Origin of the sequence: Trichodesmium erythraeum IMS101 (assembly GCF_000014265.1) — a bacterium.
Lineage (GTDB): Bacteria > Cyanobacteriota > Cyanobacteriia > Cyanobacteriales > Microcoleaceae > Trichodesmium > Trichodesmium erythraeum.
On sequence record NC_008312.1, the window covers coordinates 6157132 to 6214802 of the forward strand.

The following is a 57671-nucleotide window of genomic DNA, read 5'->3' on the forward strand; positions in this document are numbered from 1 at the left end:
CAGCTAGAGCGATTAGCATTTTCTATGGCGAAGATTTGGGGGCTGGCGGTAGTTTTGTGCCTAATGGCAATGCCGTTCAGGCCCAGAATGATTTTCTGAGTCAACTGTCTGGTATCAGTACCGAAGATTTTGAAAATTTCATAGCAAAAGATACCGGTCCCCTTGACCTCATCTTTACAGGTAGTGCCGGTACAATTAAAGGTACTTTGACTTCGACAGGTAGTGGTCTTGTGAGAAACCGTAGTTATTCCGGGTCTTTTCCCACCTCTGGTAATCAGTTTTGGGCGACTACTAGTCAATTCTCAATCAATTTTGATAAGCCTATAGTCGCTTTTGGCTTCTTCTTTAGCGATTTTGAGCAAAATCCTCTTACCCTGGAACTAGGTCTAGTCGAAGGTGGCACTCAAGACATTTCGACTTCTGCAACAGTCCCAGCATCTAATGGAGCTCTTGCTTATTTTGGGCTCATCAATATGGATAATCCTTTTACTAGCGCAACCTTTGTTGGGGCAACAAAACGTGAGCTATATGGCTTTGATGATTTAACAGTTAGTGATTTAAAACCAGCTAAGACTGTACCTGAGCCTTCAACTGTTCTAGGCATATTTATGGCATTAGGCTTAGGTGCATTATTCCAGAAGAAAGAAGCCTAGTATTGATAATTGAGTCTCTCCAACTAATTTGTAATATAATCTCACAAAGGAATTTAGCAATCTAATTAAATGCATTTTTAAGCTCACCTTCAACAAGTTTTAAAAATGCCCCAGCAGGAGAGGGAGTAAGATTAAGACATCTCAATTGTTCGGTTGATTTCTTGACATTCTCCCCGGCTGTTAGGCGCGGGGGAACAATTGAGCCGTAGCTTTGAGGTGAGTATAAATTTCATAGGCTGCTGTGCCTACTACTCTTGCTGGGAATGAGTTACGCTTATTTCTACCTCCATTTTTTGTCTCCTTGTGTCTAAGGAGATACTAATATATCTGTTGCTCCATTGAAGGGTTATCGGTCATATTTTGTCCCATAGTTGAGACATTTCCATTTTCGCGCCGGAAAAGTTTAATTTTTTCACCTTTGACATCACAACATGAGAGGGACTTTGCAAAAGGTCTTAATTTCTAAATCAAGACCTACTAAATTACTATTTTTAAGTAAAGTTTTTGGCTATATTTCTACTACAAAACTTAAAAAAATATCTATTGGAATCTTTAATTACTATTACTGAAGAAGGTTGGTTTAGCAGTGGTCAAGACCAGGCTAACTCAAACTATCCAGTCTTAGCCAAATAAACTTTTTTTTCATATACTTTACAACCCTCTAGTGGTTAAACCTAGAAGCTTGCGCGTAACTTCATAGCGTTAACTGGAGTCGGTTAGGCTAGCTTCCAGGTTTGTTTAGTCTCTCGGAAACCCGAGCGTGACTTACAAAAAATTTTTGTGAGTCCTTATTGTGCCCTGCTGGAAAAAAGCTGCTGCGAAACCTGAAAGCTTCCCAAGTTAAAATCTCAATTTTATGAGTTTCAATAAACCCAAATTTTCCGATAAATTGCTGATGCTCAAAGATTTTCGCTTTTCTTGTCACCCCTTTAAGTTTCAGAGTTACAGCAGATTCCATCCAGAGCATTCAAGATGCCCAAAATAGAAACATTTAATTGTTAATATCTGTACTTTATATACTTGGAATCTGCTGTATATGTATCTAAATACTTGCTATAGTTTTGATTTACTTGTTCAAGATTTTGGCGTCAGTCTTCTGAGCAAGAAATTTACTATTGCCTATTAATTTAATTACCTGAAACTATTGCCTTTTCAAAGTTTTTAGTCGATCAAAAGGTAAATCGTGTCTTCTGACTTCTGAGTTCAGTGAAATGATATAAAAAATCCTGCTTAAACAGTTACACCTTCAGTACGAGCTGCTGAAGCTACTGCACCTGCAACCGCAGTAGCTACCCTAGTGTCAAATACTGAAGGAATAATATGTTCTTGGTCAAGGTCTGAAGTTTTGACTAATGAAGCGATCGCTCTAGCAGCTTCTAAATACATTGTAGAGGTGAGAGTAGTAGCCCGACAATCTAGAGCGCCCCTAAATATGCCTGGAAATGCCAAAACATTATTAATTTGATTCGGATAATCACTCCGACCTGTGGCCATCACTGCTACTTCTTCTGCAACTAATTCTGGCTGTATTTCCGGAATAGGATTAGCCATTGCAAAGACTATAGGGTCTTTGGCCATAGAACGGACCATTTCTGGAGTAAGAACTCCCGGGACACTAACACCTAAAAATACATCAGCTCCCATTAAAGCATCTGCGAGGGTTCCTGAAGACTCAACGGCAAATGCTTGTTTTTCTGAGTTAAGACCAGTACGACTTTTGGAGACTATACCTTTAGAGTCACATAAGCAAATTTGATTAGCTCCTGCTTTTTGTAATAGACGAGTGATAGCTATTCCAGCAGCACCAGCACCATTAATAACGATCCGAATATCTTCTATAGATTTTTTGACCAATTTTAAAGCATTGATTAACGCAGCTAAACTAACTATTGCTGTGCCATGCTGGTCATCGTGAAATACTGGAATATCTAATATCTCTCTTAGCTTGACTTCTATTTCAAAACAACGAGGAGCAGCAATATCTTCTAAGTTAACTCCACCAAAAACAGGAGCAATATTTTTAACTGTCTCGACAATAGCATCAGTATCTTGAGTAGCCAGACAAATAGGGAAAGCGTCGATTCCAGCAAATTCTTTAAATAACATAGCCTTACCTTCCATTACTGGTAAAGCTCCTCCGGGGCCAAGATTTCCTAGTCCTAAAACTGCACTGCCATCTGTCACAATAGCAACTGTATTTTTTTTGATGGTGAAATTATAGATTTGTTGAGGGTCTTCTGCAATTGCTTTAGAAATTCTTCCTACTCCTGGAGTATAAGCCATTGATAGATCGGCTTGGGATTTGAGAGGTATTTTGCCTTGAACTGTGATTTTACCACCTTTATGTATATCGAAGGTTCGGTCATACACATTGACGAGTTTTATTTCTGGCAGGGTTTTGACAGCTTGAACAATTTTTTCAATATGCTCTGTACTGTAGGCATCGACTGTAATTTCTCTAATTATGATTTGGCGACTTTGTTTTATTAGGTCAACGTTACCTATATTGCCTCCTTCTGATGCGATGGCTTGGGTAACCTTGGCCAACATTCCAGTACGGTTAGGAGTTTCGAGGCTAATTGTTAAACTAAATGAGGGATTTGGTGTTAGTTTTACCATGTTAAATTTGGTTTTAGGTTTTAAGTCCTAAATTTTATTTAGTGACATAGTAGTCCATCTTAAGTTGTGAGTGAACATTTCTTGGGTTTAGCTAGGAATTTCTTCAATCTGTAGTTTTTTATCTCTAAAAATTTACATTTTTTAGGTGGCGACAATTTGTAAAATCTGGTAACTCTCCAAAAGTTCTGCTTGAGTTGGAGCAAGAATAGTTGACCAAGTTCCTATTACAAGGTTTAAAAACAGTTTAAGGTGGCTGTTCAAAACTTAGAAATGGGAGAGGGTATCTTGGCTACTTAACAAGTTTCATTTGAAAATTTGCGTCTTATTGTCTCTAGTCTAGAGATCAATTTAGATAAATGTAATGATATTTTTTATATCAGGTCAGAAATTGAAATCAATTATACTAATTCTCAAAAGCTTTACTATACTTAGATTTTTTATTTCTAAATACTATTTATTGAGGTGATTTTATTGTTAAATAACCTCAGTCATTTTTCTAGTATTTTTTACTCTCTTATAAGTATAGAAATACTTTTAAGAAATAGTATGATACATTTATACAGGCTAAATTATTGGCTTTTTTATTTTCTGAGCTCAAATAATTAGAATTAGCTGAATAAAATGCAAGCATTTACTTAAATATTAATAAGGGCTTTGTTTGTATAAAAAATGTATAAGAAGTTGGTTTGATTGTGGTTAACATGAGAAATTATGAGTTATTAAAGGGAGAATATTGAAATAAAATCTTTCCAACTACATCCTTTATAATACCCATTTATCCTTACCTCCCTGCATCCTACCCGAACCCATAAAACGTATTAAGTAAGTCCTAATTAGGGTGGGTAAATAATTTTACTTATGCACTTACCTTTAATCTTAACTAGTTGAGAAAAGTGTAAGCTTGGAAAAAGTTATAACATTTACCGAGGTTTTGGTCCTCTTAGGTACTAATTTGATTGGTGATTTAGATAGCGATCGCTTTATTAATTGTGCTTTGTTTATAAGAAGAATCAGTAAATTAGATAGGTGTGCCCTGATATAATTTACAGCATATTTCTCATCAGGATTTGCAATATGCTTTTAGTAACAACTGAAGTCTGATCTTCCGATTTATTCTTTCACAATTAATTAATTATAAAAGTTTGCATACACGCCCTCAATCGAAAAATTAGTCTTGATTTTTATTTGATAAATCTATAGGAAAAATTTTACAAATCATATAGTGGGGCAGAAATTTTTGGTCTTTATCAACACACTCTTTAGATGATTCTGATTCCTTTTTTTCCAGCAGTGGATTCACGCAGATCGCAAGTTTGCCTACTGCTGGCATTAATAAAATTACTCTATTTTTGAGGCTCTCAAGATCTTGACCTAATTTATCTGCTTCCAATGTAGAAGAAGTAATAATGAAAAAAGTTTGGACCCCTAGTGAATCTGGGGCAAAGCCAAAAGTACAATTATCTAATAAAGATTGAGTCGAAAAGTTTAAAGTTTCATAAAAGCAATTAATTAGTGCTTGGTAAAAAGATTCACTTAGGGAATGATCGTCAAAGGTCTGTCTAGATAACATGATAAATTTCCTCAAGTCGCATTTTTTTTTCTTGATAGTGAAACAAAAAGCCGTTGGATACCTTCATCTGGGGACAGTCATTATTCCTCAAAACTTGATGCATTAATTATTGTGCTGTCATAATTACAGTGTACAAACATCAGAGAACTGAAAAAGGAAAGCAAATATACAAGTTTTCTCCTAAAATAGCAAAACCTTACCCGAACATTTCCACAGTTTTTACAATAGTTGTCTCCTCGACCCAGATGAAGTTCATGCCCCGCAGAAGAAAGTCGTGTGTGAGAGATTAGCCACATTAGTGGCAGAGCTAGGGCGACAGTTGTCTATATAGTCAGAGACCCTAATCAAAAAGCAAAAATTATGTACAACAAGGTCTTTAGTTGTAAAAGTTAGTAATATTTTTTTGTCTGACCAATCTTAGTTTCCAAGCTTTTTATCTGCTCAATAAGTATATGAATTTATCCAATTAGACACTAAAAGTAAAACAGATAAACACACAAAAAGTTATTGCCAACTAGGAAAGCTAGTAGTGGGAGGTTAGATTCTGTGAGATTGGATCAAATGTAGCTCACAATAGTGACTTAATTCTCTGAGTTCAAGTGAAGAAGCACAACAATGAGTTCACCGAAGAATTGCTCAACACCACAATAAGAAGGAAAAACTAACTGTCTCAATTCTCAGGTCAATAGTAGAGAGCAGTGATGAACGGGTGCTAGCTTCGTAGGTCAACCTAAAAATTGGCAAAGATTAAACTAGGGAGTGAAACCTCAGGGAACAGAGATGATCACATCGGCGACTGAAAAAATTTGCCAAAGTTTCGGAGTAGACAAAAATTATCTCATGGTCAGTGGTCAATTATTTAAACTGAGTTTGGGTTTATATTAGGCTCGGAACAACAGCAGCCCAGAAGACAGGCTTGACTAAATTATAGGTAGATTTAGAAGTAATTGGCGATTTATCTCACAGTCTGTTGATACACTACACTTTTTCTATATATTGAGATATTTAATTATATCTTAACGTTCCTTAAAGTTATGTATATATTGTTATCTAAGCTTAGTTATCTAAATCACAAAACTACCACTATAATTATTACTAGTCTCAGGAACCCAGATCAGACATAAAACTATTTTTAATTTTTCTATTTTTAACTTTTTGTAATTCACTGTAGAGTACAAAATTTTCCTAAAAAACTATTGCCTTTAAAGGCTGAAAGTATTATAGGAATTGGCTTATAGCATTTATAGTTATTTGGAGAAAGTTTCTAACCTTGAGATGGCTATAAGCATTAGCTAGCAATAGTTATTTCTAGAACTTCCCACTGTCTAGTAATTCAGATAGCTTAAAAACAACTGTAGTAATTATCAGTGGTGTTAGTCATGTACAAAATTCTGGATTGTAGGAAACAGTAATGACTGGGTACCATAAATTATAAACTCAAGTTTAATTTAATCCTCAGAGATATTATAGATATAAAAAAATATTATGGTAATTAACTTTTAGTTCTTACAAAATTAAGATCCAGTAAAAAGCAAAAAATATCAACAATTTATACCCTGTGTCTTTTATTTCATGTCCTGATATTTTTGCTGCAATCTACAATACAATATATGTGACAAAAATCCCGTTAATGATCAAGAATTATAAATTTAGTTCCTCAAGATTGATAATGAGTGTATTCAAGCATTAATGTTTCTTGATGATTGTAAAAGGCTTTTTTTGTAAAAGCTTGAAAATATTAAATATATATTAAATATCAAAGATGGAACCTATTGTTGAACAACTTAAAAGTAGATTTGACAAAGCTTTAATTACTGCCTTTGGTCAAGATTTAGTAGGCACAGATCCAATGATTGTTTCTACTACTAATCCTAAATTTGGAGATTATCAATGTAATGTAGCAATGTCTTTAGCTAAAAAATTAAAGGATAAACCAAAGGCGATCGCCACTCAAATTATTAACAACCTCAACATTAATGACTATTTTTACCCACCAGAAATTGCTGGACCTGGATTTATCAATCTTAGCCTTAAACCAGAATATATAGAAAATTGTCTAGAAACAATAATTAAAGATGAAAAACTGAATATTTCCCCGACTAAAAATCCCCAGCGAGTTGTAATAGATTTTTCTAGTCCTAATATTGCTAAAGAAATGCACGTTGGACATTTAAGGTCAACAATTATCGGAGATTCTTTAGCAAGGGTCCTAGAATTTCAGGGGCATAATGTACTAAGACTAAATCATGTCGGGGACTGGGGCACTCAGTTTGGAATGTTAATTAGTTATTTACGGGAAGCTTTTCCAGAAGCTTTAAAAACTGCTGATATTTTAGATATAGGAGATTTAGTTGCTTTTTATAAACAGTCAAAAAAACGGTTTGATGAAGATCAAGATTTTCAGGAAAAATCCCGACAAGAAGTAGTAAATTTACAGACTGGTGCTGAGGATAGTCGTCACGCTTGGGAACTTTTATGTAATCAATCTCGGCGGGAATTTCAAGTGATTTATGACTTACTTGATATTAAGTTAAATGAGCGTGGAGAGTCTTTTTATAATTCTATGTTGCCTGGAATTGTAGAAGAATTAAATAGGTTAGGTTTATTGGAAGAAAGTGATGGTGCTCAATGCGTATTTTTGTCAGGATTTACTAATAAGGAAGGTGAGGATGTACCTTTAATTGTCAAGAAGTCTGATGGTGGTTATAATTATGCGACAACAGATTTAGCTGCCCTAGTTCATCGCATTGAAAAAGAGGGAGCAACGCGATTAATTTATGTTACTGATGCTGGTCAAGCTAATCATTTTTCTCAAGTTTGGCAGGTAGCAAAAAAGGCTGGTTGGATACCAGAAAATGTAGAAATTGTGAATGTTTTTTTTGGTTTGGTTTTGGGAGAAGATGGGAAAAAATTAAAGACTCGTTCTGGAGAAACTGTGAGGTTGATAGATTTATTAGATGAGGCTATAAATAAAGCGCGGAATGATTTGGAAAAAAGGCTCAAAGATGAAAAGCGTTTGGAGAGTGAAGAGTTTATTAAAAATGTTGCTCAAGTTGTTGGTTTAAGTGCAGTTAAATATGCAGATTTAAGTCAAAATCGGAAGAGTAATTATGTGTTTAGTTTTGATAAGATGTTAGCTTTACAAGGCAATACTGCTCCTTATTTGTTATATGCTTATGTAAGGGTACAAGGAATTTCTCGTAAGGGAGAAATTAATTTTGAAAAGTTGAGAAAAGATGCCAAAATTATTTTGCAGGATGAGCCAGAGTTGGTCTTAGGAAAACATTTATTAAAGTTGAATGAAGTCTTGAATATAGTAACTATTGAATTGTTGCCTAATCGTCTTTGTGAATATTTGTATGAATTGAGTGAAAAGTTTAATAAGTTCTTTGAAAATTGTCCGGTTTTGAAGTCGGAGGAACCTTTGCGTACTTCTCGATTATTGTTGTGTGATCTAACAGCAAGAACTTTAAAGTTGGGGTTGTATTTGTTAGGGATTTCTGTTTTGGAAAGGATGTAATTTGTATATAAATTTAGTTTTTTTGCTTTGATAGATATCAATAGTATGATTTAGCAAAGTTAGAAAAATTAAACTTTTAAGATATTCCTTTAATTTCTAATTAACTATAAAAATACATTAAATATGAGCAGAAAAATCAACCATTTTAAACTTTGAGTTTCCCGGAATAGTATTTACAAATTATTAATGATTTTTTGAGGAAAATTACTAGTATTGCAGCAATAATATTTTTTTATTTAAGGAGGTTTTCCAAGGCGAAAAGTTGATTATTGGAAAATCTTATTGATTAGACAAAAAAAACAGTCTGTTTTGAAAATATTTCCTTAACTGTAAAAAATTAATATTGCATTTTACAAGCTAATAAAAAACTAAATAAGTTTTTTATTATCAAGCTGTATGATAACTACATATTAATGTGCTAAAGTATAACAAATAAAAAAATTACACACTTTATGAAATCCAGTCTTTGTGTATTTAGGTGCTAATTGTAAGGCAGAAACAAAATTTGCTACAAAATGTCATTAGTAACAAGTTAAGAAAAAGGGAAAATTGTCAAGGGCAGGCTTTCCAAAGGTCAAAAATATTGAGAAATTCAATTTAGATAATTAATTGAGTGATTGAGGCCAGCCATGACTACTAGTAAAAAAAACCAACAGAGACCACCCAAAAAAAGAAGTAGCGACCAATAGTGGAAGATGAAGTTATAGCCAAGCAATTGGAAAAATAACTGGGACTAGCCATTACAAATAAAGAAAACTACTACTGACAAATAGAACTCAGGAAACGGATATTAAAATTTACCGTTTATGATGGCTGGTGTATTAACCTTATTCTGGCCAGAGGTAGCTGGAGTTAGAGAATTGACAAGAATGTTAGCTAAAGATGGTTTTTTTGTGGTGTAATCACACAAAGGTTAATTAACAAACTGTATCACAAATATTTTTGACATTTTCCAATAAATTATTGGAGAAAGTATTTAAAGATTTATTGTCTAATTTAAGAGCAGCTTGGCAGAGCCGAAATAAGGGTTCTTTTGCTAGAAATTCTTCAATTTACCTTGTTAAAATTCCCAAGTATTTGGATAATATATGGGTCAACATAGGAGGTTTTATTTAAGAAATTCAAAAGTTGATAATAAATTAAAAAATGGCAATTAGTAAGAAAGATGAGTATAGTTATTGATTTAATAACTAGATTATCAGTAGAGATTTGGTTTTAAGAAAATCCCAAAGCCTCTCATGCTAAACTTGAAGAAAATATTTTGAATTTAGTAACAGAAAATAGTTTTTTATTGTTGGATAGAGGTTTTTATTACTTTAATTTTTGGTTAAAATTAATAGATAAAAAAGTGGATTTTATTACTAGAAAAAAAAGGGGATAGCAGTTCCCTATAGAACAGGTATTTATAAATAGCTATGCATTGCGATACCGAAATATATGTCTTGGTTATGGTACTAAGAAAACTCCGTTTATCACTTTACATTTAATTGAAATTAGGTCAAGAAAAAAATGGAATTCTTATTTAACCAGTGTCCTATAACCTTATATTTTATCCCTTTATGTAGTAGCAGATTTATATCGTTGATCTTGGAAAATTGAAGATGCTTTTGATACTGTCAAAAAACTCTTGGGTTTAAGTTATTTATGGACAGGTTCAATTAATGGAATTAAGTGACAAGTTTGAGCGACCTGGTTATTTTATGCTGTCTTAGTAAATTTAGGTGATACCTTAGCTGATGAGCTTTCTGTAGTTTTTGATCAAATCTGATTATAAATGATTTATCCTGGTTTTTATCATTTTATGAAGGGTCACCAAAAAGGTAAGGAAAAAAACTCTATTAAATATTTTGCTGACCCTCAAAATCAAGCAAAAAGAATTATTAAACAGCAGAGAAAGCCAAATTTTAAATTAATTGTCGCACCTTTTCCTGAGCTTCAACGAGGAGCTGAACAATTTTTTTTCAGCAATTTATTTTATCCAATTTTCTTGACAAAAGACTTATAAGCTTAACTTCTCACTAATGACAAAATTTTGAAGCTTAAGTCGGTAGTTTTAAAAAGCATTTTACTTCTAAATGTAATTTTGAACTAATTCTGTTCATTGAGACTGCTACTTGGAAAATAATCAGAGGTGCAAGCATTGGTAATTTTTAATCAATAGTTTTACTATGTAGTTATGCTTAACAAGAAAGTATTAATCGTAGATGACTGTAAAATTGTCAGAACATTATTTTCCCGTATCCTGACAGATATAGGATTAAATACTATATTAGCAAGTAATGGTTTAGAGGCATTAGAAAAAGTTAAACTATATCATCCTGACTTAGTAATTTTAGACATTATTATGCCGAAAATGAATGGGTATCAAGTTTGTCGTCAAATTAAATCTCAGCCTAAAACTATGAATATACCTGTAGTCTTTTGTTCTAATAAAAGTTTAGAAGTTGATGTATATTGGGGTATGAAACAAGGGGCTGATGGCTATATTAGTAAACCCCTAAAAAAGTCGGAACTAATGACATTAATGGTAAGATTTAATATTATTAAAAATGTGAGTGAAGAATATAGTATTCAGTGTCTTTATAAAAAGGGAAAAGTCAGAGTTTTGCCTATATAGTATAAATACAATTTCAGTAAAATTCTGGAGAAAGATGTTGCGTTATTTGTAGAATTTTCTATAAATATTGATATTTAATTAAAGTTAATAATTAAAATTAATTATATTGTTTTTCTAAATTTCTGGAAATTAGTTCTAACAAAAGTAAACCTGCTACAGAATTTCCTTGTTGATCGAGGGGAGGACTATAGCAAACAATTACTCCTTTAGCAGGAACTAATCCTAAAACAATTCCACTGATACTAGATTTAATTGGAATTCCTATATCCATAGCATAACGATTTGATGTTTCATATAAACCACAATTAGTCATCAGTGTTTTAACTGTAAAACAGTGTTTTTGCCATTCAGAATGAGGTGAGTTTACTAATAAAATTCCTAGATTAGCTATATCAATAATTTTACCAGATAAACAACAGATTTGATTGTAAGTATCTAAAGTAATTTTAGCATCTTTTATAGAACCAGATTCTACTAATTTTTGAGCTATATTTTGATTATTCTGGTTAGGTAAAGAACGAACCGAAGCCAACATATTTTCATCTAAAAATAATTGACAATTTCCGTAACTATTTAGCCAAGAACAAAAATTATTGCACTTTTCTCTAGCAGTATTTCCTGGTATTAAGGATGATAAAGCGATCGCTCCACTATTAATCATAGGATTTCTCGGCCATCCCCCATCAAATTCTAGTTGTTCTAAAGAATTGAATGGCTTTTCTGAAGGTTTTTGACCGACTTTTTTAAAGATCAATTCATTGCCAAATTGAGATAATAAATAAAATAACAAAAATGGTTTTATTGCACTCATCAAAGGAACTTTAGTTTTGATATCTCCGAATGAAATGATATGATGATCAATACTTTGTAAAAGTATGGCAAAACTGTTAGGGTTAGCTTCTGCAAGTAAAGGAATATAGTTAGGCAAATTGCCAGATTTAGTTTGAGTTAATACTTGTTTGACCCAAGTATTTAGTTGTTGTTGATTAATGTTTGATAAATTTTTAAACATAAATATCTTTACTGACTCAACTGAAAGTAAAATAAATTAGTGAGGAGACAGGACTTATACCAAATATTGTTTTTACTGGAGGTTTATTCAAAGAGTAAGACATTTATGCTGGAGGCAAAAGGCAGAAGAATTAGAAAGATTTAGACTCATTAGTTTGTCATAAATTAATTTGGTATTATATAGCAATCCTCAAATAACTAATTTTAACTAAAAAACTTGAAAATTGTGACTCCTGACTCCTAATAACTAACAAAATATTGCAACTTAGATAGGATATAACTAACAAAATATTGCAACTTAGATAGGATTGTTATAAATTGTTTTACTAGAGAAAATGTGATTTATTTAATATCTATTTATTTGAGATGAAAAAGTTAATTGTAATTACAGGGATAAGTCGAGGCTTAGGTAGAGCGATAACCGAAGAATTTATTAATTTAGGCCATACTGTTATTGGTTGCGCTCGTTCTAAATCTGCTGTGGAAAATTTAACTCATAAATATTCTAATTCACATCAGTTTAGTTGTGTGAATGTAGCAGATGAAAATAATGTGCAAGAGTGGGCAAAGTATACACTGGCTAATTATTCAGCGCCAGATTTATTAATAAATAATGCAGCTATAATTAATCAACCTGCACCTCTTTGGAAAGTTGATAGTGAGGAATTTTCCCAATTAATTGATATTAATATTAAAGGTGTGGTAAATGTGATACGTTATTTTGTGCCAGCTATGATTTCTAGGGGAAGTGGTATTATTGTTAATATTAGTTCTGGGTGGGGACGTTCCAGTTCTCCACAAGTAGGGCCTTATTGTGCTTCTAAGTGGGCTATTGAAGGTTTGACTGGTGCTTTATCTCAGGAGTTACCGAACCCAATAGCTGCTATTGCTCTTAACCCAGGAATTATTCATACTGATATGTTAGATATTTGTTTTGGAGAGGATGCAAAATCTTTTACTTCTGTTAAATCTTGGACAAAAAAAGCTGTTCCTTTTTTATTAAATCTAAAGCCAGAGGATAACGGAATACCTTTAACTATATCTTAAAGACTAATATCTATAATCTTCTTAAAAGTGCGGATGAAGGGACTTGAACCCCCACTTCCGAAAAAACTAGAACCTAAATCTAGCGCGTCTACCAATTCCGCCACATCCGCATAATTTAAATATAACACACAAATCAAATTTTTTGACATTTACTTCTAGTTTTTTTTTTATTTTATCTAGTAGTGGCCATGACTGCTAGGAAATTCGAGATCCTCTCAAATTTAGTTTCTGGGATCTAGGGATTTTTATGATGAGTTTTTACTAGTGGGGGGTGAATGGGAGGGTTTAACTTATGATTTCATGGGATAACTTTTTTTCCCTGTAAAAAATAAGTTTTCATGTATCCCTTACCTTTAATATGAATAAGTCCCCGTTCTGTAAACAAAAATTTGTGTTTTAATATCTGATAAGTTGCCTCTGTGACTTGAATAACTCCTGGTATACCTTGAGATTCCATACGACTAGCAATATTTACAGTATCACCCCATAGATCATATATAAATTTTTTACGTCCGATAACACCAGCCACGACTGGACCAGTATTAATACCAATACGGATTAGAAAATCTTGTTTACTTTTATGAGCAAAATGGGCTAATTCTTCCCGCATATCTATAGCTATGAGAGCGATCGCCTCAGCATGATTTTCCATTGGTGTAGGCAACCCACCCACAACCATATAAGCATCCCCAATAGTCTTAATTTTTTCCAAACCATACTTTTCTGCTAATAAATCAAACTTCGAAAAAATCTCATTTAACCAATAAACTAATCTCTTTGGATAAACAGAACTTGCTAACTGAGTAAACCCAACTAAATCTGCAAATAAAACTGTAACTTCGTCAAATCCTTCTGCGATTATATCTTGATTTTCTTTCAATTTATCAGCAATAGGTTTAGGGAGAATATTTAGTAATAATTTCTCTGACTTTCCCTGTTCTAAAAGTAAAGCTTGTTCTACTTTTTTTCTTTCAGTTATATCACGACAAAGAGCTAAAACTAAATTACCATTGCCTGCTTTTAAGAGGCCGAGACGTACCTCTACTGGAAAAGTTGTCCCATCTTTACGTTTATGAGTTCCTTGTAAAGTTATAGGTATACCAGGAATGAGTTTTTGCCACTTTTGATAAAGATATTCTAAGACAAAATTTATCTCAATATCTTCTATAAAAAGATGCAATAATTCTTCGTAAGTATATCCTAAAGTTTGACAGGTACTTTGATTGACATCAACAATTTTTCCTTGCAAATCATGAATAATAAAAGCATCTGCAGCTTGTTCCATAACAGCTCTAAATTTTTCCTCGCTTTCTCGTAAAGCTTTTTCTGCTAGTTTCCGCTCAGTAATATCTCTAATGGCGCTTACTCTATGTTGATAACTACAATAAAAGAATGTTTTAGCTTGTATTTCTATAGGAAAGGTAGAGTTATCTTTTCTAATTCCAACTACTTCATAGGGTTTTTCATATCCAGAACTCATATTTTTCCATACTAAATTTTTATATTTGGAGTCAATTAACTCTAACCCGTTCATGCCAATTATTTCTGATAATTCATACTTAAACATTTGAAGAGCTGCTGTGTTTGCATCTACAATTTTTCCTTGTTCATAAATAATAATCCCCTCAAAAGTTGCTGTAGATAAACTCCGAAATCTTTGTTCATTTTCTTTGAGTTTTGCCTCTGATTCTTTCCTTTCAGAAATATCTCTAAAAGTGCCAGTATAGAAATTTTTTTGATTTAATTTAGCTTCCCTAACAGCAATTTCTATAGGAAATAAAGAACCATCTTTACGAATACCAACTAACTCGTAAAGATTTCCAGTTTCAGCAATTAACGATATCAGTCTTTCTATGTAATATTTTTTTTGAGTAATTTTTTTTTCAGTCTCTAACTCTATTTGAGTATCTGCTGAATTTTTATCGAATAAATGAATAAAATTCGGAAAATAAGATTGTAAATTTTCAGGTTTAATATCCTGAAAATTAAATGTATAATAAGCATTGATAATTTCTCTAGTGGGAAAGGAGATAAAACTTGGGTTAACCCATAACTTTAATGCTTCTACTGTTGACTTTTTTCCTTCGGTGATTAAATCATTACTATCTATTTTTTCCCTCATTAATGGATTAATAGTAAAATCAAGTATTTCATAAATAGGCATTCCCACTAAATCTTGAGGTTTGTAGGAAAAAATTTTCTCGGCACTAGGATTTACACTAATAATTTCTAGTTCTGATTTATTAAAAGTAATAATTGCATCTGTAGCGAGTTTAATAATGGCATCATTTCTGGTAGTAACTTCCTCTAAAGTATCCATAACATGATTATATCTTTCAGCAATTTGACCAACTAAAGTGAAAGGTTCTACAGGCACTCTTAAAGTTAAATCTTGGGTACTAGCTTGAGAACTCATAATTTCAAATAAATCTAATATTTCCGTTTTTGCATGGTGTTCAGAAATATTTAAACCGATATGTTCATCTTCTGTAGAAACTCGCAATAAAAAAAACTTATTTGTAATTAATAAAATTGGGTATACAACAAAAAAACCTAATAGGAAAGCTGTACAAACTCCTAATAATTGAACTGTTAATTGTTCACTTAAGCTAAGACCAGTACCTAATATTTCTGGTTTTCCAAATAAAGCTACTGCTAAAGTTCCCCAAATACCTGCACCGAGATGAACTGGAATAGCTCCGACAGCATCATCCACACGAATTTTCTCTAAAATTTGCTCTACTAAAATAGTGACTATGCCACCAATAAAACCAATAATTACAGCAGAAAGAGTTGTAACTGCATGACAACTTGCTGTAATGGCAACTAGGCCTCCTAAAGTTCCATTAATGATTAAGTCAACACCAGGAATACCTCTAATAGACCAACCAATGCTAAGACCAGTTATCATTCCTGCTACACTGGAAAAGATTGTATTAACTATAATGCCTGGTACTTGTTCATTTAATGCTAGGGTACTTCCACCATTAAACCCAAACCAACCAAACCAAATTAGCATTACTCCTAAAATTGATAGGGGTAAGTTGGAACCATGAATTTTTTCTGGTGGGCGATCGCGAGGAAATCTACCAGTACGAGGCCCAATGACCAATAAAGTTGCTAAAGAAACCCAGCCACCAATACTATGAACAACGGTTGAACCTGCAAAGTCAATAAAACCACGTTGTCCCAGCCAACCTCTTAATACACCTGTATCAATTCCATTCCAGGCCCAATGACCAAATATAGGATAAATAAAACCTGAAACTAGGAAAGCAACGAATAGATAGGTACCAAATTTCATCCGTTCGGCTACGGCACCTGAAACAATAGTTGTAGCTGTGCCACAGAACATAACCTGGAATAAAAAGAAGGCCGCATCAAGGGGTTGCACATTAGTTGCGAAGAAGAAATTGCTATGGCCAATTATTCCAGAAGCAGAAGTCCCAAACATAAAAGCAAAGCCAATACTCCAAAAGCAAAAAACTGAAATACCAAAATCTGTTAAGTTTTTAAAGGCAACGTTAATGTTATTTTTTGATCGGGTAAGTCCAGATTCTAAACACATAAATCCAGGCTGCATTAAAAATACTAATCCAGAGGAAATCAAAAGCCATAAAATATCAGTTACTTTGTATGTAGAATGAGGTTTTGACGTTGATAGATTTTTATATACAGGTAAGTCTTTTTTATTAATAACAGTTTGAAGATGATCAAACTTTTGGGGTTTGATAAAATCTTCTTCTGAAGATTGATAGAAGTTATATTGTTCTTTTTCTAACTCAGAAGTTTGCCATGTTTTAACTTCTTTTATTTGATTTGATAGTTGGTAATCATTTGTGTTTTTACTGATTACTGACCCATGTAAAATAGTTAATGTCAAGGTCAGTAAGAATAAAATAAATCCTAAAATACATTTTCGACCCATGGATTTTGGTCTTATACCTTAATTTAGTGACTTTTGTACTAATTATTTAGCCATTAGTTATTAGCTATTAGTTTATAATATAAGTATAAGTAAAAATAAAGTATTGAGAATTAGGATTGAGAGACATCTAAAAAATTCAAATTAGAAGATCAAACAATAAAAAAACTTGAACTTATATAATTCCGAAAAACCCTATTATTCAAGTCAATACAGAGGATAATTTTTAACTTTATTCAAAAGTAACTGAAAAATTGGGTTGAAAGCTTCCCTCGCTCATGGGACAGTTTTTTAGGGTTTTTTTTGAAGACATCTGTTGTAATTAGATATTGTTAATCCCACGCCGGGAGGTAGTCCGAGACAAAAATCGGGTGCATACCCCAAGGGTAAACCAGGTAACTGAAACCTTTAGTTCTGGGATCAGTTTTAGTTAGTTCTGGCTGATTAATTCTCAAAGCATTGACACAAATAATGCTCACAGCCAAATTTTGCACGAGCACAAAAAGCTCTAGAAGTTAAGTTCTAGTGCATGAATAGGATTTTGGGCATACCGGCAGCATAAAAATCAGGGGACAATTCTTGCTACTACTTTCCTGGTAACCAAGCCATTTATCTGTGCTGACCTGCTGAAACTGACCTGCAATAACCTTCACCCTATTAGACAATAGATGTGCTAACCTTGGTTAAGGCAAAGTTTTGGGTCAGCAACACCTCTACTAATTCTTGGGCTTAAGATCACAAAAACCCCCCCACGGCTAATAGCCGGAGAGGATATTAATTGGCTGATATTTAAAGAATTAAAAATTTCTACAAATCAATCTATCAGCAATGTTTAGATTCGCTAATTGCTGTTGACAAAGTTGACATGTTTTTGCTTAAATTATATTCTAGTTAAATATAAATTCTCAGACAGTATAAACTTTAACTTAGTTAAATTTGCTGTTACTTCTGATTGAAAGCTTTCCAAGTTTTTTGATCAACTATCCCATCAGCTTTAATTCCTTTAGATTTTTGAAATTCTTTCACTGCTCCCGTAGTTTTGCTACCAAATATTCCATCAATTGGACCAGGATTAAACCCCATTGTTCCTAGACCAATTTGTAAGGTTTTGACTTTGGAGCCTCTGTCTCCTTTGGCTAATATCTTCTCTACTTTGACTACTTGTTTTTGCTTTAGGGTTGGTATTTTTGCTATTTGAATAGGTGGACGAGAAGAAAATGAGGGTTTAGCTAGGGAGGTCCAGGTAAGTTCATCAACTATACCTGTGACAGTTAAACCCACAGACTCTTGAAAAGCTTTTACTGCTTTTGTGGTACGAGCACCAAATATACTATCTACAGCACCAGGGTTAAAACCTCTAGCTTGCAAACGTCTCTGTACTGCCCAGACTTCTGCACCTCGCGAACCCTGTGATATTTTCTTTTGATTTTCTCGTTTTTGGGGAGAGCCCGAATAATAAGGTTTAGAGAATAGTTCAGGTTGAGCAGGTTTAGTAAAAAACCTAGAATTTCTTGGAGTAAAAGGTATCAGAAAACTTTTATTTTTCTGTTTTTGTTCCTGCTTACTTTTGATTTTATCTGGTTGACTAAAGATAGAATTATCGGAGTTTAATTGGGGTGTTAAGCTTTCTTCTTTTTCTGCTGTCACAGATTCTGTTTTATCAGACGCAATTGCCCTGTTGGAAGTCAAGCTAAACAGCGTAACTAAACTTAATAGAGTAGTAATAGTAGGTAAGCGCATCATAATAATTTTCTGGTGATGATTATTTTGTTTAGGGAAATAGCTATGAATATTGGCTAACTTTTTCCACAAGATAGAAGAAGTAATAGTATATTTTTGATGATAAAAATTAAATTATTTATTCACTATTTGGTTTTGTCTACAAATCTTGGAGTTAGATATCCTAATCTATTGATAGATTAATAAACTGATTAATTGTAGATATTAATTGTGAAACCTATCATTATGTTCTGTCTATTAACTATTGCTTTGAAATAACTTCCCTGTTCCTGATATTCGCAATTAATATTACAGGTGTAACTGGTGAAGACTAAAAACTCTATATAGCTATATAGTTAATTTTATCATTTTCCAGAAATAATGAAACTATTTATGTCAGCATTGAACTATTTAGAAGCAAGGAATAAGAAGGAAGAAAAACAATACTGAAGTTGAAGTAAATATTAAAAAAAAGGGGAAAACGATAGAGATAATAGCTGTAAACAATTAATGGGAGGGAATCTTTTTCAGTATTTATAATTGAGATAGACTTTTTTGTAGCATTCTTGCTTCAAGGTGGTATAGCAATTGAAACAAAGGGTGAAGACATTTCTCAATCATTATCAAAGTCAGTGATGGATTATTTTTGACTTTGGTCTTTTGAACTTTTACCTTACTGGGTAACCCTGATATTAACTATTTTAAACTACTTGATTTAATCTGATGATCCGGAGCATTTTGAGAAAAATTTAATATATATACTAATATATATTAATATATTAGCTAACTTGATTTGCTGGCTTCAAAGTAGATTTTATGCTAAGATAAATTAGTAATAGTGAATTTTTGCTAGTTTTGCATTAATTTAGTACAGGTACTTAAGCTTGCAAAAATTTTAATTGAAGCTTTAATTACCTGTTTTAATGATAACTTTTCTTTAAGCAGATATTGGAACTTTCATATGATACATATTGCTATATTTATCTTGAATGTAATCAATAAATGGATCAATACTTAAAGGTTTACCTGTGATGCGATAAATTAATTCATTAGCAGTGTATTTGCGGCCATGTTGATGAATATTTTGTTTCAACCATTGGCGTAAAAGATCAAAATTACCTTGTTCAATACCAACAGGAATTTCTGGATTATATTTAATTGCTGCTTGATAAATTTGAGCAGCTATTAAGTTGCCTAGAGTATAACCTTGAAACATTCCGCCAATCATTTCACCATACCAATGTACATCTTGCATTACTCCTTCACTATTATTGGCAGGAACAAGACCTAAATCTTTTTTATAAAGTTCATTCCAAGCTTCAGGAAGGTCTTTAACAGCTAACTTTCCTTCCAACATAGCTAACTCTAAATCAAACCTAATCATAATATGAAGATTGTATGTAACTTCATCAGCATCAGTACGGATAGCTGATTTTGCAACTCTATTAATAGCCTGATAAAATTTGGAAACAGAGGTAGAGCTAAGTTGTTTTAGAAAAGTCCCTTGTAGCTGAGGATAAAAACATTCCCAAAACCCACGACTACGAGCTACTATATTCTCCCACAATCTAGATTGGCTTTCATGGATACCACTAGAAATTCCTCCGGCAAGGAGTGTACCTTCTAATTCTGTACCGATACCTTGTTCATAAAGAGCATGGCCGGCTTCATGGATGGTACTAAATAGGCCTTCGCTAAAGTTATTTTCGTAGATACGGGTGGTAATACGAACATCTCCAATAGAAAAGCTGGAGGTAAAGGGGTGAGGTGTTACATCAAGTCTGCCCCGTTGAAAGTCGAAGCCAATACGTTTGATCACAATATACCCAAAGTTTAGTTGTTGTTCTCTTGAATAATATTGATGGAGACAAGAGTCGTCTATGGGTGGGGTGTCGGTGATGGCTTCAACAATGGGTCGTAATTTTTGGCGCAGTTTGCTAAATAGAGGACGAAGAATGGAAACTGTCATGCCTTCGTCTACAAGGTCGATCAGTGGATCGGCAATATGTTTGTAGGGGAAAAAGCTGGCTAGTTCCTGACTTAGTTCTAATGTTTTTTCTAGGTAGGGTTGTACTATGGAGAAGTCTTTGAGGAACTTTGCTTTTACCCATGTTTCGTAGGAGATAGCTTGATGTTGGCAGAATTTTGCCATAAATTTTGAGGGAATTCGGACAGCACGCTCATAGTCTCGACGAGCAACGCGGATCAGGCTAGCTTCGGTAGAGTCGTAAGGAGAGCTTTGTTCGTAGGAACGGAGGTCTTCGAGTAGCTGACCCATGGTTGGGTCGGTAAGTTTTTCATGGGCAAGTTCTTTAAGGGTAGCTATTTGTTGGCCTCTGGCATAACTTCCTCCATTTGGCATATAAGTTGTTTGGTCCCAATTTAGGATGGAGGCTGCATTTTCTAAGTTTTGTATTTTTCGAAGATGGTTTTTGAGTTCTTGGTATTTTGCTGGAAAAAGACTAATGTTTGACATAATTATGAAGTAATGTTATGGATTAAAATTTTATTTCATGTTTTGCTTATTAGGAGGGGTTAGAGGATATAATTTTTAGTATTAATTAATATTCCTAGCAATTGATGGTGATAAAGATTTATATATCTGGAGAGTACAAAGTTATCCTAATAAAATATTGCCTTTAAAGGCTAAGGCTAAAAGTATTATAGGAATTTGCTTACAGTGTTTATAGTTGTTTTGAGAAAGTTTCTAGCTTTAAGATAGCTGTAAGCCTTGGCTAGCAAAGTTATTCCTAGGAATTTCCACTATCTAGTTAATATATATGGTAGTGGAGAAATTATAGATACTTTTTATTAAAGCATAGTCATTATATGATTTGACTGTCTAAAATATGACCGCTTATGGGAATAGGTAGTGGTCAATACTTAATATTTTTGGAGTTGATTTTTTGTTCTTTAGTTTTTATAAAAATTAAGTAAATTACTATAGTTTACAACGAGGGTGGAAAATAATTAAGTTATATGAGATGAAACTGGAATTTAAACTGAATAATAAAGAGGTTTCTTTTGTGGCACTTGGAGATATAGGGCTACGGGTAAGTTAAAGTGCTACCCCTTTACTTTCTGAAAGGGGTTTGTTACAGCGCTTTCTGTTGTTTGGTGGTACAGCTAAGGGATAAGATGCCGGCACTGCATGATTTTCACTAAATGTCTGTACGTCACTTACCGGAAGTCTAGTGTAAAAGCTAAAAATAACTTCTGAGTGAGTTTTTTCTACGGAAATGCTCTGCAAACAATTATTAATTATGTCTATGTCCTAAATGCCTTGGTTAAGCGCGGACTTTATCCTGCTAGTTCTACTTAAATATAGGCCACTTGACTTTTGTGATTTTATAGAATACTTTTGGGCTCTATTTAAAAATAAATGGGGGAAATAGGGGGGGATACCGGAGATAGGAGGTAAGGGTTAGGGCTCTAGGGCTTTGGGGCTTTAGGGCTGTGTTGGAATATTTTTCTATCTATAGCTTTTATTATTCAGCTATCAGCTCAAGCCAAGTTTAATAGATTCTTTACTAATTAATATTGATGGTTTGTAACTGAGTTTGTTTTTGTCAGTTAGAGTTCTAGGAGTTTGAAGCTATAGTCTGAGAATGTTCTAATAATTTTTCTGCATCTGCTAATAGTTTATCACCCCAAAGTTATTTTTGAAAATACTACAAGTTTTCTCAATTTTTATCTAATTAATTTTAACACATCTGCGGTTCTTGCTAAATTTTTTAGATTTTTACTTTTGTTATGGAGAGCAATTTCTATTGCTAGTTGAGGTTTCACGAATTGTTGCAAATGCAAATTGTTTATGAATTTTAATTGCGACTTGCAAGTTTTCTGTAGTTTTATCTGTTTTTATGATTTTATATTTAGGTAGTACTTACTAAATAAATATAGAATCCTAATAAATCACTAGTTTAAATGGTGTTATACCTAAAAAAAGTACTATCAAATACTAAATCAATTTTCTTTTCTGGTAATTTGCTTTGGTCTGCGACGGGAAAGTCTATAAAAATTAATTCTTGCAACTATTGGAAGGGTCTTTCTATTTTGGTTCTCGGCTTTTATTGTTTATTTCAGCTTTTGCTTTTTGGTAATATCTGGTGGGTTGTGGTTCACCGGCTGTAGATGAGGGTTTGGCTCTTCATTGGGCTACTGATGCTGAATATATGTTTGAGGGTTGGCCGTTTATGCTGCTGGATGGGACTGTTGCTAATAGCTGGGTTTTCGCGGTTGTAAGTGGTTTGAACTCTGGCTAATATCTTGAGTAGGGTCTCAGGTCTGCTTACCTCGGCTATGAGGTTGGGCTTTTGTTTGTTGGGATGTCTTTTTCAGATGTTTCTAATTTTTCGAGTATTATGGTTTTATTTTTACAAGTTTGGTGATAGTTTGCTTGAGTTTATGGGGCTTTTTTATGTGGGAGCGATCGCTTTTTTAATATATGCCTAATTCTCAAAGAATATATGGGTATTCTCTGGGTCTATATTGTGTTCATCTGCTGCTAGATAAACTACTAATATTTTTTCTGATTTTAGATGTTGTTTTTGTCTGAGTAATTCTGTTGATTTTTTTTTTTAATGGTTGGGATAAAGTTGATTAGTTATCTTTTTTTTTACTCTAATTTTTCGGCATAAGTCTACTCAAATATTTTCTTGTGTCTGTATTTTTTGACGGTCTATATCAAGAGGGTGTCTTGGGGGTAATGGTTGAAATAGATGAAATGGTTTGTAGATATTTATTGGTGGTTTTTATATATTTATTTTTTGATTAATTACGAGAGTTAGTATCAGATGGTAAGGCTTTTATCTGTGGTTGAAATTAAGTTAATACTGAGTTTTTTGTCTGAGATAGTAAGGCTTTTATCTGAGGATTTTCTAATAATTTGGCTGCATCTGCTATTAGTTTATCCCCCCAAAGTTCTTTTTTCAGGCGCTTCGAGGAACCCCAACTTTTATCTGATTTTAGGGCGGCTTCAGTTGTTGCTAAACTTTCTGGAATTTTACCTTTTTTATAGAGGGCAACTCCTATTGCTAATTTAGGTTCTACGAGTTGGTTATTAATTTCAGTTGCGGCTTGCCAATTTTCTATTGCTTGATCTATAAAACCCATTTCATATTTAACTAAACCAAGATTAATAATAGAATATTCATCGTCTGGTTTAATTTCTAAAGCTTTTTCATAAGCAGCAACAGCCTCTTCATATCTTTCTAATTTTATCAGAGCATTGCCTTTCAAAAACCAAGCTTCGTGAAAGTCAGGTTTAATTTCTAAAGCTTTTTCATAAGCAGCAACAGCCTCTTCATATCTTTCTAATTTTATCAGAGCATTGCCTTTCAAAAACCAAGCTTCGTGAAAGTCAGGTTTAATTTCTAAAGCTTTTTCATAAGCAGCAACAGCCTCTTCATATCTTTCTAATTTTATCAGAGCATTGCCTTTCAAAAACCAAGCTTCGTGAAAGTCAGGTTTAATTTCTAAAGCTTTTTCATAAGCAGCAACAGCCTCTTCATATCTTTCTAATTTTATCAGAGCATTGCCTTTATTGTGCCAAGCTTCGTGAAAGTCAGGTTTAATTTCTAAAGCTTTTTCAAAAGCAGCAACAGCTTCTTCATATCTTTCTAATTTTCCCAGAGCTATGCCTTTATTGTGCCAAGCTTCGTGAAAGTCAGGTTTAATTTCTAAAGCTTTTTCATAAGCAGCAACAGCCTCTTCATATCTTTCTAAATTTCCCAGAGCATTGCCTTTCAAAAACCAAGCTTCGTGAAAGTCTGGTTTAATTTCTAAAGCTTTTTCATAAGCAGCAACAGCCTCTTCATATCTTTCTAATTTTATCAGAGCATTGCCTTTCAAAAACCAAGCTTCGTGAAAGTCAGGTTTAATTTCTAAAGCTTTTTCATAAGCAGCAACAGCCTCTTCATATCTTTCTAATTTTATCAGAGCATTGCCTTTCAAAAACCAAGCTTCGTGAAAGTCAGGTTTAATTTCTAAAGCTTTTTCATAAGCAGCAACAGCCTCTTCATATCTTTCTAATTTTATCAGAGCATTGCCTTTCAAAAACCAAGCATCGTGAAAGTCAGGTTTAATTTCTAAAGCTTTTTCATAAGCAGCAACAGCCTCTTCATATCTTTCTAATTTTATCAGAGCATTGCCTTTATTGTGCCAAGCTTCGTGAAAGTCAGGTTTAATTTCTAAAGCTTTTTCAAAAGCAGCAACAGCCTCTTCATATCTTTCTAATTTTTCCAGAGCTATGCCTTTATTGTTCCAAGCTTCGTGAAAGTCAGGTTTAATTTCTAAAGCTTTTTCAAAAGCAGCAACAGCTTCTTCATATCTTTCTAAATTTCCCAGAGCATTGCCTTTCAAAAACCAAGCATCGTGAAAGTCAGGTTTAATTTCTAAAGCTTTTTCAAAAGCAGCAACAGCTTCTTCATATCTTTCTAATTTTATCAGAGCTATACCTTTACCATTCCAAGCATAGTGATAGTCTGGTTTAATTTCTAAAGCTTTTTCATAAGCAGCAACAGCCTCTTCATATCTTTCTAAATTTTCCAGAGCATCTCCTTTATTGTGCCAAGCATAGTGATAGTCAGGTTTAATTTCTAAAGCTTTTTCATAAGCAGCAACAGCTTCTTCATATCTTTCTAAATTTTCCAGAGCTATGCCTTTATTGTGCCAAGCTTCGTGAAAGTCAGGTTTAATTTCTAAAGCTTTTTCATAAGCAGCAACAGCCTCTTCATATCTTTCTAAATTTTCCAGAGCTATGCCTTTATTGTGCCAAGCTTCGTGAAAGTCAGGTTTAATTTCTAAAGCTTTTTCATAAGCAGCAACAGCCTCTTCATATCTTTCTAATTTTCCCAGAGCTATGCCTTTTAAAAACCAAGCTTCGTGAAAGTCAGGTTTAATTTCTAAAGCTTTTTCATAAGCAGCAACAGCCTCTTCATATCTTTCTAATTTTCCCAGAGCTATGCCTTTTAAAAACCAAGCATAGTGAAAGTCAGGTTTAATTTCTAAAGCTTTTTCATAAGCAGCAACAGCCTCTTCATATCTTTCTAAATTTCCCAGAGCATTGCCTTTATTGTGCCAAGCTTCGTGAAAGTCAGGTTTAATTTCTAAAGCTTTTTCAAAAGCAGCAACAGCCTCTTCATATCTTTCTAATTTTTCCAGAGCTATGCCTTTATTGTTCCAAGCTTCGTGAAAGTCAGGTTTAATTTCTAAAGCTTTTTCATAAGCAGCAACAGCCTCTTCATATCTTTCTAAATTTTCCAGAGCTATGCCTTTATTGTGCCAAGCTTCGTGAAAGTCAGGTTTAATTTCTAAAGCTTTTTCATAAGCAGCAACAGCCTCTTCATATCTTTCTAAATTTCCCAGAGCATTGCCTTTCAAAAACCAAGCATCGTGAAAGTCAGGTTTAATTTCTAAAGCTTTTTCAAAAGCAGCAACAGCCTCTTCATATCTTTCTAATTTTTCCAGAGCTATGCCTTTATTGTTCCAAGCTTCGTGAAAGTCAGGTTTAATTTCTAAAGCTTTTTCAAAAGCAGCAACAGCTTCTTCATATCTTTCTAATTTTTCCAGAGCTATGCCTTTATTGTTCCAAGCTTCGTGAAAGTCAGGTTTAATTTCTAAAGCTTTTTCAAAAGCAGCAACAGCTTCTTCATATCTTTCTAATTTTTCCAGAGCTATGCCTTTATTGTTCCAAGCTTCGTGAAAGTCAGGTTTAATTTCTAAAGCTTTTTCAAAAGCAGCAACAGCTTCTTCATATCTTTCTAATTTTTCCAGAGCTATGCCTTTATTGTTCCAAGCTTCGTGAAAGTCAGGTTTAATTTCTAAAGCTTTTTCAAAAGCAGCAACAGCTTCTTCATATCTTTCTAAATTTCCCAGAGCATTGCCTTTTAAAAACCAAGCATAGTGAAAGTCAGGTTTAATTTCTAAAGCTTTTTCATAAGCAGCAACAGCCTCTTCATATCTTTCTAAATTTCCCAGAGCATTGCCTTTCAAAAACCAAGCATCGTGAAAGTCAGGTTTAATTTCTAAAGCTTTTTCATAAGCAGCAACAGCCTCTTCATATCTTTCTAAATTTCCCAGAGCATTGCCTTTCAAAAACCAAGCTTCGTGAAAGTCAGGTTTAATTTCTAAAGCTTTTTCATAAGCAGCAACAGCCTCTTCATATCTTTCTAAATTTCCCAGAGCATTGCCTTTCAAAAACCAAGCTTCGTGAAAGTCAGGTTTAATTTCTAAAGCTTTTTCATAAGCAGCAACAGCCTCTTCATATCTTTCTAAATTTCCCAGAGCATTGCCTTTCAAAAACCAAGCATCGTGAAAGTCAGGTTTAATTTCTAAAGCTTTTTCATAAGCAGCAACAGCCTCTTCATATCTTTCTAAATTTCCCAGAGCATTGCCTTTCAAAAACCAAGCATCGTGAAAGTCAGGTTTAATTTCTAAAGCTTTTTCATAAGCAGCAACAGCCTCTTCATATCTTTCTAAATTTCCCAGAGCATTGCCTTTCAAAAACCAAGCTTCGTGAAAGTCAGGTTTAATTTCTAAAGCTTTTTCATAAGCAGCAACAGCCTCTTCATATCTTTCTAAATTTCCCAGAGCATTGCCTTTCAAAAACCAAGCTTCGTGAAAGTCAGGTTTAATTTCTAAAGCTTTTTCATAAGCAGCAACAGCCTCTTCATATCTTTCTAAATTTCCCAGAGCTATGCCTTTCAAAAACCAAGCTTCGTGAAAGTCAGGTTTAATTTCTAAAGCTTTTTCATAAGCAGCAACAGCCTCTTCATATCTTTCTAAATTTCCCAGAGCATTGCCTTTCAAAAACCAAGCTTCGTGAAAGTCAGGTTTAATTTCTAAAGCTTTTTCATAAGCAGCAACAGCCTCTTCATATCTTTCTAAATTTATCAGAGCTATGCCTTTCAAAAACCAAGCTTCGTGAAAGTCAGGTTTAATTTCTAAAGCTTTTTCATAAGCAGCAACAGCCTCTTCATATCTTTCTAAATTTATCAGAGCTATGCCTTTCAAAAACCAAGCTTCGTGAAAGTCAGGTTTAATTTCTAAAGCTTTTTCATAAGCAGCAACAGCCTCTTCATATCTTTCTAAATTTATTAGTGCACTGCCTTTATTGTTCCAAGCATTGTAATCATTTGGTTCTATTTTTAAAGCTTCATCACAAGTTAATATTGCCTCTTCATTTTGCTGCAACTTTCTATCTAGAGAAGCCTTTCTAACTAACAAATCTGCTTTTTGTCCTACAGGAAGCAAATCTTCATCAAGTAAACTTTTAATGCTCACCAATTCAACTTTACACTCTGGCTTAGTAAACTCTATATAATCCTCTAATTTCTTTTCACGGACTTCCAAATATCCCTTATCAAAACTTTCCTGATCCATAGGAAACCGAAACAGCCCAGAACGCCAATCAAAAAAATCTGGCGCACGTTTAATCAGATAATTTATAGCAAACCTTGGCAACAGAAATACAAAGCAAATATCAAAATCATCCCTAAATCTTTCTCGCTGCTGATTCAAATTAATCAAAACCGGAGGAACACCTCTTCTGCTAATAGAAATAATCTCATTATGATCCCAACCTCTTTCCTTCATTTCATCCTCATATTGATAGAAAGAATATTCCAAACCAGTCACAAACAAAATATCAATTTCTTTCAGATTTGGTAATTCTTTGACTCGATTATAAAAATGATAAATAGTCTTATCTAAACCCAAAACATCTGCTCTTTGCTCCGGAATATCCAGGCGAATTTTCTCCATAATTTCTGTTCCCTTTGCTCGAGAACATTCCGCAAACAATAAACTAAAACCCTCATTAAATCTAATAGTCTCTACTAAAGCTTCATATTCCTCTGTAAATGTTAACGAAAAATCCTCTTGCCAAATAATTCTTTCTCCCTTCATTTCACCAACTCCTGAAACTTTTGTAATCCTCTAATCAATGGATGAACATCATACCAAACTTGCTTTTCTCCCTTCTTATCATAGTAAACATATTCTAGTAAACAACGATTAAATAATAAATCCCGATACTGTTGATTATTCAACACATTTTTATTACGAAAAACATTTGCCAATACTTGCCATTCTTCTTCCTGAACCGACCTTTGATAAGACACTCTTGCTTCTGTAATTGCTCTTTGTACAACCCCAGCAGATATAGGTAATTTACCTCTAGCACGCTTAATTACACTTTGCATTAAAAACATTAAATCCCGAACATGACCTCCACTCGTTAAACAAACTTTATCCAACACTTCTCCACTTTCAAACAAGTCTTTTTCTAAAGATAAATCCGACTTAACTTCCTTCACCCGCCTATCAATAATTTCCCTAACTTTAGCAACTCCTGATTCATAAACTTCCCCTTCCCGAGTCTCCACCATAATCATCGGTAAAACTTGAGGTTCATCATATTCAACCTTCAGATTAGGAGCCTTATTAGAATAGACCATTGAAATAGGAATTGTATAAATTATATGGCAATCTAATCCCTTTAATTGGGCACTACGATCTAAAAAAATTTCATCGTGATTACTACGTCCGTCCGGCCGATCAATTGGAACAATGCGGTCTAAATTATCCGCAATTATTACCAGTTTTGAACCAGAACCAAGCTGATTTTTAGCATCACAAATAAAAGCATTTACAGCATCAATTAAACTTTCAGTATAAGGATTCACTCTATCTCGAATTTTTTTTCTTAGAGTAGGTTCAGCCCTAATATTTGCCGTAAGTTTTGCATACTGACTAATTTGTGATTCAACCTCCAAGTTTTCCAAAGATATTTTCGTAGTTGCTAAGTCTTTTAAATCTTCCCACCGTCCCTTTAACCAATCTAATAGTGGTTGAGGATTAGCCTTTTTTAACTTTTCTAATAAATGTCTCGTACAAGCCAACAAAATATCAACATATTCCGTATCTTCTGGATTAATATCATTTTCATCTGCAGCAAAATAAACTACACAATATCTCTGATTTTCCAGGTATTTTTGCAGTCGTAAAAGTTCAGTTGACTTACCCCCACCTCGATGTCCGGCATAAAGTTGACAAGTATTATCATCAGAATATTCAATATTCTCAGCTAAATCTTTAATAACATCTCCATCTCCCCTAACTTCGCTACAGTCAACATATACTCGACTATCAGCTTGTAGAGGTTCAGAAGGTTTAAAAGAATTATATAATTTTTTCAATAAATGTCTCTGATCTGTCTGATTTTCCATTTATTAAAAATCTCCTTAAATTTATTTTCATCTAATAGTTGACTAACACAGCTAAAATGGTATAATACAATTAGGTATGGCTAAAAAACAAAAACAACCATAATTAAGCTTAGTTGAGTAGTATTTTACTTGACAAAAACCCTTATCAAATGTTAGGTTTATGACAAACCTTAAATGGTGCAATAAAAGTAATTAAAGTACAAAACGAAAACACAATTAAGCTTAGTTGAGTTTCACTTCCTTTGACCAAAGTCCACACAAAGGTTCACTTTAAATAGAAAGACTTTTTACCCGATTCAAATATCCTTCTATATTTTGATATTAACTCTCTAGATTATCAATCTGATAATCTAATAACTTTGCCACAGTTTCAGGAAATATTTTAACATCTATATTTTCATCTTCCCGTTGAGACAAAGAACGTTTAACTTCCCCCAAATAAAGAGGCTCAGAAACACCCTCTTCTGGATGAATAATAGTTCTAACTCTAATAGTTAATTGACGATCCATACCCAAACGGCCCGGTGAAAATAAATCTCCTGCTGCCTGCTCCATAGTTGCTACTAACTCTGACTCTTTAATAGTAGGAGCAACAGCAATTACTGTTTGAGTTGCACCATTATCATAAACTAACGTATATCTAACTGCTCCTGGAACTTCTACCCGGTTGAATAGTCCTAAACTTAAACCAAATAAACCAGCAGTTAGGACTCCCATAAAACCTGTTACTCCCACTAATCTAAATCTAAACTCCCTATTAAAAATAAAGGCAATAATTGTCAAAATAAAAAATCCAATTGTAGCAATACCAAACCATTGAGAAGCTATGAGTAACTCTGTAGTTGATAACATTTTTTCCTTAGTAATTTTGCAGACTTACTTTTTAATTTTATAGTATAGCTTTAAGGATTAAGCTATCAGATTAAATAAAAACTATTCCTTCTCAAATACTTCAACTCTATTAATACCTTCAGGTTAACCAACCCTTTTTTTTGTAGCGCTATAGTTAGGTGTTATAACTTATGAAACTCTCAAACTCTCTCTAGGATAACCTCTGACTTGTAAACTGGCATATTTTGAACCGTGAATTTTGACCTCTGATCATATTATTTTCTACTTATAAGTAAATAAGTTTTCATCATACCTTTTCCTTTAACATTAATAATCCCTCGTTCCTGAAAAATATACTTATTAGCTAGACAACCATAAGTATCCTCAGTCACTTGAATAACACCAGGAATACCATGAGACTCCATACGATGAGCTGTATTTACCGTATCTCCCCAAAGGTCATAAGCAAACTTTTTTGTCCCAATAACTCCTGCTTCTACCGCTCCAGTATTAAGGCCAATGCGAATTTGTAAAGATTTTTCTTGGCTTTCAGAAATTTGCTTGACTTGGTACAACATATCTAAAGCCATTTCCGCGATCGCTTCTGCATGGTCCTTTCTCAGAGTAGGAAGGCCACCTACAACCATATAAGCATCACCAATAGTTTTGATTTTCTCAAGTCCATACTTATCTGCCAACTGATCAAAACAAGAAAAAATCATGTTGAGTAACTCTACCAATTCAGCAGGAGATAAATTAGCCGAAACCTTAGTAAAACCAACTAAATCAGCAAATAAAACAGTTACCTCACTAAAGCTATCCGCGATAGTTTTTTCTCCCTGTTTTAATCTTTGAGCGATTGGTGCTGGTAATATATTTAATAGTAACTTCTCTGACTTTTCTTGTTCCTCAGCTAGTTGCTTTATATAAGCTTGTTCCTGGTCTCGAAGTCGTTTCTTTTCTAGACAAGCATTAATTCTAGCCTTAAGCAATATAGGATTAAAGGGTTTAGACAAATAATCTTCAGCTCCCAATTCGATGCAACGGACTATACTATCAATGTCGTCCACTGCAGAAATCATTATTACTGGGATATGACGTAATGCTGGATCAGCCTTAAGAGTTTCGAGAACTTGATAACCATTCATTTGTGGCATCATAATATCTAATAGTACCAGATCAAATGAGTGATTTCTCACCATTTCTAAAGCTTGAAATCCATCAGATGCAGAACTTATCATATGTCCTTGTCTTTTAACTCGACGAGCTAAAAGGTCACGGTTAAATTGATTATCATCTACAACTAACACATTACCCCGATCATTTTTCATTGCCTTGGCTTTTTATCTATAAGATTGTTGATCTTTTCTAATAATCTGGGAAATTCTACTGGCTTTGTATCATAATCATCACATCCAGCTTGTAAACATTTTTCTCGGTCTCCTGTCATAGCATGAGCTGTTATTGCTATTACCGGAATATCCTTAGTTTGTTGGTTAGCTTTAATCTTCTTAGTTGCTTCCCACCCGTCGAGCTCAGGCAAACTCATATCCATGAGAATTATATCTGGTATTTCTGATATGGACATTTCTACACCTTCCACACCATTAATAGCAATAACTACTTCAAATTTTTTACGAATCAGACGTCTAGACAACATATCCCGGTTCATCTCATTGTCTTCAACTAAGAGAATTTTAACCATACCTATTGTTCTACCTTTCAATGAGACAATTTTGGGGTTTCATCTTTTATAGAGATTTTATCTAGTATTCCTGAATTTAGGAATTAGTTAATAGTTAATAATATCTGAATAAGAAAGTTACGGCCCCAGGAAGGTAGCTGATAACTGAATGCTTATATTACAGGGGGTAAATTATGCTCGCCATTACTGGTAATAATAGATTGGATATTTTCGGCTTCTAACTTGGGTTTCAAATATAAATTTTCTACTAGAGCAGCAGCGCCAGCAAACCAAGGTGGAATAATCAAAGCACCAATAATTCCTAATAACTGAACTCCTACTAGAACCGATAATAATTGATATAAAGGATGTACTCCAACAGAAGAACCTACCAGTAAAGGATCGAGTATATAAGTCTCTATATTTTGGATAATATAGTACAAAATTATTACCCATAAAAACAACCATCCCCCTTTAGCAATAGCAACAATTAAGGCTGGAACTGCACCAAGAATTGGGCCGATAAAAGGAATCAGGTTTGTCACAGCAGCTATTGCTCCTAAGCCTAGGGAAAAATCTTGCAATCCTAAAAATCCTAAACCAGTAGTTGTTGCTAGACCTAAAATAGCAGAAACAATAATTCTACCTCTAATGTAACCTCCCATTCTTTTAGTTACAGGAATAACTTGATCTTCCAGACGTTTATCCCAAGGTTGAGGAAAAAGTTTGACTATACTGGTAATTAAAGTTTGACTATCAGATACCATATAGCCTGAAATAAATAAAGCCAATATTAAACTAACTATGCTTCCCAATACACCTTTAGTTAAACTATAGGAACGTAATAAAAGTTGTTGACTAGAACTAATTACCCAACTTGTGACAGATTTAGTATCAAAAAGTTGATTAATCCAATCAGGGGGATTTTGAGTTAAAGAACTAACAAAATTTTCAAAATTATCGCTGATACTCTTAGAAAATAATGGCAATTGTCGTAAAAGCCTTTCAATTTGCTCAAAAACTTGTGGGCCAATAATTAAGACTACACTGATCAATCCAGAAATTAGAGTTAAATAGACAATAACTACCCCTAACCAACGAGGCAATCTAATTCTTTCTGTTAAATTTACTAATGGTGAAATTGATGCTGCTAAAATTACTGCAATCATCAACAGTACTATCAGACTTCGCACTTGCCATAAAATAATTAATAGTAAAAAACTACTAATAATTAACAGTAGGTTAGAGATAGAAATAGAAATCCTTTGTTCAGGTTTCATAGAAGCTACTTAAATAGGTTATCAACTCAAGGCTAAAAGCTAACATTTTTTGTTCTTTGCAGTTTTTCCCAAAATGAATTTTAAACTAACTAGTTATATTAATCAACTGCTAAATAACAAAATTAGCCACTAGTATTTTGGGGAGAGTTTCTATTCCCTATTTCCTGCATCTACATACTTAACCGAAATACTTACTTAATTCCGATGCCAATTTGTTAGACCACCAGATTTATCTATTAGTTTAATACCTTGGCTTTGGAGTTCATTTCTAATGCGGTCTGCTTCCGAATAATTCTTAGCTTTTTTTGCTTCTAAACGTTGCTGAATTAAAGACTCAATTTCAATATTACTCAAGCCTTCAGATATATTGCTAACTTGTTCTTCTATTTTAACTTCTAAGCCTAATACTTGTGATAAGCTTACCAGGGTTACCCATTGTTTTTTTAACTCTTCTAAAGATGTTTCAGTTTTCCCTTCATGTATGAGGACATTACCCTCTCGACGTAAATCTTTAGCTAATTCAAATAAAATAGCTAAAGCAGCAGGAGTATTAATATCATCATCCATTGCTTTCTGAAATTTTTCCAGATAAGAAGTTAATAACAATGTCTGATCAGATAAATTTTTTGCGGGCATTTCCCATCCCAACTTAGGACCATATTGATAAGGGAATAATATACCTTCCTTAATAGTATTCCAACCATTTTTGGCAGAAGCGATCGCCTCTTCAGTAAAATCAATAGGTTTACGATATTGAGCAGTTAAAACAAACATTCTTAAAGCCATTGGGTCTACAGGTTGATCCAATAAATCCCGAATCGTAGTAAAATTACCCAAAGACTTTGACATTTTTTCTCCATTGATAGTAACAAAACCATTATGGAGCCAATATCTAGCTAAAATTTTTCCCGTAGAAGCTTCCGACTGAGCAATTTCATTTTCATGGTGAGGAAAAATTAAATCTGCCCCCCCAGCATGAATATCAATAGTTTCCCCTAAACAATCTTGCACCATTGCCGAACATTCAATATGCCAACCTGGTCTTCCTTTTCCCCAAGGAGAGTCCCATGCAGGTTCCCCAGTTTTTGCCGCTTTCCATAGAGCAAAATCAAATGGGTCTTTCTTTTTGGCAGTTTCTAAATCTTCTGAGTCTACCCTACCACTTGCGCCAGCTTGCATTTCTTCTAAACGACGGCCTGAGAGTTTCCCATATTGGGAAAATTCCCGCACCTGATAATATACATCTCCTCCAGAAGAGTAAGCAAAACCTTTTTTTTCTAAATCATGGATTAAATTCTGAATTCTATCTATATTCTGAGTAGCCCGAGGATATTCATCTGCTTCTAAGACATTTAAGCGCTTCATGTCCTCAAAGTATGCTTCCGTGAAACGCTTGGCCACCGAATCCATAGAACTTCCTGTTTCTCTAGCCCGCTTAAGAATCTTATCATCTATATCAGTAAAATTTTGTACATACCGTACTTGATAGCCTTGCCATATTAGATACCGGCGCATTGTATCCCATGCAATATAGGAACGAGCATGACCTAAATGGCAATAGTCGTATACTGTAACACCACAGACATACATTTTAATTATGTTTGGTTCTAAGGGTTCAAAGGTTTCTTCTTGACGGGTCAGTGAATTGTATAGTTTCAGAGCCATAAATTAATTGATCCTAGTTTTTTCTAGTTCTAGTTATAAGGAGAATAGATTTTATAATTATTCAGCTATCCAAAGCCTCCTGTGTCGGAACTTTCCCATTGAGCTATGAATTATTAACTGATTATTACACTGAAGAAGGAGTTAGTCTCCAAGCATAATTATAATTTATGTTTTCCCAGCATTACCCAGGAAGTTAAGTTAGTTATGAATCTAATCTTAGTAATTACTTGATTCCTATTTTAGAATTTCAAGTTAAATACTTATGTTTTTAGTCTTAAAAATATTTTTTTTCCTGAGGTAGTGATATAATGTAATAAATTTATTGTACCATCAGGCCATAAATTTATTTTGTTTATTTATGTCAGTTAAGCTCAATACTTCATCCTTTCTTTTCCTATTGCCTCAACTTTAATAATACTGATTATACAACATTTAATAGGAGAAATTAATAAAAATATCAACATCAAAAAATTAGTTAATGATAGATAAAATATCTTCTGCTACAGATGACTATCTGCCAGAAAAACCATCTTTAACAAGTGGGTTAATTGCTCTGAGAAAAAAAGATTATTTACAGGCGATCGCTATCCTAGAAATAATTGCTCAACAAGAATCTATTCAGGAAAAATTAAAAGCTCAGATGGTCTTAGTCATTGCTTATGAAAAAACTAAACAAGTAGATAATTCTATTTCTTTGTGTCGTAATCTTACTCAAAGTTCTGATAGTAAAATTAAAATTTTTGCTAATCGTCATCTCAAAGAATTATTAAAGCGATATCCACCCAAAAACTTTAAAAAATCAACATTTCCAGAATCTACAAATTTAGAAAAATCTCCCCAGAATCAACAAAATATTGAAACAGGATTTATTCCTTTTAATTCTATTTCAGATCAACATAAGTTTGCCAAAAATAGTAATAATATATCTAAAAAAAATATTGATTTATTTCTAGAAACTGATTCTCAACAAATATCAAAAACAACAAATAACTTCCCAGAAAATTATAGTAAAACTTCAGATTATGTACAGCATTCCCAATTAAATAAAAATGATATAGAGGCAGTTCAAAATCAATCACCTGCTTTATCAAGCATAGTTAACCAGTCAAATTCAAAAACTACAAATGAATTCCATCAAACATCAATAGAGAAAACTTCAGACAAACCAGAAAATTCACCTATATTGACATGGCGTGAAGCAGGAAGAACAAAAGGAGGTCGTCGCCTTAAAACTCCTAATTTAACTTTTTTATGGCTAGAACAAATAGTGGTATTTATTGTTCTATTTTTCCTAAGTCTTACCATACTAAAGTTCAGCTTAGATGTAATAAATGATTTGCTAGTTTGGCTGCCTTATTTCCGACCAATTCAAATTTTTTACCGAGACCCTACTAAAAGCTTTATTATTTTTATAGCAGTATTATTTGTCTTTTTCCCCTGGTTAATAGATGGATTATTGAGCCTTGGTTATAAATCAAAATTTTTACCAAAAACAACCTTGATGAATTACAGCAAAGAGGCTAATAGATTGTTGCGTAGCTTCTCTCAAAAACAAAAAATACGGGAAATTAAATTAAAAGTTTTACCCATAGATGTTCCTATAGCATTCAGTTATGGATGGTTTCTTCGTTGTTTCAGACTTAGAATAGTTGTTAGCCAAGGATTGTTAGATAAATTAGCAGAAGATGAAATTGCTACTATTTATGCTAGAGAAATTAGTCATGTTAAAAATGGAACTTTATGGTTAATGTCTATGGCTAATCTGATGCTTCAAATTCCATATACTATCTATTGGAAATTAACTTTTTGGGCTGATTGGATATGGGATTTAATAATATATCAATTACCTGATTTTTTGCCAGGATTTATCAAATATTTTTTGAGGGTTTTAGTTGTAGTTTTGAGGATATTCGCCGCTATCATTTCAAGTATTAGTTATGGTTTATATTGGTTGTTAAAATTTCCCATATTATGGTTTTCTCGTCGGCGAGTTTATTATAGCGATCGCCTAGCTTGCAATTTAACTGGTAATCCTAATGGTCTCACACGAGCTATTCTAAAAATTACAATTGGTATGGCTAATGATGTGGAAAATCAAGGCAAAGTTAGGAATTTATTAGAGAGTTTTGAAATATTAATGCCAGTGGCAATAAAGCAAGCTATTACTGCTGGTAGTGTGGTTTCAGACAGTAGTTTGGTATCTACTTTTAACTGGGATATTGTTAACCCATATCGTCGATGGTTAGAGATTAATAATAGTCATCCAATGCTAGGTGATCGCTTAAAAAGATTAGGTTCATATGCTAATTTATGGAAACTAGAAACAGAGTTAAATTTAGGAAATATAAATACTGATGTAACTATGAAAAACCAATTAAGTGGTACAAAAGAAAATCAAATTTCCATTCCACAAAATCTTGATTGGCAAAAATTGTTGCTTCAGGGAGCCCCATTTTTTGGTATATTAATAGGCCTAGGTTTTGCTATTTTTTTGTGGTTAATAGGTATAGTTTCATCTGCTATTGGTTTTTGGCGTTTAGATTGGTTATTTGGAGATATCTCCATTTTAGTTAGTTGTTTAGCTATGGGTTTTAGTATTGGTATTTTGATAAGAATTAATCGTTTTTTTCCTGATGTAAAGCTAACTAAGCTGTTGCTAAATCCTGATTTATCAGAACTGTTAAGTGATCTAAAAGCTTTGCCATTAGATAGTCAAACAATTCAGTTAAAAGGCCAACTTCTTGGAAAAAGCGGAATGAGTAATTGGTTGGGACAAGATTTGATTCTACAAACAACAAGGGGTCTGGTCAAGTTGCATTATTCTAATCAATTGGGGCCTCTTGGTAACTTATGGCCTAAAATAAATCGCCCCGCTGATTTTGTTGGTAAGTCTATAACTGTAACTGGTTGGTGGAGGCGAGGAGCTACTCCTTGGATAGACATTAATACTCTGAAAACCGAAAATGGTCAATTTATTAACAGTGGTCATCCTCTATGGTCAACAATTGTAGCTTTTTCTTTTGCTATATGGGGAGCTTATATGGTATTGATAGGGGGATTTTAATTATCAGATTATATAAAAAAGTTGTAGAAACACCAGATAGTCAAATCAAGTTTCCTACTGAATTTTATTGACACAAGCTTCTGGTAGCAATGGTCAGATAAGATTACTTTAGTAGCCTAGAAGTATATTCGTGAGCTGTGTTCTGAGTGATGAGCTCTGAATTCTCAGTACTTCCCGGATAGTTTTTCAGCACACCCTAAAATAGTTAAATTTAAGAAAAATATGTAGATATTGACTTAGGATTATGATAAGTTTATAATAGCGATGAAGTGACTAGCCTGTTAAACATAAGGTAAAGATAAGCTGTAAATATTTCCAGTTTAGTTGAAAAATAAGTCAAATATTATGATTAAAGTTTTTGTCCTTAAATATTAGGAAGTATACATGAAATTAATATCATATCAGTAATTGGGTTGTTTGAGTTTAGCAGGCTTTAAAGTTATATTCAAAATTTGGGTGATAAGCTTTCAGTAAACCAATATCAAAAAAAAGTAATTGATAAATACCTATAGTTTTATTTGTTCAGTGATGAGCAATAATTTCCATGAAAAACCTGAGAAAATAAAATTATCTGCCAGAGTTGACCACATAGGGGACATGGCAAATAATTTTATCTGTAATGAAGGTGAATATAGGTGTTTGTCAAAGTTCTTCACATTCCGAACCCTGGAGCAGTTCTTTTTTGATTCTGCTCTTGTTTTGTGCTCGCTCAATCTAAGTTTACGAAGTTTTCGTTTTTGATAATAAAAACCAAGTAAGATTAAAAATTTGGAGGAATTTTCCTGTATCAATTCGTTTGTATATTGGTAATTTGTCTAAAGGGGTAATGGAACGTCAAGAACTGCAAGACGTTTTTCAGGAAGAAGGTGATAGTGTCACCACTAAATTGATCACAGATCGTAAAACTGGTAAATGGTGAATATAGCTATTTCTCAAAGTTCTTTACATTTCCAACTATGGAGCAGTTTTTTTTGATTCTGCTCTTGTTTTGTGCTCAGTCAATTTAAGTTGACTAAGTTTTCGTTTTTGATAATAAAAACCAAGTAAAATTAAAAGTTCGGAGGAATTTTCCTATGTCAATTCGTTTGTATATTGGTAATTTGCCTAAAGAGGTAATGGAACGTCAAGAACTGCAAGACGTTTTTCAGGAAGAAGGTGATAGTGTCACCACTAAATTGATCACAGACCGTAAAACTGGTAAATGTCGTGGCTTTGGCTTTGTAACAGTCAAAAATGATGAGCAAGCTGACCAAATTATTGAAAAGTATAATGGTTTTCAGTTTAGAGAGACTCCTTTAAAGATTGAAAAAGCCTTGCCTCGCTCTAAAAATAAAACTGAGTCGGAAAATACTGAGGCTGAAACACCTAAAACAGTTAGTAAAAACAACCCTAGTAAGAGTAAAAAGTCTCGTCGTGATAAAGATAAAGGAGGAGTATCTAAGACTTCTAGTGGTTCTTCTAATAGTAATGAATCAGTCCAACCTGATCCTCGTTGGGCTGATGCTTTAGCTGAGTTAAAGCAACGTTTGGCAGCTAGCACTAATTCTTAGGAATCAGTTGCATAAACTCAAAAATATTGTCAAACTGACATCATTAGACTTGTCGCTTTATAACTTAAAAAATCACCAAAAACTAAGTTCAGTAAAGATTGTAGCTATTGGGAAATAAAAAAATTGAAATTATTGCTCTGTCTAGGTTGGAGCGATTTTTTCCCTCTATTTAGCGACAACTCTATTGTAGATATCCTTTTGTAACCATTTCTATACCTAAATAGGTAGAAAAAATTATTTGTGTATTTAAAGATTGTATATGTATATAAATCCAGAATAGATAAGCCAGAAGATTATCCTTATGGTTATGGAGAATTGAAAAAATAGTACCACTATTAAAAGTTAGGAAAAAGAACTGAGATAGTAAGTTTTTGTGCAACTATAAATCAATTAAAAATGTTGGCCTATTTAACATTTACACCGAAGTTGTAATAGTGATTTGTTTGATAACTGGTTAGAAAATTTTTGACTACCAAAATTATAATCGGGACAAGTGATCGTACTGGATAATGCAACATTTCATAAATCAGTTTATATTCAATAATTAGTGGCCAAAGCTAAGTGTGAAATCTGGTGTTTACCACCATTATGGCTAGATTTTAATCAGATAGAACGTTGGTGGTTTGTTTGAAAAAATTTGCTCAGACAAAGACTCAAGGAATTTGATGATTTTCGTATTGGGTGTGGATACAGCTTTTCTTGAACTACCTCAATTTTTTCTGTAGTGGCGAAAGATGTCCATTATTTCTTTGACAGGCTTGGTTGCATGAAGGTGGGGATCGCGCTCACATAATACTGTTATTTTTTAGTTGTCTGTGAAATCAAAGTCCAACCCGGGAGTCCATAATACCAATTCCCATAACTAGGGTTTGCTGAATAAATCTAAAAAACTTACACAATAATGATTTTAAGTATTTTTAATCATAAATAGTATCTAAGTTTCAGTTAAAATAGACTAAAAATTAGGTATCTATAATCCACACTCCATATAAAGAAAAGTAGGCCAACGTGATACTCTAACAGAAAATTTTCAACCGGCGTTCAATGGCCAATTATCCCCAGAGTGATGACTAGTTTAATTCCTTGGGAAAAATATGAAGATGTATATGCAATCTTTTTCTCCACCATGCATAGGAGCACCTGGATTAAATTTTAGAATAGAATTAGGGGCGTTCATTATTAAATAAAAATTAGGTATATTTGAAGACAAACAAATAAAATAGGATTGCTATATATTTAATGATTTTTTTTATATTAAACTCTTTTTGATCATCAAACTTTCAAATTTTAAATTTAACTTTTTTATTTATTTTTATTTCAATCTCTTTCTTCTGAACAGCCACATAAATATAAGCAGTTTTAAAAAATTATCATTCTTCAAAAATGTATAAACTTCCAAAGTATATTGTTTGTCATCAGGCAATAAATTAACTGCCTTAATAGCATCCTTAAATTCTACATCCAAATGTTTACATCGTGGATAAATTTTACCAACATAATGGTGGTTATTCTTGATTAGTAAAGTTCCTAAAAAAATATGACTAGACCTACATATTTTTATGTTTTTTACTTTTTTACCAGAATTACTGAAACACCAGCCAAAAATATCTAAGTACTAATATTGCTGAAACTCAGCATTAATAACAGGAGCATCAAAACAAATAGGATAGCAATCTTGATTACTTAATTTAATATCTTGAATTAAGAATGATAAAAAGAAAAATCAGGTTGTTGACTGTGTAAAATCTCAAAAATTGGTCTATCTAATAATCTCTTACTTGCAAACCAATAGTAATAGTAATAGAAACCATTAATACCATGCTTTACTTTCTTTCTAATTTTGCTTGGGCACCCCTCACTTCTAACAAGCACAAATCGTAAAATCCTAAATCAGTAGGTAGTTTCGGTTGATAATGTCCTTCAAACAGTGGTTTTGCTTTGGTAACATTTGTCGACTCTGTAAACACTTTACCCCACCATTCATCATTTTCTGGAATTGGATGAAACTAAGGAAGAAAAAAGGCAATTAAACGTACTTGAGCCTCGGTTTTTAAACTATCTATCTACTTGATTATACTTTAAGTTTTTGGAATTGATGTAAACGGGTAATTTCAGGATTCAATAAACATCTCCAAAATAGAAAATAAGGTAAAATTATCAAAACCATTTATGTATAAAGTCTCCCAAATGAATCCAACTTTAGAATATATTTATAATCATCCAAAATAAACAAAAAGAATTATTGGCATTACTTATGAACAGCTAATAAAATTAATAGCAAAGGCCTAAGTAATAGAATCAGAGAAAAAGGAGGCGATCGCCAAAACAGAAAAAAGATTAATTAAAGCAGGTGGAGTCAGAAAAAAGAATTTAACAAAGGAAGAAGAAATAATTTTAACGTTATTTTATTTACATCAAATACCAACTTTTCAAACATTAGGAATTAACTTTGGTATAAGTGAATCAAGTGCTAATAATATTTTTCATTACTGGATAGATATTCTCAGAGAATTACTGCCAGCAAGTTTATTAGAACAAGTAAAAAAAAAGAAAATGAATTGGAATGGGTAAAGGAGATATTAACAGAATTAGAATTAATTGTAGATAGTACAGAACAAAGTAGAGAAAGACCAAGTGAATATAAAGACCAAGAAAAATATAAAATATGAAAAAATAAAAATCATACTTTTAAAAATCAAATAATAACGACACCAAAAGGAACAGAAATAGTAGATGTAATAGTAGGAGAAAAAGGTCCAGTAAGTGATGTAAAAATATTAAGAAAACAACAGGATAAATTTGATAAAAAACAAAAGTTTCAAGGAGATAAAGCTGATGAAGGAGTAGAAAGAACTACTACACCAAAAAAGAAACCAAGAAAAAAAGAAATGCCGCTAGAAATCAAAGAATAAAATCAAGAAAAAGCCAGAAAGAGAATATTTGTAGAACATATAATAAGATTAATTAAAATATTTAGAATTGCTAGAGAAAGATTCAGATTAAAAGATAATAATTATCAAAAAGTAATCTTAACAATATGTGGTTTAGTGCGACTAAGAATTGGCTCTTTTATATTAGTAAAAACCATCAAAAGCCGAGATAAAAATAATAAATCAAAGTACAATAAATATTTGAATTAGTAACACGAAGTATCTCTGATGCCCATAAAACTGTACAAATTAACTATCTTCATAAGTAGCGATCGCACCACTAAAGATAGTTAGGATAAATGTTTGAGTATTTTTGGAGATGTCTAATTCTATCCCCTTTTTTAGGGGAGCAATAGCCTCCTCAAACTTAACCATCTCCCTCAAAGTCAGCCCCAAATTAAAATGCCTCCAGGCAAAATCTGAATTCAAAGTAATCATTTGCAGATATACAGCTAACGCATCTTCCCAGTGCTGCTGCTGGAATAAAAATCCCCTAGCTTTTGCTACAATTGCTATGTATACTTGATCTTGTTATTGTTAACATCCCAGAAATCAGATTTTAGCGAGCTAACTTTCTTGAAACACTCATAAGCCTCTTCAAATTGCTCCAAATTAACCAAAACTAAATCTAAGTTATGATGAACCTAAATCTCATCTGGCTTCAACTTCAAGGTTTGACGATAGGCTTGTGAAGGGTCTTCCCACTTCCGTTTTTGCTCAGAGTTCATTGTTGAAGTAAAACTAAATTAGCAGTGACGTACAATTAGTGATTTTTGCAGTTATAGTCCTAAAAGTAAAAAGAATTTAATCATTTTACAGTATGTCTCAATTAGTAGAGAAGGCTATAAATATTTTTGTGACTATTATTTGAGTTGTAAAAATTGATATTACAGGAATCTCTAAACAGCCAGAAAAAGATGATACACAGCCAAACGGCATCATAAGGTTGCTCAAGAGTTCAAGCCTTGTATTTTCTTCTGTATTAGATTACTTGTTTGACAAGCCGAGGATTTGATGATAAAAGCTTCATATATGACAGGCATTTAGTAGAGTTATTGGTAAATAAAAATTGAAAAGACTCAAAAGCTTACTATTAATGGTTTTGAGTATTTTAGTACTGAAAAACACTATAAGCTTTGACTTAATTTTGGTTTTATATTATGTCCGTTAATATCGTTTGTGTAAAAGTTTGGACAATATCTATCGTCATATAAGGTTGTTCTTCCTTTTAAAGCTTCTTCCTTCTTTCTTACCTTCTCTATACAATACCGATGCTACCGGACATAATATTAGCCTTTTTTTTTAAAATAGCTAAAACCTAAAACAAGTCCAGGTTTATAGTGCTTTTGAGTATTAAAATCCTGAAAGCATTATAGAGTAAACTTTTGAGCATTTTAAATCTTTATTTCCAAACAACTCTGATGTATTTTTAGTGATTATTTCAGAGATTTACACTATAACTAGTGCCTTTACGTAAGTCATGTTCCAGTTTAAATTACTCCCACAGAATTAAAATGGCCATCATAAGCTAGGGATTATCTGGGGATAGTCGGTTCTTAAGTGACCATTTAAAATTTTCTGGCGTCGGCCTAGATTAGCCTACTTTTTTCTACTTAATTACTGCAAATAGATGCCTGAAAATTGCTGTATTTTAGCTTCAAAGAGGTAAATATTTCTTTTTCTAAAGATGCTTAAATACTTACTGTGCAAGTTTTTAGATTGAATCAGTAGGCTTTATATAGAAACCATTTGATATCTCTATTGATTAATCATTAGCTTTACAGCTTCTTGGTTTAATCCTTATTGGCACAAATACCCTCCACTAGTCCATTACCTAGGTCGAAATTACTTATATGGCTTGGTGAAGTAGCTAATTTAGCTTGAAAAAGATACCAAATGAATTCTATAAGATTTTTGACCTCAGAAATGCTATGGGCAAACATAGAAACTTGCGAGGGGTAGAAACGTAGGCTCGACGATTAAATACATCATATTGATTATGCTCAATAGCATCCAAAATCTTACTATAAAGCATAGAAGCTGACCAAACAGGCCAACGAATATCAGGGCTTAAACGTTTAATACCTCTCTCTGCATCAACAAAAAATTTACGCGCCCTATGAATCTGAAATTTCATCAACTCTCGCCAACGCTCATCAATTACACCATTCAATAAATCTTCTTCAGTATAATCAAATAAAGCTAACTCTTGTAAAGGAAGATAAATCCTACCCCGGCGAGCATCTTCTCCTACATCTCTTAAAATATTTGTAAGTTGATTAGCAATTCCCAAGGCGATCGCCTCTGATGCAGGATACTGAAATTGTTGGTGGCTCTTCTGTGGAGCAGCAACATTTGATGTTTCTATTCCCATAACTGGCATAGTCATTAAACCAACTGTACCTGCGACTCGATAACAGTAAAGTTTCAGTTCCTCAAATGTTTGGTAGCGACTGCTGTACAGATCCATTTGCTGACCTGCAATCATATCCCGAAATGGTTGTATATCTATGGGGAATCGAGATAAGGTATCTACCAATGCTACATCTGCATCTTCTAAGGGATAGCCAGCAAAGATAGATTCAAGATTTTGTTCCCACTTTTGGAGAGTTTCTGTGGTTGTAGTATTTGACGTGGGTCCATCGACCAGTTCATCTGTACGACGACACCAGACATAAATTGCCCAGATTGCTTTACTTTTAGCCTCTGGCATTAACTGAGTACCCATGTAAAAAGTTTTAGAATAGGTAGCTGTGATTTGACGGCACAGCTCATAAGAATCTTCTATAGATACCAGGGATGAACAAGTCATACGCTGAGAAGATTTAGAGCTTGGCAGCATTCTTTGCTGGCTTTGGAGTTGTTCGTTGCAGATTTGCATGAGATTCAGGGTAAATAGAAGCTTTAGGGTAGCTTTGCTTTTGCGATCGCCTGCGCTGTCAGCTTGCCAGAAAGTACGGCTCCTTCCATGCTAGCTAGATAGCGTTGCATTGTATAATCTCCTGTAAGGAAGAAATTGGCAATTGGAGTTACTTGAGAAGGGCGACAGTCTTGACGACCTGGGGTAGCTTTATATACAGAGCGGGGTGTTTTGACGACGTGATATTTCAACAACTTAGCTGGATCTTCTCCTGTAAAGTGAGCCGGAAATAATTTTTCTAACTCTGCCATTGTTGCTGCGACTATTTCTTGCTCAGATTTACTAATCCAATCTTTAGCTGGTGCTAATACTAGCTCCAACATGGAACAATTGGGATTAGCATATTCGCGACAGGTATTACTCATGTCTGCATAAACACTGAGTAGGGGTGAGCGTGAAAATAGTAAATGATCTATATCTGTGAGCTTGCGATCAAACCACAAATGCAGATTAATTACTGGTACCCCTTCTAAACCCTTGAGCTTTTGGAAATATTCCATCTGTTGCCAGGGTAATGGTAACATTACCTTTAAGGGATCCACGGGCATTGCTGAGACATAAGCATCAACACTTATAACTCTATCTTCTGCTGCTTCTAATCCTCTAATGAGGAATCCACTAACTGTGCCATCGTCGTTCAGCAAAAACTCTTTTATAGGTGAGTTTAGATATACTTCCCCACCTCCCTTAGTAATATATTCTACCAGAGGTTGACATAATCGCTCCGTGGGTGAACCATCTAAAAAAGCCATTTTAGAACCATTTTTCTCTTGGAGGAAACGGTTTAGAGCCGTGAGAATAACAGTTGAGGATATTTCTTCTGGCCCGATAAAATTCAATGCTTTTGACATGGCGATGAAGACTTCTTTCTCCACTTTTGGAGGGACATTTTGTTTTTTCAGCCATTCTGAAAAACTGTATTTGTCCATTTTTTCTACATATTTTTGTCCTTGAAGCATAGCTGGAATTAAACCTATGCCAAACTTAATTTTTTCTAACCAGGTTAGCATATCATTATTGCCCAGAATTGCCGCTATGCCATTTACTGGTGCTGGAATATTGGGAAAATCAAACCTAGAATATGTTCCTGGTTGATCTGGCTGATTAAAAATCATTGTGTGGTCTTTCCATTGCAACCTATCCTGTATATCCAACTCTTTAAATAGCTGTAACATATTTGGATAAGCTCCAAAGAATATATGTAGACCAGTTTCGTACCAGTCTCCCTCCTCGTCCTTCCAGGCTGCTACTTTACCTCCAAGAACGTCCCTTCTTTCAAGGACTATTGGGGTATGGCCCAGATCTGTCAAATATTTAGCACAGGAAAGACCTGCTAGACCTGCTCCCGCGATTGCCACTAGCATTTATTTGGTAAAAACCTCTTAAATAAATTTACTTATTTTTATTATAACTTTACAAGTTGTTACACAATTCAGCAAGACCTGATTAAGTTATTTTTGATTTCTCTAAAAATTAATTTATCTCCTTAGTTTTGACAAAACAATGTAAATATGGTTATGTTACAGCGAAATTAGTAATAGATTTGTATTATCCTAATAAAATGTAAGAATGCTTGACTAGAGATTGGCTCAAACCAAAGGCCAATTTATAGTCAATATATTGAGATAGTGAGGCCTTCCTCAAAATACCAAAGAATTTGACACAATAGAATTAATAAAAGGACAAACAAATAAACTAAGGCATGGGCAAAGTAGTTGGCATAGACCTGGGTACAACAAACTCCGTTGTTTCCGTTATGGAAGGAGGAAAACCAATAGTGATAGCTAACTTAGAAGGAATGCGGACAACACCATCTGTAGTTGGCTTCACAAAGGAAGGAGAACGAATAGTTGGACAAATGGCCAGAAGGCAAATAGTTCTGAATCCCCAGAACACCTTCTACGGAGTCAAACGATATATTGGACGTAAATACTCTGAACTATCACCAGAATCAAAGCGCGTTCCATATACAATTCGCCGGGACGAATACGGCAATATCAAAATCAAATGTCCCCGAATGAAACGAGATTTTGCTCCTGAAGAACTATCAGCTATGATACTGCGGAAACTAGCAGATGAAGCAAGTCGTTATCTGGGAGAAGAGGTAACAGGAGCAGTAATTACTGTACCAGCATATTTTAATGACTCCCAAAGACAAGCTACTCGCGATGCAGGGACTATTGCGGGCTTAGAAGTGAAACGTATTTTGAATGAACCAACGGCAGCATCTTTGGCCTATGGATTAGAAAGTACAGAAAATCAGTTAATTCTAGTTTTTGACTTAGGTGGAGGTACATTTGATGTTTCAATTTTAGAAGTAGGAGATGGAGTATTTGAAGTCAAGGCTACCAGTGGAGATACTCAATTAGGGGGTAATGACTTTGACCAAAGAGTGGTTGACTGGTTAGCTGAACAATTTCTAGAGTCAGAAGGAATAGACTTAAGGAATGACCGTCAAGCTCTACAAAGACTGACTGAAGCTGCCGAAAAAGCCAAAATTGAATTATCTGGGGTTGGGGTAACAGAGGTTAATCTTCCCTTTATTACTGCTACAGAAGATGGCCCTAAGCATCTGGAAACTAGGTTGACTAGATCCCAATTTGAAGGACTTTGTGAAGATTTAGTTTCTAGAATCCGACGTCCTGTAAAAATGGCCTTAAAAGATGCTAGTATTAATCCCTCTATGATTGATGAAGTAGTATTAGTAGGTGGTTCAACTCGTATTCCTTTTGTCCAAGACTTAGTTTATTCTCTTATAGATAGAGAAGCAAATCAGGGAGTGAACCCTGATGAGGTTGTGGCGGTAGGAGCGGCTATTCAGGCTGGTATTTTAGCTGGTGATGTGCGAGATGTGCTGCTTTTGGATGTTACTCCATTGTCTGTGGGTTTAGAAACTATTGGGGGGGTGATGAAAAAACTTATTCCTCGGAATACTACTATTCCAGTCAGACGTTCTGATATCTTTTCTACTGCAGAAAATAATCAGACTTTAGTTGAGATTCATGTGATTCAGGGAGAACGAGAAATAGCTGCTGATAATAAGTCTCTTGGAAAATTTAAGCTTACTGGTATTCCCCCTGCACCACGAGGTGTGCCACAGGTGCAAGTATCTTTTGATGTTGATGCTAATGGTATTTTGCAGGTGACGGCAATGGATAAGACTACTGGTAGAACTCAAAGTATTACTATTCAAGGAGCTTCTACTTTAAGTCAGCAGGAAATTACTCAGATGATTCAGGATGCGGAAAAATTTGCTGAAGCAGACAGACTTAAACGGGAGCAAGTGGACAAGCGTAACCGGGCTGAGGCTTTGGCCTTTCAGGCAGAACGAAAACTGCGAGAGGTAGCCTTGGATTATGGTATGCAGTTTGCAGCCAGAAGTCGTCAACGCATTGAGATGTTGATTAGGGAGCTGCGGGATAGTTTGGAACGGGATGATGAACGGGGTATTGATCGGGTAGGAGTTGACTTACAAGATGCTCTCTACGATCTCAAACGTGAGGTTTCAATTTATACCTCCTCTGAAAATGATGATAACTTCTTTGGCTCTGTGCGCCGGACAATATCTGGCGAAGAGCGTAACCCTAGGGATAGGGAACGTTATGATTATGAAAGTAGGGTTTATAGTCGTCCTCCTGATCGAGTTAGTTCTAATCGAGCTAATCGTTATTATCAAAGTCAAGATTGGGATGATGATGATGATGATTGGCTATAACTATTGTGGATTTTAGATGGGGCCAGAGATAGTTGATCACTGGCTTTCAATATATACCTTAGATGAAATGCGGGTGTGTTCAAAATTGAAGAGTCAAGTTATTGCTATAAATGAAAAGTAATAATTTGAAAATATCTTAACTGAATTGGTATAGCGCTACGCGCAAGTTAAAAGTCACGGATTCATATCCCTTGTAGGCTTTTCCTCTGAAAAGGCCGCGCTTGTAAGGATTTAACAATATCCTTAATTATTTGCGTAGTATTTTGATTACTATATTTTGGCTTCAATTAAGAAGTCTAAGATCTGGTACTATTTTGCTTCAAGAGTTTAGAGAAAATATTTATAGTTAAAAATATTAATAAGTTATTTATAAGTTTAAGTTAGCAGATGCAAAACTTTCGGAATTATTATCAGATTCTAGATATTTCTAAAGATGCTTCAGTGGATGAAATTAAGAAAGCATATAGAAAATTAGCGCGACAATTTCATCCAGATGTAAATCCAGGAAGTAAAGAGGCGGAAGAAAAGTTTAAAGATATTAATGAAGCCTATGATATTTTATCGGATGTAGAGAAACGTTTAGAGTACGATAAGTTTATTCGATATTGGAAACCAAAAGGAATTGCCAGTAGGATGGGGATGCGAGTTCCTGATTTTAGAAATTGGGGAGATAATCTTTCTGGCAATGGAGTTAAGTCAGACAAGAATGTTGATGTTAGTGATTTTTCAGATTTTAATACTTTTGTAGATCAATTGTTGGGTCGTCGTCGGGAAGTTAAGACTCCGGCAACAGCAACAAAACCAAAAACTCAGTCATCAAGTGTTTATCGCCCTGGTCAGAAAAAGGCTGTTTATAAAGCAACGGAACAGGAGCTAAGAAAGGATATTGAGGCTAGATTGACTTTGCCTTTGGAAAAAGCTTATGTGGGAGGGGTGGAGAAAATACGTTTGGAGGATGGGCGTTCGATCGAGGTAAATATGCCGAGAGCTATGGTTAGTGGTCAAAAAGTTCGTCTGAAAAATCAGGGTATTGGTGGGGGAGATTTGTATTTGAAGATTACGATCGCTCCTCATGGTTTTTATCAGTTACAGGGGGCAGAAATTTTCTGCGAGTTACCTATTACTCCTGTAGAGGCAGTTTTGGGTGGGGATATTGAGGTTCCCACTTTGGATGGTTGGGTGAGGATGAAGTTACCGGCGGGGGTTGTTTCTGGTCAACGTTTACGACTTGCTAGTAAGGGTTATCCTGATGGTATGGGTGATCGTGGGGACCAGTTGGTGGAGATTAAGATTGTAACTCCGAAGAAGCTTAGTGAAGAGGAGTTGGAGATTTATCAGAAGTTACGGGAGGTTGAGAGGCTTAAACCACGGAAAGATTTGCCTGTTTAATTTGGTTTGTGTCTGTTCAGTAAACCCTAATTATTGCTCAATGATAACTTTGCTTGCTGCAGCATAAATTCCTAAAAAGTTAGGATTAAAGGCTCACTATGAGGGAAAAATCACTCTTCTAATTCTTTCTGCTACCTCCTTTATAATTTACATTTATCCTGTACGGATGTTGTATAACAAAAATGCGTTTCATGTCGCGCAGCAAAATGTCCATACCTGACTCCTATTCTTACTCATAAAACTTTTTCAGTAAACTCTAATTATATGATGTTGGGATAATAAGTGATAAAAAAGTTTTTGTTTGTAGTATTCCTCTAGTAATACTACAAACTTTAATTATAACTATTTAAGGGGAACAGATATGATATTGTATTTAGTTTTAAATTTTAGCTGTATTTTTATTATTAATGGCCGCAGATTCTGTTACGTTTCTGAGAGTTCCTAGGTAAGTTCTGTAAGAAGTGCCACCTGTACCATAAACAGTATTATTATTTTCACCTGGATTAGATATGTATTTAGGAATCATTTTTAAATGATTAGTTCGCATCAAAAGAATTTTGTCAATACAGTTATTGTAAGCTTCTCTTAAATCTGGAGAATTATTGTCCATGACAAAGTTTCTTACTAGGCTCTTATGATAAGTTTCTTCCAAAAAATTTCTATGAGGAGCTGGCATATAGTTAACAAAACCGTAGTAATTTTCTAGAACTAACTCTACAGGAAGTTCTTGTTTTTCGTTAAGAATTTTTCTTTGTACAGGATCTAGAGACATACAACCCATAATCCTATCTAATAAAGGCATTGCAATGCTTTTAGAACCAGTTTCTCCTCTGAGAACTGAAGCATTAATCTCGGTACCTTGATAAACAAGCTCAAGGTTATTGTGCCATCCCTTGAGAAACTGTCTGATGTATTTTCTGAAAATTTCAGGAGACACAATCTTCTCTGTAGTCATAAAAACATCTTTTATGTTAACAATCGTATTAGCCATTTCTCGTAAGACAATAGTTAGAGAAACTGCATCTTTTTCCTCCGCTAGCTCATCGCTTTTATCCCTTGCCGATAACACTCCCTAGCAGCTGCTTCATAGGCTACATGAACAGTTATGAATTGGTCTTCATCTTCTAAAATGAAAATGTAACCAGACTTTTAAGATTGTTTGTGGTAAAATCTCCAGTTGGATCTTGTTTTCTCCAGTTTCTTAAGACATAATCAGCATAGTTGAGTATTGGTGGTTCTTTCAATCTTTCTGAAACCTAAACCAAAGGAATAGCAATCTGTGATGGAAGAACTGTTCTTGGTTCAGGTTCCCCTAAAGTATCGTCAAAAGTTGAATAAAAAGTCATACTTAGGTGCAAATTAACCCAACTATATAAACAGTATCACAATTTTTTCCGGGGTGCAAATCTAACTACCTCGACGTTTTTAATGAGCTTCAGGAAATGATAATGGATTTATGCCCATCACATATAACAGCCTGATGGATTTTTTTGCCTAAAGATATAGTTTTAGTTGAATAAAAAGTCATGCTTAGGTACGAGTTAGCCCAACTATATAAACAGTATCACAATTTTTTCCGGGGTGCAAATCTAACTACCTCGACGTTTTTAATGAGCTTCAGGAAATGATAATGGATTTATGCCCATCACATATAACAGCCTGATGGATTTTTTTTGCCTAAAGATATAGTTTTAGTTGAATAAAAAGTCATGCTTAGGTACGAGTTGACCCCACTATATAAACAGTATCACAATTTTTTCCGGGGTGCAAATCTAACTACCTCGACGTTTTTAATGAGCTTCAGAAAATGAAAATGATTTTAGGGCGATCGCCTATAACAGCCTGATGGATTTTTTTTTTGCCTAAAGATATAGTTTTAGTTGAATAAAAAGTCATGCTTAGGTACAAGTTAACCCCACTATGTAAATAGTATCACAATTTTTTCCGGGGTGCAACTCTAACTACTTGGACGTTTTTTTATAAGCTCCAGAAAATGATATAGATTTTTCCTATTTTTTTAGATATTCTTTAGACAAAACTCTGTAAAAGAGTATCTTTAAAAAAATTGGCAGATTGAAGATTTTTTTTTGATAAAAGTTAGTAGCTTGAATCATATTTGTAGAGACATTCTAGAAAGCATCTCTACAGAAATTTTGAGGGCATAAAAATACTTACCAATAGATAATTAATAATTAATCCCCAAAGGCTTAAAACCTATTTTTAAGGATCAAAAAGAAATAATATTTCCGCATTTGCTTAAATCCTCTTAATTTTAACCGGAGGTAATTATTCATGATTAATTATCCATTATCCATTAATAAATATTCCAATAAAAACTAATAATTAATTACTGCTGAAACTGACGAGCGCCGAAAAGATTTTCCTTTGCTTTTGCATCCACATTTTGCATCCGACTCTTACTTAAAACTGTTAAACCACAACTTACCCCAGGTCGCTGACCAACTGTTTTAAAGCATTACTTTAAATGAGGAAAGTTTGCTAAATTTTGTCCTGGTTTTTCCTGAGGTACTATCCAAGGATATATTGCCATATCAGCGATGGAATAATCTCCCGCTACATATTCAAGTTTGGATAGTTGTTTATCTAAAACTCGATACAAACTAGATGTTTCATTTGTATATCTTTCAATGACATAGGAATTTTTTTTTTGCATATTGACTAAAATTATGAGCTTTTCCTGGCATCGGTATAACAACACCTACTTACAAAATTAACCATAGAATAACTGGTAGTATTCTCATGTTTTTTTTAGGAAGAAAGCGATCTTTTTTTTATGCTAAATAAAGCAAAATAGCTCCTGATTAAAAGATAGAAATAGGATTACCATTAGGTTTGTTGGAGCCATTTAAGTGATTATTTATCAGTTATCAGTACCTCTAGCTGAAGTTAGAGGCTTGAGATAAAGAATATTATCTTTTTTTATCTCCTTAGAAGAGAAGTCTTGAGACAACAATTTTCCGGTCAACAATAACAGACATGTTATCGTTAGGACTAACTTTGATAAACTTTGGTTGAAATTTACCTCCAGTCATAATATTAACAAGAATTAAATTATAGGGAGTTTCTGTTTCTTCGAGCATTATACTTATTTTCTAACCGTTAGAGGTCGCCCAGTAATATAAATCAAGAGTCATAATTAAAAAAACTCCAATTTTTGTCTATTTTTTTTAATTAAAACCCAGATTTTTCCGTCCTATGCCATCAAATAAATCGAGCATTTTTTCTCGCCAAGCATAAACTGGATCGCTAGTTTCTAAGAGTTTTTTAGGAGACATAGCACGAGCAAATTGAAAAGTAGAAAATACTAGATAATCAGCATAGTTTGGTGTTTCTCCTGCTAAGAAAAATTGCTGACTGATAGTGTTTCTTAAAGGCTCTAGAAAACTTTGAAAATTATTAATTTGGTTTTCTGTAACATCCTTAAATTCTTCTAGAGACTTACCCAAAAAACTTTCACGACTTTCTCGAAAATAAGGCTGGTCTTTTGGATCAATATTTTCAAATACATCGTATAAAACTATTGGAGCTAAAATTCCTAATAAGCTGCTATTCCAAGAGTCGATAAACATCGTTTGAGATTTGGCTTCATAACTGCCAAATAAAGAAGGTTTATCTGGATAAGTTTCCTCTAAGTAATTAGCAATATTCCAAGAATCTGCAACTACTTTATCTCCCTTATTTCCATCAACAATTACAGGAACTGTCTCCTGATTAGAGAAAGCGATCGCCTCTTTTTCTGTCAGTCGCCAAGGTATAATTTTTACTTCTAAATTTTTGTGTGCTAAAGCCATACGAATTCTCCAACAAAAGGGACTGAAAGCTCTATTTTCTTCTGCAGCAACCAAGTCGTAAAGTTTAATTACCATAGATTATTTAACCTTTATAATTTGTAAATATATGATTAACTATATCATATTTTTTGCTTTTTACTAAACTTATTTATTGCTCAAAATAAATAAATAAAGTATTTATTATAGCAATAATTAGCTACTTTTTAGTCATCAATGAATAATTAGATATAAAGTTTATCATTTGTTTTAGGGAGTAGTACTGATGTTATTTACAAGGTTGCCACAAGGTAATAATTAGGGTTTTGGGAATCAAAAATGAAGAAAAAACTGTAGGTTAGTAGCTTGAAAAAAACTATATAAGTCCTAATAGCAATAGAGACCCTAATTTAGCAAGATGTACTATTAACTATTGACTATTAACTATTAAATCATAGCTAGTCACCGATAACTGAGATGACTACTTATATACTAAAATAGTAGAGAATTACTAATACCATCAAGGAAAAATGAACACAATTCCAACTCAATGTCAAGACTTAGAAAATCAGGTAGGTATACTACTTCAACTATTATATCAAGAGCCTACTCTTAGACAACAAGATACAACAGCAGTTCGTTCTTCCTTAAATAAAGTAATTTCCCCAAAGTTTGAAATAGTATTTGCCGGAGCTTTTAGTGCAGGAAAGTCGATGTTAATTAATGCTTTATTAGGGAGAGAATTACTTTATAGTGCTGAAGGTCATGCAACAGGAACAGAATGCTATATCGAATATGCTGAACCAGAAAAAGAAAGAGTAATTTTGACATTTTTAAGCAGAGCTGAAATTCAAGAACAGGTAAGAATTTTACGACAGCAATTAGGTTTAGAATCTAATCCCAATATTGAACAATCAGAAGTAATTGGAATTATCCGGGAACAATGCAAAGCAATTATTAAAAATGAAGGAGGAGAAAATAAATCGGAACGTGCCAAGCAAGCAAAAGCATTAAAATTATTAGTGGATGGTGTTGAGACAAATAAAGAATATATTAATCCTATTGAAAATGCTATTTATTCAATGGAACAGTTCGACTTTTCTAACCTAAAAGAAGCAGCAAGTTATGCCAGAAGAGGAATGAATAGTTCTGTGTTGAAGCGCGTAGAATATTATTGTCATCATCCTTTATTAGAAGATGGCAATATTATTATTGATACCCCAGGAATTGATGCTCCTGTAGAGAAAGATGCTCAAGTTACTTATGACAAAATAGAAAACCCAGAAACTTCTGCAGTTGTCTGTATTTTAAAAGCTGCTGCTGCAGGAGATATGACAATAGAAGAAACGGAACTGTTAGAGAAAATGCGAGAAAATCCTGGTATTAGAGATCGGGTTTTTTATGTCTTTAACCGTATAGATGAAACTTGGTACAATTCTCAACTTAGACAACGATTAGACAATTTGATTATTTCTGATTTTCGAGATACAAAAAGGATTTATAAAACTAGTGGCTTATTAGGTTTTTATGGTAGTTTAATTAAGGATACAAGCGGGCGGGAGCGCTTTGGTTTAGATAGTATATTTGCTAATAGTATTAAAGGTTTAGATGGAGAGGAAGAAACACCTCAATTTGTTTATGCTTTTAATAATTATTGTGGCACTTCTCGCAAGTTGCCGAGTAATTTTCGGGTCAGTATTAATGGTTTTGAGTCACCTAATGAAAATTATGTCAGGATTTTAGCGGACTGGGGTAAACCATTAATCAAACAATTAATAATTGATAGTGGTATAGAAGAATTTAGGGATGGAATTACTCGATATTTAAAGGAAGAAAAACGCCCACAATTATTTGCAAATTTGGCTGATGATTTACAAAATATTTGTATACAGTTACAGAAAAATTATTTGGCAACTCAGCGAGACTTAGCAAGTCAACCTCAAGAAATAGAGGCAATGAAAGCTCAGGAATTATCATTATTAAATTTTCAACTTCAGGAGGTGGGCGAAGGATTTAATCAACATATTACTGAGGAAGTAAATTTACTAGTTACAAATAAATATGATGCTTTTGAAGCAGATTTTAATCAACTTCAATCTCGAATGATTCGTCGTTTAGATGAACTGTTAGATACTTTTTCTGTAGAGGCTGCTTATAGTCGGGCAACTGTTAATCATCCACGGAATGCAACGGCTCCTTTATTGGCAGTTTTAGTTGAAGCACTTTATTATTTAGCAAATCAATTAGAGGATATTTTAGTTGACTCTACTCAGTCAGTAATAACTGGATTTTTTCAAGGTTTAGTTGACCGAATTCGCAAGTCAGAATATTATCGGCAACTCTATCGTTTGTTAGGTAATGATGGAGGAATTGAAAAATGTTTAAAAGAGGTAGAAAAAAAGGTTAGTACGGCATTAATAAGTGCAGCGCGAATAGAATGTGATAGATTTGTGCGAGAAAGTCCGCGTTTTTATGATGAAGGAACTTTTTCTATCTATCAGTTTCGGCAGACTTTGTTACAGACTTCTCAAAGTTTTGACTGTAGCAGTATGGTGGAGGCGGAACCTGCAATTAGACAGTTGTTGAAGTTAGATTTTGAGCCAAAAGTTTCTCAGACTATTCGGCAAACTTTTCGACAAACTGTGAATCAAACTTTGAAGACTAATTTATTACCAATGGCTGAAAAAAAAGGGGAAGATATTATGCAGCAATATAATCAAGCTCGGAAATATTTAGAGCAAAGTTTAGAGGCGGAAGCTGGAGAGAAAATTCAAAGAAATTTACGTTTACAAGCTGAGGTAGATGAGAAGGTTAAGGTTTATAATCAAGCAGTTTCTTCTATTAATAGTTGTCTACAGGTGATGTTGTTGAATGAGCGACAGTTGCCAATCATTTCTGATTTTAATTTTGGCAAAGGTGAGGAAAATTTGGAGGTACTAAGTA

General features: G+C 33.8%; 36 protein-coding genes, 1 tRNA gene and 3 pseudogenes (2 of these 40 only partly in view). 15 read left to right on the forward strand and 25 right to left on the reverse strand.

The genetic code is table 11. From position 1 onward, the window contains the following. Both TERY_RS19150 and TERY_RS37455 read left to right on the forward strand, forming a co-directional pair. Positions 1-653 carry the 3' portion of a PEP-CTERM sorting domain-containing protein gene (locus TERY_RS19150; RefSeq protein ID WP_011613336.1) on the forward strand. The gene continues 73 nt to the left of window position 1, outside the view, so only the last 653 of its 726 coding nucleotides appear in the window; its start codon lies off the left edge, out of view; it ends in the stop codon at positions 651-653. Between the two features lie 504 nt (positions 654-1157). Then, the gene (locus TERY_RS37455) at positions 1158-1286 is read left to right on the forward strand and encodes a hypothetical protein (RefSeq protein ID WP_370495870.1); all 129 of its coding nucleotides are present in this window, start codon (positions 1158-1160) and stop codon (positions 1284-1286) included. A 597-nt stretch (positions 1287-1883) separates the two neighbouring features. On the opposite strand, the gene TERY_RS19160 is transcribed toward TERY_RS37455, so the two are convergent. Then, on the reverse strand, positions 1884-3272 hold the full coding sequence (locus tag TERY_RS19160) for a malic enzyme-like NAD(P)-binding protein (RefSeq protein ID WP_011613338.1): 1389 nt from the start codon (positions 3270-3272) through the stop codon (positions 1884-1886). A 1168-nt stretch (positions 3273-4440) separates the two neighbouring features. Further along, positions 4441-4842: a hypothetical protein gene (locus tag TERY_RS19165; RefSeq protein WP_044136928.1), complete on the reverse strand. Its 402-nt coding sequence runs from the start codon at positions 4840-4842 to the stop codon at positions 4441-4443. A 1762-nt stretch (positions 4843-6604) separates the two neighbouring features. On the opposite strand from TERY_RS19165, the gene argS reads away from it, so the two are divergent. The 3 genes and pseudogenes from argS to TERY_RS19180 all read left to right on the forward strand — a co-directional run bounded on the left by argS (position 6605) and on the right by TERY_RS19180 (position 10979). Further along, positions 6605-8362 (forward strand): arginine--tRNA ligase, encoded by a 1758-nt coding sequence (argS, locus tag TERY_RS19170; protein ID WP_011613340.1) that lies wholly within the window; start codon positions 6605-6607, stop codon positions 8360-8362. Between the two features lie 727 nt (positions 8363-9089). Continuing rightward, a pseudogene (locus tag TERY_RS19175) lies at positions 9090-10367 on the forward strand (transposase). A 171-nt stretch (positions 10368-10538) separates the two neighbouring features. Beyond that, positions 10539-10979 carry a response regulator gene (locus TERY_RS19180; RefSeq protein WP_011613343.1) on the forward strand — a complete coding sequence of 147 codons (441 nt, stop codon included), beginning with the start codon at positions 10539-10541 and terminating at the stop codon, positions 10977-10979. Between the two features lie 97 nt (positions 10980-11076). Here the strand turns inward: TERY_RS19180 and TERY_RS19185 are convergent, their stop codons facing one another. Next, a complete protein-coding gene (locus tag TERY_RS19185) occupies positions 11077-11991 on the reverse strand; it encodes a glutaminase (RefSeq protein ID WP_011613344.1) in 915 nt (304 codons plus the stop codon). Positions 11992-12356: 365 nt separating this feature from the next. Here TERY_RS19185 and TERY_RS19190 point away from each other — a divergent pair, with 365 nt between their 5' ends. After that, positions 12357-13037: an SDR family NAD(P)-dependent oxidoreductase gene (locus TERY_RS19190; protein WP_011613345.1), complete on the forward strand. Its 681-nt coding sequence runs from the start codon at positions 12357-12359 to the stop codon at positions 13035-13037. A 28-nt stretch (positions 13038-13065) separates the two neighbouring features. Here TERY_RS19190 and TERY_RS19195 read toward each other — a convergent pair. The 5 genes from TERY_RS19195 to TERY_RS35400 form a co-directional block, all read right to left on the reverse strand. Continuing rightward, a tRNA-Leu gene (locus TERY_RS19195) sits at positions 13066-13147 on the reverse strand. Positions 13148-13335: 188 nt separating this feature from the next. After that, positions 13336-16920: an ammonium transporter gene (gene amt / locus TERY_RS35395; protein WP_370495874.1), complete on the reverse strand. Its 3585-nt coding sequence runs from the start codon at positions 16918-16920 to the stop codon at positions 13336-13338. 984 nt (positions 16921-17904) lie between these two features. Next, complete coding sequence (locus TERY_RS19205) at positions 17905-18705, reverse strand: peptidoglycan-binding protein (protein WP_011613347.1); 801 nt, start codon at positions 18703-18705, stop codon at positions 17905-17907. Between the two features lie 913 nt (positions 18706-19618). Then, positions 19619-21157, reverse strand: a complete 1539-nt coding sequence (locus TERY_RS19210) for a carboxypeptidase M32 (RefSeq protein ID WP_011613348.1) — start codon at positions 21155-21157, stop codon at positions 19619-19621. 582 nt (positions 21158-21739) lie between these two features. Then, the gene (locus TERY_RS35400) at positions 21740-21931 is read right to left on the reverse strand and encodes a hypothetical protein (protein WP_196797123.1); all 192 of its coding nucleotides are present in this window, start codon (positions 21929-21931) and stop codon (positions 21740-21742) included. Between the two features lie 859 nt (positions 21932-22790). Between TERY_RS35400 and TERY_RS33575 the strand changes: the two genes are divergently transcribed. Continuing rightward, entirely contained in the window at positions 22791-22946 is a 156-nt protein-coding gene (locus TERY_RS33575; protein ID WP_155994501.1) for a hypothetical protein, read from the forward strand. 559 nt (positions 22947-23505) lie between these two features. Here TERY_RS33575 and TERY_RS26475 read toward each other — a convergent pair. The 7 genes from TERY_RS26475 to cysS all read right to left on the reverse strand — a co-directional run bounded on the left by TERY_RS26475 (position 23506) and on the right by cysS (position 35372). Next, positions 23506-28590: a tetratricopeptide repeat protein gene (locus tag TERY_RS26475; RefSeq protein ID WP_011613349.1), complete on the reverse strand. Its 5085-nt coding sequence runs from the start codon at positions 28588-28590 to the stop codon at positions 23506-23508. Further along, positions 28587-29912 (reverse strand): AAA family ATPase, encoded by a 1326-nt coding sequence (locus tag TERY_RS19220; protein ID WP_011613350.1) that lies wholly within the window; start codon positions 29910-29912, stop codon positions 28587-28589. Before TERY_RS19220 ends, TERY_RS26475 begins: the two co-directional genes overlap by 4 nt. 321 nt (positions 29913-30233) lie before the next feature. Continuing rightward, positions 30234-30764, reverse strand: a complete 531-nt coding sequence (locus TERY_RS19225; protein WP_011613351.1) for a DUF2518 family protein — start codon at positions 30762-30764, stop codon at positions 30234-30236. A gap of 254 nt (positions 30765-31018) precedes the next feature. Further along, a complete protein-coding gene (locus tag TERY_RS19230) occupies positions 31019-32074 on the reverse strand; it encodes an adenylate/guanylate cyclase domain-containing protein (RefSeq protein WP_011613352.1) in 1056 nt (351 codons plus the stop codon). Continuing rightward, the gene (locus TERY_RS19235; protein ID WP_011613353.1) at positions 32071-32448 is read right to left on the reverse strand and encodes a response regulator; all 378 of its coding nucleotides are present in this window, start codon (positions 32446-32448) and stop codon (positions 32071-32073) included. Before TERY_RS19235 ends, TERY_RS19230 begins: the two co-directional genes overlap by 4 nt. A gap of 152 nt (positions 32449-32600) precedes the next feature. Beyond that, the gene (locus TERY_RS19240; protein ID WP_011613354.1) at positions 32601-33707 is read right to left on the reverse strand and encodes an AI-2E family transporter; all 1107 of its coding nucleotides are present in this window, start codon (positions 33705-33707) and stop codon (positions 32601-32603) included. Between the two features lie 195 nt (positions 33708-33902). Continuing rightward, complete coding sequence (gene cysS, locus TERY_RS19245) at positions 33903-35372, reverse strand: cysteine--tRNA ligase (protein WP_011613355.1); 1470 nt, start codon at positions 35370-35372, stop codon at positions 33903-33905. Positions 35373-35850: 478 nt separating this feature from the next. On the opposite strand from cysS, the gene TERY_RS19250 reads away from it, so the two are divergent. From TERY_RS19250 to TERY_RS19255, 3 genes and pseudogenes are all read left to right on the forward strand, one after another. Then, entirely contained in the window at positions 35851-38436 is a 2586-nt protein-coding gene (locus TERY_RS19250) for a M48 family metalloprotease (protein ID WP_011613356.1), read from the forward strand. 826 nt (positions 38437-39262) lie between these two features. Beyond that, positions 39263-39349, forward strand: a pseudogene (locus TERY_RS28735) (RNA-binding protein); the annotation flags it as partial. 160 nt (positions 39350-39509) lie between these two features. Continuing rightward, a complete protein-coding gene (locus TERY_RS19255) occupies positions 39510-39986 on the forward strand; it encodes an RNA-binding protein (RefSeq protein WP_011613358.1) in 477 nt (158 codons plus the stop codon). Between the two features lie 1701 nt (positions 39987-41687). On the opposite strand, the gene TERY_RS35405 is transcribed toward TERY_RS19255, so the two are convergent. After that, positions 41688-41858 (reverse strand): glycoside hydrolase family 99-like domain-containing protein, encoded by a 171-nt coding sequence (locus TERY_RS35405; protein ID WP_196797124.1) that lies wholly within the window; start codon positions 41856-41858, stop codon positions 41688-41690. After that, complete coding sequence (locus tag TERY_RS35410) at positions 41810-41983, reverse strand: glycoside hydrolase family 99-like domain-containing protein (RefSeq protein WP_370497285.1); 174 nt, start codon at positions 41981-41983, stop codon at positions 41810-41812. The genes TERY_RS35405 and TERY_RS35410 overlap by 49 nt, the downstream gene beginning before the upstream one ends. A gap of 421 nt (positions 41984-42404) precedes the next feature. On the opposite strand from TERY_RS35410, the gene TERY_RS37460 reads away from it, so the two are divergent. Together TERY_RS37460 and TERY_RS37465 are read left to right on the forward strand one after the other, a co-directional pair. Next, positions 42405-42557, forward strand: a complete 153-nt coding sequence (locus tag TERY_RS37460; RefSeq protein ID WP_370497287.1) for a helix-turn-helix domain-containing protein — start codon at positions 42405-42407, stop codon at positions 42555-42557. 110 nt (positions 42558-42667) lie between these two features. After that, positions 42668-43126: pseudogene (locus TERY_RS37465) on the forward strand (transposase family protein); the annotation flags it as partial. A gap of 39 nt (positions 43127-43165) precedes the next feature. On the opposite strand, the gene TERY_RS19265 reads toward TERY_RS37465, so the two are convergent. The 3 genes from TERY_RS19265 to pds all read right to left on the reverse strand — a co-directional run bounded on the left by TERY_RS19265 (position 43166) and on the right by pds (position 47200). Beyond that, a complete protein-coding gene (locus tag TERY_RS19265; protein ID WP_155994502.1) occupies positions 43166-43432 on the reverse strand; it encodes a tetratricopeptide repeat protein in 267 nt (88 codons plus the stop codon). 1387 nt (positions 43433-44819) lie between these two features. Then, on the reverse strand, positions 44820-45758 hold the full coding sequence (gene crtB, locus TERY_RS19270; RefSeq protein WP_044137848.1) for a 15-cis-phytoene synthase CrtB: 939 nt from the start codon (positions 45756-45758) through the stop codon (positions 44820-44822). A 62-nt stretch (positions 45759-45820) separates the two neighbouring features. Further along, entirely contained in the window at positions 45821-47200 is a 1380-nt protein-coding gene (gene pds, locus TERY_RS19275) for a 15-cis-phytoene desaturase (protein WP_011613361.1), read from the reverse strand. A 338-nt stretch (positions 47201-47538) separates the two neighbouring features. On the opposite strand from pds, the gene dnaK reads away from it, so the two are divergent. After that, complete coding sequence (gene dnaK, locus TERY_RS19280) at positions 47539-49551, forward strand: molecular chaperone DnaK (RefSeq protein WP_011613362.1); 2013 nt, start codon at positions 47539-47541, stop codon at positions 49549-49551. A 387-nt stretch (positions 49552-49938) separates the two neighbouring features. Then, complete coding sequence (locus tag TERY_RS19285) at positions 49939-50940, forward strand: DnaJ C-terminal domain-containing protein (RefSeq protein WP_011613363.1); 1002 nt, start codon at positions 49939-49941, stop codon at positions 50938-50940. Positions 50941-51319: 379 nt separating this feature from the next. Here the strand turns inward: TERY_RS19285 and TERY_RS19290 are convergent, their stop codons facing one another. From TERY_RS19290 to TERY_RS19300, 5 genes are all read right to left on the reverse strand, one after another. After that, positions 51320-52009 (reverse strand): hypothetical protein, encoded by a 690-nt coding sequence (locus tag TERY_RS19290; RefSeq protein WP_011613364.1) that lies wholly within the window; start codon positions 52007-52009, stop codon positions 51320-51322. A 55-nt stretch (positions 52010-52064) separates the two neighbouring features. Further along, on the reverse strand, positions 52065-52184 hold the full coding sequence (locus tag TERY_RS33580) for a hypothetical protein (RefSeq protein WP_155994503.1): 120 nt from the start codon (positions 52182-52184) through the stop codon (positions 52065-52067). A gap of 1232 nt (positions 52185-53416) precedes the next feature. Then, complete coding sequence (locus TERY_RS25740; protein ID WP_052845845.1) at positions 53417-53614, reverse strand: hypothetical protein; 198 nt, start codon at positions 53612-53614, stop codon at positions 53417-53419. A 274-nt stretch (positions 53615-53888) separates the two neighbouring features. Continuing rightward, a complete protein-coding gene (locus TERY_RS33585; RefSeq protein ID WP_155994504.1) occupies positions 53889-54041 on the reverse strand; it encodes a hypothetical protein in 153 nt (50 codons plus the stop codon). An 87-nt stretch (positions 54042-54128) separates the two neighbouring features. Then, entirely contained in the window at positions 54129-54827 is a 699-nt protein-coding gene (locus tag TERY_RS19300; protein WP_011613365.1) for a glutathione S-transferase N-terminal domain-containing protein, read from the reverse strand. Positions 54828-55258: 431 nt separating this feature from the next. On the opposite strand from TERY_RS19300, the gene TERY_RS19305 reads away from it, so the two are divergent. Continuing rightward, positions 55259-57671, forward strand: partial view of a dynamin family protein gene (locus tag TERY_RS19305; protein ID WP_011613366.1) — the 5' portion only. 32 nt of this gene lie beyond the right edge of the window; the window shows 2413 of its 2445 coding nt (coding positions 1-2413); its start codon is at positions 55259-55261; its stop codon lies beyond the right edge, outside the window.

Bases quoted from the DNA above. Each gene is read 5' to 3' on its own strand.
- TERY_RS19160 (WP_011613338.1), bottom strand. From the start codon at position 3,272: ATGGTAAAACTAACACCAAATCCCTCATTTAGTTTAACAATTAGCCTC.
- TERY_RS19165 (WP_044136928.1), bottom strand. From the start codon at position 4,842: ATGTTATCTAGACAGACCTTTGACGATCATTCCCTAAGTGAATCTTTT.
- argS (WP_011613340.1), top strand. From the start codon at position 6,605: ATGGAACCTATTGTTGAACAACTTAAAAGTAGATTTGACAAAGCTTTA.
- TERY_RS19180 (WP_011613343.1), top strand. From the start codon at position 10,539: ATGCTTAACAAGAAAGTATTAATCGTAGATGACTGTAAAATTGTCAGA.
- TERY_RS19185 (WP_011613344.1), bottom strand. From the start codon at position 11,991: ATGTTTAAAAATTTATCAAACATTAATCAACAACAACTAAATACTTGG.
- TERY_RS19190 (WP_011613345.1), top strand. From the start codon at position 12,357: ATGAAAAAGTTAATTGTAATTACAGGGATAAGTCGAGGCTTAGGTAGA.
- TERY_RS19205 (WP_011613347.1), bottom strand. From the start codon at position 18,705: ATGATGCGCTTACCTACTATTACTACTCTATTAAGTTTAGTTACGCTG.
- TERY_RS19210 (WP_011613348.1), bottom strand. From the start codon at position 21,157: ATGTCAAACATTAGTCTTTTTCCAGCAAAATACCAAGAACTCAAAAAC.
- TERY_RS26475 (WP_011613349.1), bottom strand. From the start codon at position 28,590: ATGAAGGGAGAAAGAATTATTTGGCAAGAGGATTTTTCGTTAACATTT.
- TERY_RS19220 (WP_011613350.1), bottom strand. From the start codon at position 29,912: ATGGAAAATCAGACAGATCAGAGACATTTATTGAAAAAATTATATAAT.
- TERY_RS19225 (WP_011613351.1), bottom strand. From the start codon at position 30,764: ATGTTATCAACTACAGAGTTACTCATAGCTTCTCAATGGTTTGGTATT.
- TERY_RS19230 (WP_011613352.1), bottom strand. From the start codon at position 32,074: ATGAAAAATGATCGGGGTAATGTGTTAGTTGTAGATGATAATCAATTT.
- TERY_RS19235 (WP_011613353.1), bottom strand. From the start codon at position 32,448: ATGGTTAAAATTCTCTTAGTTGAAGACAATGAGATGAACCGGGATATG.
- TERY_RS19240 (WP_011613354.1), bottom strand. From the start codon at position 33,707: ATGAAACCTGAACAAAGGATTTCTATTTCTATCTCTAACCTACTGTTA.
- cysS (WP_011613355.1), bottom strand. From the start codon at position 35,372: ATGGCTCTGAAACTATACAATTCACTGACCCGTCAAGAAGAAACCTTT.
- TERY_RS19250 (WP_011613356.1), top strand. From the start codon at position 35,851: ATGATAGATAAAATATCTTCTGCTACAGATGACTATCTGCCAGAAAAA.
- TERY_RS19255 (WP_011613358.1), top strand. From the start codon at position 39,510: ATGTCAATTCGTTTGTATATTGGTAATTTGCCTAAAGAGGTAATGGAA.
- crtB (WP_044137848.1), bottom strand. From the start codon at position 45,758: ATGCTGCCAAGCTCTAAATCTTCTCAGCGTATGACTTGTTCATCCCTG.
- pds (WP_011613361.1), bottom strand. From the start codon at position 47,200: ATGCTAGTGGCAATCGCGGGAGCAGGTCTAGCAGGTCTTTCCTGTGCT.
- dnaK (WP_011613362.1), top strand. From the start codon at position 47,539: ATGGGCAAAGTAGTTGGCATAGACCTGGGTACAACAAACTCCGTTGTT.
- TERY_RS19285 (WP_011613363.1), top strand. From the start codon at position 49,939: ATGCAAAACTTTCGGAATTATTATCAGATTCTAGATATTTCTAAAGAT.
- TERY_RS25740 (WP_052845845.1), bottom strand. From the start codon at position 53,614: ATGCAAAAAAAAAATTCCTATGTCATTGAAAGATATACAAATGAAACA.
- TERY_RS33585 (WP_155994504.1), bottom strand. From the start codon at position 54,041: ATGCTCGAAGAAACAGAAACTCCCTATAATTTAATTCTTGTTAATATT.
- TERY_RS19300 (WP_011613365.1), bottom strand. From the start codon at position 54,827: ATGGTAATTAAACTTTACGACTTGGTTGCTGCAGAAGAAAATAGAGCT.